Source organism: Bacteroides sp. LFL-34, from assembly GCF_027257075.1.
GTDB classification, from domain to species: domain Bacteria; phylum Bacteroidota; class Bacteroidia; order Bacteroidales; family Bacteroidaceae; genus Bacteroides; species Bacteroides ovatus.
Genome location: NZ_JAPQKZ010000027.1, coordinates 1 through 57,671, shown reverse-complemented (window position 1 = coordinate 57,671; position 57,671 = coordinate 1). Strand labels below are relative to the sequence as shown.

The 57,671-nt window shown below is 41.0% G+C and carries 30 protein-coding genes and 1 pseudogene (1 of these 31 running past the window's edge); 17 read left to right on the top strand and 14 right to left on the bottom strand.

Features of this window, described 5'->3' with window-relative positions; all coding sequences use genetic code 11:
• The 3 genes from N5O98_RS16330 to N5O98_RS16320 all read left to right on the top strand — a co-directional run.
• Positions 1 to 311 carry the 3' portion of a RagB/SusD family nutrient uptake outer membrane protein gene (locus N5O98_RS16330; protein WP_004301569.1) on the top strand. It extends 1,411 nt beyond the left edge of the window, so 311 of the gene's 1,722 nt are visible here — the last part of the coding sequence; the start codon falls outside the window, past its left edge; it ends in the stop codon at positions 309 to 311.
• 80 nt (positions 312 to 391) lie between these two features.
• A complete protein-coding gene (locus tag N5O98_RS16325; RefSeq protein WP_004308492.1) occupies positions 392 to 2,476 on the top strand; it encodes a rhamnogalacturonan lyase family protein in 2,085 nt (694 codons plus the stop codon).
• 181 nt (positions 2,477 to 2,657) lie between these two features.
• Complete coding sequence (locus N5O98_RS16320; protein WP_118161178.1) at positions 2,658 to 6,056, top strand: exo-rhamnogalacturonan lyase family protein; 3,399 nt, start codon at positions 2,658 to 2,660, stop codon at positions 6,054 to 6,056.
• Here N5O98_RS16320 and N5O98_RS16315 read toward each other — a convergent pair.
• The 3 genes from N5O98_RS16315 to N5O98_RS16305 all read right to left on the bottom strand — a co-directional run bounded on the left by N5O98_RS16315 (position 6,037) and on the right by N5O98_RS16305 (position 11,413).
• Positions 6,037 to 7,797, bottom strand: a complete 1,761-nt coding sequence (locus tag N5O98_RS16315; RefSeq protein ID WP_004301572.1) for an ATP-binding protein — start codon at positions 7,795 to 7,797, stop codon at positions 6,037 to 6,039. The two genes, N5O98_RS16320 and N5O98_RS16315, sit on opposite strands and share 20 nt — an antisense overlap.
• A gap of 712 nt (positions 7,798 to 8,509) precedes the next feature.
• Positions 8,510 to 10,144, bottom strand: a complete 1,635-nt coding sequence (locus N5O98_RS16310; protein ID WP_008650768.1) for a rhamnogalacturonan acetylesterase — start codon at positions 10,142 to 10,144, stop codon at positions 8,510 to 8,512.
• A gap of 129 nt (positions 10,145 to 10,273) precedes the next feature.
• Positions 10,274 to 11,413 carry a glycoside hydrolase family 88/105 protein gene (locus tag N5O98_RS16305; protein ID WP_009040096.1) on the bottom strand — a complete coding sequence of 380 codons (1,140 nt, stop codon included), beginning with the start codon at positions 11,411 to 11,413 and terminating at the stop codon, positions 10,274 to 10,276.
• A 244-nt stretch (positions 11,414 to 11,657) separates the two neighbouring features.
• On the opposite strand from N5O98_RS16305, the gene N5O98_RS16300 reads away from it, so the two are divergent.
• From N5O98_RS16300 to N5O98_RS16285, 4 genes are all read left to right on the top strand, one after another.
• Positions 11,658 to 13,499: a rhamnogalacturonan lyase gene (locus N5O98_RS16300; protein WP_269495831.1), complete on the top strand. Its 1,842-nt coding sequence runs from the start codon at positions 11,658 to 11,660 to the stop codon at positions 13,497 to 13,499.
• 3 nt (positions 13,500 to 13,502) lie between these two features.
• Positions 13,503 to 14,912 (top strand): glycoside hydrolase family 88/105 protein, encoded by a 1,410-nt coding sequence (locus tag N5O98_RS16295; RefSeq protein ID WP_118161177.1) that lies wholly within the window; start codon positions 13,503 to 13,505, stop codon positions 14,910 to 14,912.
• A gap of 19 nt (positions 14,913 to 14,931) precedes the next feature.
• Positions 14,932 to 15,246, top strand: a complete 315-nt coding sequence (gene rhaM / locus N5O98_RS16290; RefSeq protein ID WP_004308498.1) for an L-rhamnose mutarotase — start codon at positions 14,932 to 14,934, stop codon at positions 15,244 to 15,246.
• A 225-nt stretch (positions 15,247 to 15,471) separates the two neighbouring features.
• Entirely contained in the window at positions 15,472 to 19,764 is a 4,293-nt protein-coding gene (locus tag N5O98_RS16285; RefSeq protein WP_032855813.1) for a hybrid sensor histidine kinase/response regulator transcription factor, read from the top strand.
• A gap of 70 nt (positions 19,765 to 19,834) precedes the next feature.
• Here the strand turns inward: N5O98_RS16285 and N5O98_RS16280 are convergent, their stop codons facing one another.
• The 5 genes from N5O98_RS16280 to N5O98_RS16260 form a co-directional block, all read right to left on the bottom strand.
• A complete protein-coding gene (locus tag N5O98_RS16280) occupies positions 19,835 to 20,041 on the bottom strand; it encodes a DUF3791 domain-containing protein (RefSeq protein ID WP_004308500.1) in 207 nt (68 codons plus the stop codon).
• Positions 20,038 to 20,562, bottom strand: a complete 525-nt coding sequence (locus N5O98_RS16275) for a DUF3990 domain-containing protein (RefSeq protein ID WP_004308501.1) — start codon at positions 20,560 to 20,562, stop codon at positions 20,038 to 20,040. Before N5O98_RS16275 ends, N5O98_RS16280 begins: the two co-directional genes overlap by 4 nt.
• Positions 20,559 to 20,807 (bottom strand): DUF3791 domain-containing protein, encoded by a 249-nt coding sequence (locus N5O98_RS16270; protein WP_004308502.1) that lies wholly within the window; start codon positions 20,805 to 20,807, stop codon positions 20,559 to 20,561. Before N5O98_RS16270 ends, N5O98_RS16275 begins: the two co-directional genes overlap by 4 nt.
• A gap of 71 nt (positions 20,808 to 20,878) precedes the next feature.
• Entirely contained in the window at positions 20,879 to 23,842 is a 2,964-nt protein-coding gene (locus N5O98_RS16265; protein ID WP_004308503.1) for a glycoside hydrolase family 2 protein, read from the bottom strand.
• Positions 23,843 to 23,856: 14 nt separating this feature from the next.
• Positions 23,857 to 25,758, bottom strand: coding sequence for a rhamnogalacturonan lyase (locus N5O98_RS16260; RefSeq protein ID WP_004308504.1), 1,902 nt, complete (start codon positions 25,756 to 25,758; stop codon positions 23,857 to 23,859).
• 220 nt (positions 25,759 to 25,978) lie between these two features.
• Between N5O98_RS16260 and N5O98_RS16255 the strand changes: the two genes are divergently transcribed.
• Entirely contained in the window at positions 25,979 to 27,442 is a 1,464-nt protein-coding gene (locus tag N5O98_RS16255; protein ID WP_004308505.1) for a glycoside hydrolase family 28 protein, read from the top strand.
• Positions 27,443 to 27,510: 68 nt separating this feature from the next.
• Here N5O98_RS16255 and N5O98_RS16250 read toward each other — a convergent pair whose 3' ends face one another.
• From N5O98_RS16250 to N5O98_RS16230, 5 genes are all read right to left on the bottom strand, one after another.
• Positions 27,511 to 30,681, bottom strand: a complete 3,171-nt coding sequence (locus tag N5O98_RS16250) for a DUF4450 domain-containing protein (protein ID WP_008642250.1) — start codon at positions 30,679 to 30,681, stop codon at positions 27,511 to 27,513.
• Positions 30,647 to 31,156 carry a DUF4450 domain-containing protein gene (locus N5O98_RS16245; protein ID WP_004308507.1) on the bottom strand — a complete coding sequence of 170 codons (510 nt, stop codon included), beginning with the start codon at positions 31,154 to 31,156 and terminating at the stop codon, positions 30,647 to 30,649. Before N5O98_RS16245 ends, N5O98_RS16250 begins: the two co-directional genes overlap by 35 nt.
• Positions 31,157 to 31,195: 39 nt before the next feature.
• Positions 31,196 to 32,272: a glycoside hydrolase family protein gene (locus N5O98_RS16240; protein ID WP_004308508.1), complete on the bottom strand. Its 1,077-nt coding sequence runs from the start codon at positions 32,270 to 32,272 to the stop codon at positions 31,196 to 31,198.
• A 663-nt stretch (positions 32,273 to 32,935) separates the two neighbouring features.
• Positions 32,936 to 33,715, bottom strand: coding sequence for a hypothetical protein (locus N5O98_RS16235; protein WP_008642253.1), 780 nt, complete (start codon positions 33,713 to 33,715; stop codon positions 32,936 to 32,938).
• Positions 33,716 to 33,839: 124 nt separating this feature from the next.
• The gene (locus tag N5O98_RS16230) at positions 33,840 to 38,198 is read right to left on the bottom strand and encodes a hybrid sensor histidine kinase/response regulator transcription factor (RefSeq protein ID WP_004308509.1); all 4,359 of its coding nucleotides are present in this window, start codon (positions 38,196 to 38,198) and stop codon (positions 33,840 to 33,842) included.
• Between the two features lie 302 nt (positions 38,199 to 38,500).
• Between N5O98_RS16230 and N5O98_RS16225 the strand changes: the two genes are divergently transcribed.
• Genes N5O98_RS16225 through N5O98_RS16205 form a run of 5 tightly spaced genes read left to right on the top strand, consistent with a single transcriptional unit; the run spans position 38,501 to position 49,199 of the window.
• Positions 38,501 to 41,641, top strand: a complete 3,141-nt coding sequence (locus tag N5O98_RS16225) for a SusC/RagA family TonB-linked outer membrane protein (RefSeq protein ID WP_008775434.1) — start codon at positions 38,501 to 38,503, stop codon at positions 41,639 to 41,641.
• 11 nt (positions 41,642 to 41,652) lie between these two features.
• A complete protein-coding gene (locus tag N5O98_RS16220) occupies positions 41,653 to 43,272 on the top strand; it encodes a RagB/SusD family nutrient uptake outer membrane protein (protein WP_004308511.1) in 1,620 nt (539 codons plus the stop codon).
• 38 nt (positions 43,273 to 43,310) lie between these two features.
• The gene (locus tag N5O98_RS16215; protein ID WP_008775435.1) at positions 43,311 to 46,553 is read left to right on the top strand and encodes a DUF4450 domain-containing protein; all 3,243 of its coding nucleotides are present in this window, start codon (positions 43,311 to 43,313) and stop codon (positions 46,551 to 46,553) included.
• A 42-nt stretch (positions 46,554 to 46,595) separates the two neighbouring features.
• Positions 46,596 to 47,588 carry a fimbrillin family protein gene (locus N5O98_RS16210; protein ID WP_008650787.1) on the top strand — a complete coding sequence of 331 codons (993 nt, stop codon included), beginning with the start codon at positions 46,596 to 46,598 and terminating at the stop codon, positions 47,586 to 47,588.
• 21 nt (positions 47,589 to 47,609) lie between these two features.
• Positions 47,610 to 49,199 carry a fimbrillin family protein gene (locus N5O98_RS16205; RefSeq protein ID WP_004308514.1) on the top strand — a complete coding sequence of 530 codons (1,590 nt, stop codon included), beginning with the start codon at positions 47,610 to 47,612 and terminating at the stop codon, positions 49,197 to 49,199.
• Positions 49,200 to 49,295: 96 nt separating this feature from the next.
• Here N5O98_RS16205 and N5O98_RS16200 read toward each other — a convergent pair whose 3' ends face one another.
• Positions 49,296 to 51,266, bottom strand: a complete 1,971-nt coding sequence (locus N5O98_RS16200) for a rhamnogalacturonan lyase (RefSeq protein ID WP_008645566.1) — start codon at positions 51,264 to 51,266, stop codon at positions 49,296 to 49,298.
• A 260-nt stretch (positions 51,267 to 51,526) separates the two neighbouring features.
• Here N5O98_RS16200 and N5O98_RS16195 point away from each other — a divergent pair.
• The 4 genes and pseudogenes from N5O98_RS16195 to N5O98_RS16180 all read left to right on the top strand — a co-directional run.
• Positions 51,527 to 51,820: pseudogene (locus tag N5O98_RS16195) on the top strand (right-handed parallel beta-helix repeat-containing protein); the annotation flags it as partial.
• A gap of 436 nt (positions 51,821 to 52,256) precedes the next feature.
• Positions 52,257 to 53,567: a rhamnogalacturonidase gene (locus N5O98_RS16190; protein ID WP_004320941.1), complete on the top strand. Its 1,311-nt coding sequence runs from the start codon at positions 52,257 to 52,259 to the stop codon at positions 53,565 to 53,567.
• A 302-nt stretch (positions 53,568 to 53,869) separates the two neighbouring features.
• The gene (locus N5O98_RS16185) at positions 53,870 to 56,299 is read left to right on the top strand and encodes a glycoside hydrolase family 88 protein (RefSeq protein WP_008650794.1); all 2,430 of its coding nucleotides are present in this window, start codon (positions 53,870 to 53,872) and stop codon (positions 56,297 to 56,299) included.
• 70 nt (positions 56,300 to 56,369) lie between these two features.
• A complete protein-coding gene (locus N5O98_RS16180; RefSeq protein ID WP_004320939.1) occupies positions 56,370 to 57,488 on the top strand; it encodes a hypothetical protein in 1,119 nt (372 codons plus the stop codon).
• Positions 57,489 to 57,671: the final 183 nt, after the last annotated feature.

Below are 57,671 nucleotides of genomic sequence, written 5' to 3'. Positions count from 1 at the left end.
GTACGCGTGCCGAGATGCCCGGATTCCCTCAAGGGATGACCAATGATGCTTTCTGGAAGAAATATCAGAATGAACGTATGGTAGAATTGGCCTTTGAAGGACATCGTTTTTGGGATGTACGTCGTTGGAAGGAGGGTGACAAACATTTCAAGAACATTGTTGAAATGAAGATTACGAAGAATGGGGATGATACTTATACGTATGAACGTAAGGTAAAAGAAAGAAGTTGGGATGATAAGATGTATTTCTTCCCGATTCCGCAGAGTGAAAAATCTAAGAATCCTAATTTGGAGCAGAATCCGGGGTGGTAACCCACAACCGGAATGCTGATGAATAGTGATAGGATATTCTTGCATAGAACGGATGTTTATAGAATAAAAAAACGAAAGAAATGAAGAAACATTATATAATACTGGGGCTGTTTTGTCTGCTGGCCATAGTTGCCTGCTCGGATAATGACCCCGTCGTTGAAGTGAACAATGGCAATCAGACGGAAGAGGAGTTGCCGCCTCTGCCTACTGAAGTTATAACGGGTAGCCGTGCAATGTGGGTTAGTTACGACCCGGCACCAAATGTTGACGCCAATAACTCTTCCGGCATATCATCCGCATTGATTAGCTGGAGATTACTGAAGACCGATCCGTCTAATGTTGCTTTTGATATTTATAAGTCGGTAGACGGCGAGACGGAAGTGAAATTGAATGAGAAACCTATTTCGAATACTACTTCTTGGGTGGATGCGGATATTGATGTATCAAAAACGAATGTATACCGGGTCACTCTTGCCAATCAGGCTGAAACGCTTTGCGATTATACCTTTACCTCTGAAATGGCAGAAAAGTTTTATCATGAGATTAGATTAAACATGAATGTACCCGATGCGTCGATTACATATTCTCCTGATGATATTCAGCTAGGTGACTTGGACGGTGACGGTGAATTGGAGATTGTGGTGAAGAGAGAACCGTATGATGGTGCCAACCAGGGGGGATGGAATAATGGTTCGACTTTGTTGGAAGCTTATAAGATGGATGGTACTTTTTTGTGGCAAATTGATTTGGGAATCAATATTCGTTCCGGTTCACATTATACTTCATATATTTTATACGATTTTGATGGAGATGGTTTATGTGAAATAGCTTTCCGCTCTTCAGAAGGTACAAAGTTTGGGGATGGTAAGGTCATTACCGATGCTTATGGTAATGTGAACGATTATCGAATTCGTCAGACTGACGCTGTGGGCTGGTATTCGGGAGCAAGTATTAATACAATTTGCGGTTTGATAATGGAAGGTCCCGAATATATCTCTATTTGCCGTGGATATGATGGACGTGAAATTACCCGGGTGGATAATATTCCTCGTGGTGGAAGTGGTTCAAAAGCGTCGCGTGCTAAATATTGGAGTGAATATTGGGGAGATGATTACGGAAACCGCATGGACCGTTTCTTTATCGGGGTGGCTTATCTGGATGGTATACCTGACGAAGCGACCGGAGTGAGAACAAGCAACCCCAGTCTGATCATCAGTAGAGGTATTTATCATAATTGGCAAGTATGGGCACTCGATTTGAAAGGGAATAAACTGGAAACCCGTTGGAAGTTTGATACAGCCGAACATTCTTCAAAATGGTTGTCCATGTGTTCGCATAGTTTTCGTGTAGCGGACTTGGACGATGATGGAAAAGATGAAATCTTGTATGGTTCTGCGGCTATAGATGATGATGGAAGCGAATTGTGGTGTACCGGAAACGGTCATGGTGACTGTTTATGTGTTGGCAAATTTATAAAAGACCGTTCAGGATTGCAAATTGTTGCTTCATTTGAAGAACCGGGCAATTATAATGGACAAGGACACGGTTATGGATGTCAAGTGATTGATGCAAGAGATGGTGGCTTGATTACCGGCCATGGAGCGGGTTCGACTACTGATGTCGGTCGTTGTATTGTGGCAGATATCGATCCGGATAGCCCGAATTTTGAGTACTGGTCTTCTTTGCAGGAAGGGGTATTCAGTTGTAGTGGCAGTGGATTGGTATCCAGTACATATCCTACAGGTATTGGTGGTGGAGTTTTGTATAATGTAGCCATTTATTGGAGCGGGCAGCCGACAAGAGAAATGCTGGACCGTGCTTGTGTCGTGAGCTATAAAGAGAACCCTGATGTAAACAAGACGAATAAGACTCGTTTGGTATATTTTGGAACTTACGGTAGCAATGACGGTAACCATAGCACCAAATACAATCCTTGTTACTATGGTGATTTTCTCGGTGACTATCGTGAAGAAGTAATAATGGGTTCAAGTGACATGAAATCTATTTATATATTCTCCACGAATCATCCTACCGAATTCCGTCTTCCTCACTTGATGACCGATCATAATTATGATATGTCTCAAGCGATGCAGAATATGGGATATAACCAGGGAACTAACTTAGGTTACTATGTAGGTGCTGAAACTTTGAAAAAAGCAGAATAAAAAGGTTTTTGAATAAGAAATCTCTTATTTGATATGAGTTTGTTGAAAAAGAACAATCCGGCTAACTGTCGGGTTGTTCTTTTTTTCATAGTTGAACGAATCGCCATATATATGGATAATATTCTATTTCTTAATTGATCGGCTCTCCCTACCTTTGTAAGGTGAGATAGCAAATATACATATGAAAAAACTCTTTATCCTTTTGTTCCTCTTCATCACTTTAGGAACAAACGCACAAAACAATAAAGTTTCCGGCCTCAACGCCCGCCAGTTTCATAAATATTGGAAGGTAGAGTCGGAATCTCCGGATTATAAAGTGACATTTCAGGGTGATACCGCTGAAATACTGTCTCCTAAAGGCCTTACCTTATGGAGGAAAGAAAAGATGAGCGGACGGGTAACCATTGAATATGATGCATGTGTAGTTGTAGAAAAAGAAGGAGACCGTTTGAGTGACCTGAATTGCTTTTGGATGGCTTCGGACCCCAAACATCCTGATAATATATGGAAACGTGAGAAGTGGCGTAGCGGAATCTTTCTGAATTGTTATTCTTTGCAACTCTATTACATGGGATATGGTGGAAATTATAACTCTACTACACGCTTCCGTCGTTATGACGGCAATGAAGCAGGAATCACAGATCCCAAAGTACGTCCTGCCATATTGAAAGAATATACAGATACCGAACATTTGCTAAAAGCGAATCACTGGTATCACATTAAGATAACAAATGAAAATAATAGGGTTAGTTATTACATAGACGGCAAGCGACTGGTGGACTTCCGCGATGCCGAACCTCTGACAGAAGGATGGTTCGGCTTTCGTACCACCTTATCCCGTACCCGCATTACAAACTTCCGCTATGAATGTTTGCCACCCCAAACGTCTACTGTTCCTTTACATTGGATCGGCAATACTCCTGAACAAGACAAAGCTGTAAGCTTCGGAGTTCCTTTTGATGAAGGCTACCTATTTCCAGAAACTTCATTGCGGTTAAAAACAGATAGAAATCAAGAGATTCCGGTAGATACTTGGCCATTGGCTTACTGGCCGGATGGTTCCGTGAAATGGAGCGGAGTTGCCGGAGTCATTCCTGCCGGAACAGAAAGACTGACATTAGAAAAAGCCCCCCGGAAAGCAAAAATTATCAATAAACAGCCTAATGCTTCTATTGCAATCACTGAAACGCCTGAAAATATTCAAATTGAAACAGGGCTGATTTCCGTATTTATTCCCCGACACGGAGATTTCCTGATTGATAGCCTATTGTATAAAGGAACTAAAGTAGGAGAGAAAGCGCGTCTGATTTGTAATACTCAAAGCGAGCCGATTCAAGAAAATACATCTCAAATATCTTTTACTCATTACATAGGGGAAATAAAATCAGTAACCATAGAACGTCTGGGCTCTGTACGGGCACTTGTAAAGTTGGAAGGGATACATCGGAACAGGAATAAGGAGATTGATACGAATCACTCTGAAGGGAAAGGGAATTATGCGAATAACTCTGATATGAACAAACTGAATAACCGTGAGTGGCTTCCTTTTGTGGTACGTCTCTACTTTTATGGTGGCAGTGAACAGATCAAAATGGTACATAGTTTCGTCTATGACGGAGATCAGAAGAAAGATTTCATTCGTAGTTTAGGTATCCGTTTCGACGTTCCTATGCGTGAAGCTCTGTATAATCGTCATATTGCTTTCTCGTGTGCAGATGGAGGAGTGTGGAGCGAGCCGGTACAACCATTGGTAGGGCGTCGCATACTCACTTTAAATAAGGCAGATAATAAGAAAAATAGTAATGAAAAGAAGGACGCACAACAGAAGCCAACAGATGAACCCTCCCTGCAACAGCAGCAAATGGAAGGCAAACGTATTCCGCCTTATGAATCTTTCGATGAAAAGAACCGCTCTCTGCTCGATAACTGGGCTTCATGGAATGACTACCGTCTGTCTCAACTCACTGCCGATGCTTTCTCCATTCGTAAACGTGCCAATAACGATAATCCCTGGATAGGAACCTTTTCCGGCACACGTAGCGATGGATATATTTTTGTCGGAGATATTACCGGAGGATTAGGACTTTGTATGCATGACTTTTGGCAGTCTTATCCCTCTTCTATTGAAATTTCAGACGCACGAACCCCGGTAGCTACCCTTACCGCCTGGTTGTGGAGTCCGGAGTCCGAGCCTATGGATTTACGGCATTATGATCGTATAGCTCATGACCTGAATGCCAGCTATGAAGATGTCCAGGAAGGTATGAGCACGCCATACGGCATTGCCCGTACAACTACGTTGACACTGATCCCACAAAGTGGCTATGCCGGAAAAAAGGCTTTTGCTGATTATGCCAAACAATTTTCTAGCCCTAGTCTGTTAATGCCAACCCCGAATTATCTTCATGCCCGCCAGGCTTTCGGGATATGGAGTCTCCCCGACCGTACTACTCCATTCCGTACTCGTGTAGAAGACCGCTTGGATGCTTACATTGACTTCTATCAGAAAGCAATCGAACAAAACAAGTGGTACGGTTTCTGGAATTATGGTGATGTGATGCACGCTTATGACCCTGTTCGTCATACCTGGCGTTACGATGTCGGAGGATTTGCCTGGGACAATACGGAACTGGCTTCTAATATGTGGCTATGGTATAATTTCCTGCGTACCGGGCGTATTGATATTTGGCGTATGGCAGAAGCTATGACGCGTCATACAGGCGAAGTGGATGTCTATCATATCGGTCCCAATGCCGGATTAGGCAGTCGGCATAATGTAAGTCATTGGGGATGCGGAGCTAAAGAAGCGCGAATCAGCCAGGCCGCCTGGAACCGTTTCTACTATTACCTTACTACAGACGAACGTTGCGGTGATTTAATGACTGAAGTGAAGGATGCCGACCACAAACTCTATGACTTGGACCCTATGCGCCTGGCCCAACCTCGCAGTGAATATCCTTGTACCGCTCCCGCCCGTTTGCGTATCGGTCCCGACTGGCTGGCTTATGCCGGTAATTGGATGACAGAATGGGAGCGCACAGGTAACACTGCTTATCGTGATAAAATAATAGCAGGAATGAAAAGCATTGCCGTCCTGCCTAACCGCCTCTTTACCGGCCCCAAAGCTCTAGGATTTGATCCGTCAACAGGAATCATCACAACCGAATGTGACCCCAAATTGGAAACAACCAACCATTTAATGACGATCATGGGCGGATTTGAGATAGCCAATGAAATGATGCGTATGATTGATATACCCGAATGGAAAGACGCCTGGCTTGATCATGCTGCACGTTACAAGAAGAAAGCATGGGAACTTAGCCATAGCCGTTTTCGTGTCTCCCGTCTGATGGCTTACGCAGCTTATCACTTGCGCAATACCCAAATGGCTGAAGAAGCCTGGAAAGATTTGTTTACCCGGTTGGAACATACACCTGCACCGCCTTTCCGCATCACTACCATACTTCCGCCGGAAGTACCGTCTCCATTAGATGAATGTACGAGCATTAGCACGAATGATGCTGCTCTTTGGAGCTTGGATGCTATTTATATGCAGGAAGTTATTCCGAAGGATGAATAGCAGAAGCATTTATTTCTTCACATTTCACCATATCCCAACCTTGGAACTGAATTAATAATAGGTGAAGTGTCGTTCCAGTAGCCAGTTTCTGCACAACTTTATCCTTACTGTATCGCAACAGTTGCTGTCTTCCTTCTTCTGCTTGGGCTTCAAGTTCAGCATTGGTAGCTGTACGTGTAGCGTATTTCAACTCCAGGATATAGCTGTGTTCTATATCGGAATAACGCATTTTGTCCGGCAATAGGAAGAAGTCACAATAGCCATAGTTCATTTCCAGTTCCGGCTGTACGAGATAATAAGAAGCAATGGCAAGATAGGCTTTTAGGAAACCTTGCAGGTTTCTTTCCCCTTCTATCGCATCTCGTATGGAAGAGTTCTCCCGATAGGCACGGGCGATGGTTTCGAAGAATGGTTGCCAATGACCATCGAAGGCGAAATCATCTATCAAGTCTTTCAGATGTGAAAGATTCAGGGTATGGGCCTGTTGATAGTAGTCGCGCAAGAATCCAAGGTACTGCTCGCGCACACAATTGTTAGGTATGCACATTTTCAGACGGTCGCCACGGGTGCCGCACATGGTAAGTAAACCATAATAATAGAGCAGGCTTCGGAAGTTCTCTATATCTGCTATCTTTTCTGACGGGAACGAAGTATGTAAGTCTACCAGTATTTCACCTTTTGCCGCAATTTCTTCGATAGTACTCATGCGGCTTCCCTCATGGGTGTTGTCGTGGTCAATGCGTGCCAGCATTTTCAGTTTACTGTAATCCGTACGGATATTCTTGTCTACCATATTTTCGGGTGGACGGTGAAAATCAATTTGGTTACGTAAATAGTATAAAGTCATATCGCAATTAAACACACGGTCGTTGTCCAAAGATGTTCTGGCGAAGCAATAATTGTCATACCACGGTTTCATTTCTGTAATCATCGCTTCTACATCACCGACCAGCTTTCCATTTTGTTGGTAATAACGGAGCATTTCACGTACTTCAGTTTCATCAAATCCTATCATGGCATTAAAACGGGAATCAGTCGATATATTCCAGTCAATATTATACCCGCTAGATAAATCATCCAGTGTGATAGGGCTGACTCCCATTAGGAAAATTCGGTCAAACATACCTTTGAACTGCTTGAAGTATTCACGGTAGAAGCCGCTGGCATGAGTCAGGTCATGGAACATTTTCTGTCCGTGTTCGCTCAATATGACGTTGGTAAAGTTGTCATATTCGTCAATTATCAGATAGAGAGGATATCCTTTTTCTTTAGCCTTTACTTCTATATATGATAATTTTGCTTTAGCGCTTTCAATGCTTTCTACTGTTGACTTGAAATCTTCATCATAATAAGATGCGTATGCATGGGCAAACTGGTTGATGATGATACTGCAATATTCATTAAAGCTACTCATCAAATCTGCTCCCGGCAGTGAGCAGCCTGCTTTTGAGAAGTCGAAGAAAAGGACTTGGAAACTGTTATGTTGTTTGGTTGGACGGCTTCCTATCCATAAGTCACCGAAATACTTGTCGAAGTTATCCTTCTGTATTATGTCGTAATAAGTACGCATCATGCTTAGGAATAAGCTTTTTCCGAAACGTCTCGGACGAATAAGGAAAAGGTAACTGGGCATTTCCTCGATAAGGGGCAGATACATGGTTTTATCGACGAAATAGAAGTTTTCGTTCCGCATCCGGTTGAAGTCGGATATTCCGTATGGTATTCCTTTCACTTGGCTCATATTGGCAGGCTTTTAATTTGTACAGGCAAAGTTAATCTATTCCGTGGAATAAATCAATGATTTGCGACTGTATTATGTTGGATACGAACATTCATTTTTCCCTTGAATGGGGATGAACATATCCTGTCCAGATGTTCTGTTTTTAAGATTATATTAGAAAATAACCGTTGCGAAATTGATGAATCAGAGAAAAAACTGCATAAATAAGTGCAATAATATGCAGAAATATAGGCGAAAAGTGAATAATATCAGACAGAATATGCGTCTTTTCTAACGGAAAAAGAGTTCGTTAGGTTTAAACCAACAGGGTGATCCTCACCGATGAACGCTATCTTCCTCACCGATGAACTTGTCCTTCATCGGTGAGGAAGATATAAATGTGCTTTTTTAAGCTAGTTTTTCTCTGATTTACCTGGACTTTTGAATAAGAAAATAATAACATAATGGAAGATTAATCCCTGAATCGATATCGACTTGCAAGTGTTGTAGGATAAAATAGGTGTGAAATGCTAGATAAACTCTATAAATGATAAGAATGAGGATTTGCGTGTTGACAAATGTCGGAGCTTTTTTATTCTTCTTCATCTGCTATGCTGTTTTCTCCATTCTGCACTGCTTAAATATTCCTTTTTTAAGATAGAATATTTAAACAGTCCGGATAGTCTATATTTCCCTTTAGTCCTTTGCTATCTTTACAGGATTCTCTTTCGTATTATTTCAAATACTCTTTTAGCGGGCAATCACTCTTTTTCAACCCTTCAGCAATACTTTTGGCGTTCATGTGCGCTCCTTTCAAAGAAGTATGTGTATGGTCGTGATTGTAGTAAGCTGCAGCTTTCTTCACACCTTTCTTTTCAAGTTTATCGGCACTAATCTTATTCAAGTCAATGAAATAAGCTCCCGTAGCTTCCGCAGCTTCACGTGTCCACTTGCCAAAAGACTCGGTATTACGTTCTATTTTTCCATCTTTCCATTTGTTGCGTGGCGTATGACTAAGAACGATGGGAATGGCACCTTTCTCCTGAACATCCATGATGAACTTTCGAAGATACCAGCCGAAAGTATAAACAACTTGATATTTGCCTGTCTTTTCCATTAGAAAGACTTTGCTCTCATCTCCCGAACCGCGCAATTCGGCACGGGCTTTCCCTTTGTTTATATCTCCTGCATCATTATGTCCGAACTGAATCAGAACGAAGTCCCCCGGTTGCAAGGCATTGTATACCTTATCCCAACGACCTTCATCGAGGAAAGTACGTGCACTACGTCCTGCCATCGCACGATTTTCTACAGAAATTTTATTTAGATTGAACTCGTCAGCAATTACGCTTCCCCAACCCCACATACCGTTTTTGTCTTTATCTTCATTTCTGACCGTACTATCTCCGATAGTAAACAATACCGGACGTCCCTCTTTCCGACTGGAACCTGTCACTGTATCTTTCTCAACAGGTTTCAGATAATTGGCTAATTCCAGTCCTTCATACGCACGTATTCCGTCAGCAGCAGATTCTGCATTTACTTTAGCACCGAAAGCACTTGTATGTATACGGTCGATGTAGAACATATATTTCACCTTATTCTTGCCGAACTTCTCAAATTTGCGGGCACTGATATCATTCAAGTCAATAAAAGGAACATGCTGTTCTTCTGCCACCTGCTTTGCCCACAATCCAAAAGTCTTGTTGACACGTGTGATGATGGTGCTGTCTTTGTCTTCCCAAGCATTGCGGGGAGTAAGCGAAAAAAGGATCGGATGAGCACCTTTGGCTTTTACATCTTGAATGAAACGACGCATATATTCCCCGTAGGTATATACGGTTTCTTTTACTCCGGTTTCTTTAATCGTTACGTTCAGTGTATCTTTGCCAATTCCGGGAATGGAAGCACGGGCACGTCCGCTGTCGTATGGGCCGTTGTCATTGTGCCCCAGTTCGATGATAACCCAGTCTCCCGGGCGTACTCCTTTGATTACATCCGGCCATAAACGGTTATAGAAAGTACGGCTACTGGTTCCACCCAACGCATGATTCTCTACAGTAATCCGGTTAGAGTCGAAATAATCACCTGCATAATAGCCCCATCCCCATTGTCCGTTGTTGCCGTTTCCTAAAGTTCCGGTACGCATGGTAGAGTTACCTACCAGGAACAGAACAGGGTTGTCACCTTTCCGGCTCGAACCGGCTTCCGGTCGCGAGGTACGTGCTTTATTCAGGCTGTCCAGCGTGTTGTCAATTACTTGATTGACGTCTGCCATGGGAGCGGAAACTTTATTTTGCGCTTGCAGTTGCAAACTAAATGTAATGGCCATCAGCCAACATATATACGGGAATAATTTGTTTTTCATGAATCTGTTTTCTTTGAAATCCCTCACTGACCGGTGTCTAAACAGTCAGTGAGGGAACTAGCTACTAACTAACCTCTAACTAAACCTAATGAATGATTATCTTTAAACCTAATGAAAAAACTGTCTATGTTATTTTAATTTATAAACTTCTGTTCCGGCAAGCAGGAAACAACCGACTCCGTAGTCTTCAAAGTCGGGCACACTCTTATAAGTAACCGGCTGTCCGTCTTTAGGCTCTTTGCCTGTTCCCTGCACATATCCCAGGAATCCGTTCGGATGTACGGCATCTTTCACCATAGCGTTCCATGCTTTTAAAAGGACGGGAAGATATTCTTTGCGGTCGAGCAGTCCGTTGCGCACTCCCCAAGCCATGCCGTATACAAACAGTGCTGTTCCGGAAGTCTCTTTACCTCCGAAGTTCGTCGGATCATGAAGACTCACATTCCAGAAACCATCTTCACGCTGACATTTTTTAAGTGCCTTGCTCATAGCGAGAAAATCATTTATATAGTCCTGGCGATGTGTTTCATTGGCAGGGATTTCATCCAATACCCGTACAAGAGCTGCATATACCCAGCCATTTCCACGACTCCAGTAGCAATCTTCTCCATTCGGTTCTTTGTAAGGAGGATCAAAGTCCTGATCGCGCCACCATAAGCAATCTTTAGGATTATACATTCCGGCTTCTCCGTGCACGTTACGAGTGTAAGAATACATATCCCACATCTTATCGTAGTATTTCTGTTCACCGGTCATTTTTCCAAACTTTGCGTAGATTGGCATTGCCATTTGGATAGCGTCAATCCACCACCAATCGTTCACCTGCGGAGTGTTGACTACCATATCGATACTTGCTTTTATATTCCGGATCATATTCGGATCGGACGGACACATATTATAAAGGTCGATATACGTTTGTCCGCAGCAATGGTCGTCTGCGTTACGGGTCGTATTGCCGTTTCTCATTCCCCATTTGTGGAAATCAGCCCAATCGTAGGCATACTTATAATAATCCTCACGCGGGTAAATGCCATACAGAGCCATTAATCCTTCATAATATACGCCTCTCGTCCATATATTGCTTGGACGGACTCTGCCATAGAAAGAAGGCAATGTGTAATCGGCATACTTTTTCATAAAGTAGTCGTTTACTTTTACGATGGTCTCTAAAGTCTCTTTTTGTGCAGGTAACTCTTGTGCCATGACCGGCTTTCCTGTCATAAGACAAAGAAGGGTTACTGTAAAGAATGAGAGTAGTGATTTCTTCATGGTGAAATAATTCTGTTTTATTAATTGGGTGTTCATTCTAATTTTCATTGGCAAAGATAAGGGACGCACTTTTCTTTTTCAATGGATTTCCGTTCAGATATATTCATTTTTGTTCACCAGGTAGTTATAATGCGGTTTAAAAGTGGGCTATATGATGATTTCTACATAGATCTGTACAATATTCTATTTTATAAGTAGGCTGTACCGTTTACTTTTGTGTTGTAAATTGATTAACGATAAAACTATGAAATGCATAAGTGCTTTTTTAAGTCTGTGTCTGATAGCTGCTTTTGTAGTGGCGCAGCTGAACTATGACTTTTCGAAACTGAAACGCGAACATTTGGGACGCGGTGTAATTGCCATCAGAGAGAATCCATCTACTGTTGCCGTGTCTTGGCGTTATCTGTCCTCCGACCCGATGGACGAATCTTTTGATATTTATAGAAACGGTGAAAAGGTAAACAAATATCCGATAAGAAATGCGACTTTCTTTCAGGATATATATAAAGGTACGGAATCCGTACTTTATACCGTCAAAGCTATCCAATCAAAAACGGAAAGCAATTATCAATTGCCGTCCGATGCTCCGGCTGGTTATCTGAACATCCCGCTGAATCGTCCTGAAAACGGTACGACTCCGGCAGGACAAAGTTATTTCTATGCTCCTAATGATGCCAGTATCGGCGATGTGGACGGTGACGGGGAATATGAGATTATCTTGAAATGGGATCCGTCGAACGCACACGATAATTCGCATGACGGTTACACCGGAGAGGTATATTTCGATTGTTATAAATTAAACGGGCAACATTTATGGCGCATTAATCTGGGACGTAATATACGTGCCGGTGCACACTACACCCAGTTTATGGTGTTTGACCTCGATGGCGACGGTAAAGCGGAAGTAGTAATGAAAACCGCCGACGGAACAGTGGACGGAAAAGGAAAAGTGATTGGAGATGCGCAAGCTGACTATCGGAATGAACAGGGACGTATTTTGACCGGACCGGAATATCTGACTGTCTTCAACGGACTGACAGGAGAAGCGATGCAAACGATTGATTACGTACCAGAAAGAGGAAACCTGATGGATTGGGGAGACAATCGTGGTAATCGTAGTGACCGCTTTTTGGCTTGCGTTGCCTATCTCGACGGTATCCATCCTAGTGTTGTGATGTGTCGTGGATATTATACCCGTACAGTATTGGCAGCATACGACTGGAATGGAAAGGAACTGAAAGAACGCTGGATTTTCGACAGTAACCATCCTGGTTGTGAAGACTATGCCGGACAAGGTAATCATAACCTTCGGGTAGGTGACGTAGATGGTGACGGATGCGATGAGATTATCTACGGCTCGTGTGCCATCGACCATAACGGCAAAGGATTGTACACAACGAAGATGGGACATGGAGACGCGATTCATCTGACTCATTTCGATCCTTCCCGCAAAGGGTTGCAAGTATGGGACTGTCACGAAAACAAGCGTGACGGAAGTACGTACAGAGATGCGGCAACCGGAGAAATTCTTTTCCAGATAAAAGATAGTACAGATGTCGGGCGTTGTATGGCGGCTGATATTGACCCGACCCAACCGGGCGTTGAAATGTGGTCTCTTGCTTCCGGAGGAATAAGAAATATAAAAGGAGAAGTGGTGAAAGCCCGTGTCAGAGGATTGTCATGTAATATGGCTGTCTGGTGGGACGGTGATTTACTGCGCGAACTATTGGATAGAAATATAGTCAGCAAATATAATTGGAAGAAAGGAGTCTGTGAGCGTATAGCCATTTTCGAAGGAGCTCTTTCCAACAACGGAACGAAGGCAACACCTTGCCTGCAAGGGGATATTGTAGGCGACTGGCGGGAAGAAGTACTGTTGCGCACAGCCGATAATACCGCTTTGCGGCTTTATGTCTCTACCATTCCCACTGATTACCGCTTCCACACCTTTTTGGAGGATCCTGTTTATCGCATCAGTATCGCTACCCAGAACGTAGCCTACAACCAGCCGACACAACCGGGATTCTACTTTGGACCGGATTTGCAGGGAACCCTATTCAGAGGATGTAAAATACCTAAAAAATAAAATATGAATATTCGTATCATAGCCATTGCTTCGTTGCTGATAGCTTTGCCTGTCAGCGCACAGAAAAAGAAAACTGTAGTGAATGACTCAAACACGCCTTTGCATTTATTGCAACCTGCTTATCAGGGCACTTATGGTGATTTGACACCGGAACAGGTAAAGAAAGAGGTAGACCGTGTATTTGCTTATATAGATAAGGAGACTCCCGCCCGTGTGGTAGACAAGAATACGGGTAAAGTGATTACCAATTATACAACGATGGGAGAGGAGGCACAACTGGAGCGTGGAGCTTTTCGTTTGGCAAGTTATGAATGGGGAGTGACCTATTCTGCCTTGATAGCGGCATCCGAAGCTACGGGTGACACACGCTATATGGATTATGTACAGAATCGTTTTCGTTTTCTGGCCGAAGTAGCACCGCATTTCAAGCGTGTTTATAAAGAAAAGGGCACAACGGACCCGCAGTTGCTTCAAATCCTCACTCCGCACGCACTGGATGATGCGGGAGCCGTATGCGCGGCGATGGTGAAAGTCCGTTTGAAAGATCCCTCGCTTCCTGTGGATGAACTGATACGTAATTATTTTGATTTCATCATTAATAAAGAGTATCGTCTGGCAGATGGAACTTTTGCACGCAACCGTCCGCAGCATAACACTCTTTGGCTGGATGATATGTTTATGGGTATTCCGGCAGTAGCACAGATGAGTTATTATGACAAGGGGCAAAAAAATAAATATCTGGCAGAAGCAGTGAGACAATTCCTGCAATTTGCCGATCGCATGTTTATTCCCGAAAAAGGACTGTATCGTCACGGATGGGTGGAAAGTAGTAGCGATCATCCTGCTTTTTGTTGGGCGCGCGCCAACGGTTGGGCTATGTTGACGGCTTGCGAACTGCTCGACGTTCTACCGGAAGACTATCCTCAACGTGCGAAAGTGATGGATTATTTCCGGGCTCATGTATGTGGAGTGACAGCCTTGCAAAGTGGAGAAGGACTTTGGCACCAACTGCTCGACCGGAATGATTCTTACCTGGAAACTTCCGCTACTGCGATATATGTATACTGCCTGGCACACGCCATCAATAAAGGATGGATTGACGCCATTGCTTACGGACCGGTTACTCATCTGGGATGGCATGCCGTAGCCGGCAAGATAAATGCGGAGGGGCAAGTGGAAGGAACCTGTGTCGGTACGGGAATGGCTTTCGACCCTGCTTTTTACTATTACCGTCCGGTCAATGTATATGCGGCACATGGTTACGGACCGGTTCTTTGGGCAGGTGCGGAAATGATTCGCTTGTTGAAAAATCAATATCCACAGATGAATGACAGTGCCGTTCAATACTACCAGGTGAAACAAAAGACGACAGCACCTATTTTTGCTATCGACACAGAAGAAAAGAAAGATTAACTTTAAATAGATTGAAACCATGAAACGAGAAGCATTTAAAATGTATTTGAAACCCGGATGTGAAGCCGAATATGAAAAAAGACATGCTGCCATCTGGCCCGAACTGAAAGCACTGCTTTCACAGAATGGAGTGTCGGACTATTCGATTTATTGGGATAAAGAAACAAATATCCTGTTTGCTTTCCAAAAAACGGAAGGGGGAGCAGGTTCGCAGGATTTAGGTAATACGGAAATCGTACAGAAATGGTGGGATTATATGGCGGATATCATGGAAGTGAATCCGGACAATTCACCCGTATCCATTCCTTTGCCGGAAGTATTCCACATGGATTGAGTTTTCAGTAATTCTATCAGTCTGTAATTATTTAGACGCGGATTACACGAATGACACAGATTTAAGAATAAAAAATCCGCGTCATTCGTGTAATCCGCGTCTAAATAATGGTAGTAATTGCTCTTTAGCATATCCGCTTCCTACTATTTAATGGAGTGTTTCTTTTATTATCTCAACTATCTTGATTATTTTTGTCCAACATTTATTATTAATCTTGGAATCTTTATGACGCAAAGACACCTTTTAGTTTTCACTTTCCTTGTTAGCTTTGTACTGAATGCTTATAGTGCAATAGAGCTTCGTTCTACACAAATGAGAACTAGTGATGGTCTTCCCAACAACTCTATCCGATACATCTATCAGGATAGCAAAGGCTTTTTGTGGCTGGCTACCTTGAACGGATTAAGTCGTTATGATGGCAACTCTTTCCTGACCTTTCGTCCGGAAGCTGGAGATAAAGTGTCTTTGGCCGACAACCGGATTTACGATCTCACAGAAGATAAAGATGGCTTTTTATGGATTTCCACTACACCTGAACTATATAGCTGCTATGATTTGCAACGTGCCCGTTTTGTTGATTACACGGGTTGCGGTGAGTTAAGGCAGAATTACTCTACTGTATTTGTTACAGCCAACGGAGACGTATGGTTATCACATCAAGGCAATGGTTGCCGACGTATGGTGCATCAGAAAAACGGTGAAATGACATCTACCGTATTCAGGACAGAACGTGGAAACCTGCCGGATAACCGGGTGAAATTCGTGAATGAAGATGCCAGCGGACGTATCTGGATCGGCACTCAATGCGGATTGGTTTCTGTCTCCAACGGACAATATCGGATAGAAGACCGGTTGATTCATTTCACTTCTTCTCTGGCTTATAAGGATGACATGTATTTCCTTACGGCAGATGGAGATATTTATTATTACCATTCGGCTACGCAGAAGATGCAGAAGCTGGCTGCCCTTTCAACCGTTGCAGGGCAGACGTCGCCTACCGGAAATTTCTTGTTGAAAGATAAATGGATGATTCTGACTACGACCGGAGTATATACATATAATTTTGCGACCGGAGAAGTAGCCGCTGACCCCCGTCTGAATATTAAAAAGGGCGAACTGATTCGCGACAACCACGGAGACTATTGGATATATAATCATACAGGACACCTCACCTATGTGGTTGCCGCAACCGGTGAAAGTAAAGATTTCCAGTTGATCCCTCAAGATAAGATCAGTTACATCGACTTCGAACGTTATCATATCGTACATGATTCCCGCGGAATCATCTGGATTTCTACCTATGGGAATGGGCTTTTTGCTTATAACACAGCCGAAGATAAACTGGAACATTTCGTTGCCAACATCAACGATCAAAGTCATATCAGTTCGGATTTCCTGCAATATGTCATGGAAGATCGTGCCGGTGGCATCTGGGTAGCTTCGGAATATTCGGGTTTATCCCGCATTTCAGTGTTGAATGAAGGAACTTCCCGCATCTATCCCGAGTCCCGTGAACTGTTCGACCGTTCGAATACCATCCGTATGTTGACCAAGATGTCTAATGGCGATATTTGGGTAGGTACGCGTAAAGGCGGACTTTATACCTTTGACGCAAATCTTCAGTCGAAAATGACGAATCAATATTTTCATTCCAATATTTATGCAATCGCTGAAGATCGCCAGGGACGGATGTGGACTGGAACCCGTGGTAATGGATTGAAGGTGGGAGATACCTGGTATTATAATACCCCGTCCGACCCAACTTCATTGTCGGATAATAACGTTTTTGCTATTTATCGCGATCGTAAAGACCGTATGTGGGTGGGTACATTCGGCGGAGGGCTCGAATTGGCTGAACCTACTTCTGACGGGAAATATAAATTCCGGCATTTCTTCCAGCAAACGTTCGGAATGAGGATGGTGCGTGTGATAGAAGAAGATGAAAACGGAATGGTCTGGGTAGGAACCAGTGAGGGGATTTGTATCTTTCATCCGGACTCACTGATTGCGGATGGTGATAATTATCATCTCTTCAGTTATACAAACGGAAAATTCTGCAGTAATGAAATCAAATGTATCTATCGTGATACGAAGGGACGTATGTGGATTGGTACTTCCGGTTCGGGACTGAACCTCTGTACGCCGCAGGACGACTATCATTCATTGAAATATGAGCATTACGGAACTTCCGAAGGGTTGGTCAACGATGTGATCCAGTCTGTTCTGGGAGATAGAAAAGGAAACCTTTGGGTAGCGACTGAATATGGAATTTCCAAGTTCACCCCGTCCACCCGTTCTTTTGAGAACTATTTCTTTTCTTCCTATACTTTAGGAAATGTGTATAGTGAGAATAGTGCCTGTATGCGTGAAGACGGGAAATTGCTTTTTGGTACAAACTATGGATTAATTGTGATCGACCCTGAAAAGATACAAGATAGTGAAACGTTTTCTCCGGTTGTTTTCACTGATTTGTACGTCAATGGGACCCAGATGAATCCGCAGATGGAGGATTCTCCTTTAAAACAGTCTCTTGCTTATTCGGATGAAATTACGCTGAAATATTTTCAAAACTCATTCCTGATAGATTTCTCCACTTTCGACTATTCGGATAGCGGACATACGAAATATATGTATTGGTTGGAAAACTACGACCAGGGATGGAGTGCTCCTTCTCCACTGAATTTCGCCTCCTTTAAGTACCTGAATCCGGGAACCTACATACTTCATGTCAAGTCCAGCAATGGATCGGGTATATGGAACGACAGTGAGACTACACTGAAGATCGTAGTCGTCCCACCGTTTTGGAAGACTAACTGGGCAATGTTGTGCTATGTTCTGTTATTGATGGTAGCCTTGTATTTTGCCTTCCGCATCGTCCGCAACTTTAATGGTTTGCGTAACCGTATTAACGTAGAGAAGCAACTGACTGAATATAAGCTGGTCTTCTTCACCAATATTTCTCATGAATTCCGTACGCCGCTTACTTTAATCCAGGGAGCTTTGGAGAAAATTCAGCGTGTCACGGATATTCCGCGCGAATTGATATATCCTCTGAAAACAATGGATAAGAGTACGCAACGTATGTTGAGACTCATCAACCAGTTATTGGAATTCAGAAAGATGCAGAATAATAAACTGGCGCTTTCTTTAGAGGAAACAGATGTCATCTCTTTCCTTTATGAAATATTTTTGAGTTTCGGCGACGTGGCGGAACAGAAGAATATGAACTTCCGTTTCTTGCCTTCGGTGCCATCTTATAAGATGTTTATTGATAAAGGTAATTTGGATAAGGTGACTTATAACCTGCTTTCAAATGCATTTAAATATACTCCTTCCAACGGAACGATTATTCTTTCGGTGAATGTGGACGAAGGGAAGCAAACATTGCAGATTCAGGTTTCGGATACGGGAGTGGGGATTCCTAAAGAGAAACAGAATGAATTGTTCAAGCGGTTTATGCAGAGTAATTTCTCCGGTGACAGTATTGGAGTCGGTCTGCATTTGAGCCACGAACTGGTGCAGGTGCATAAAGGTACGATTGAGTATAAAGACAATGAAGGTGGCGGTTCTGTATTTACCGTATGTATTCCGACAGATAAGACGGTGTATTCGGAGAAAGACTTCCTTGTTCCGGGCAACGTATTGCTGAAAGAGGCAGACGGTCACGTACATCATTTGTTACAGCTTTCGGAAGAGCTTCCTGACCCGGAAAAGATGGCTGCTCCTTTGAACAAACGGAAAGTGCTGATTATTGAAGATGATAATGATATCCGTGAGTTTCTACGGGAAGAAATTGGCGCATACTTTGAAGTGGAAGTGGCTGCCGACGGCACGTCCGGATTTGAAAAGGCCCGTACGTATGATGCCGACCTGATTATCTGTGATGTTCTGATGCCGGGAATGACCGGATTTGAAGTGACCAAGAAACTAAAAACAGATTTTGATACGAGTCATATTCCCATTATCCTTCTGACTGCGTTGAACTCACCGGAAAAGCATCTGGAAGGAATTGAGGCAGGTGCGGATGCATACATCGCCAAACCATTCAGCGTTAAACTGCTGTTGGCACGTGTATTCCGTTTGATCGAACAGCGTGATAAATTGCGTGAGAAGTTCTCCAACGAACCGGGTATTGTGCGACCGGCTATGTGTACTACCGAACGGGATAAAGAATTTGCAGACCGCTTGGCTGCCATTCTCGAACAGAATCTTGCCCGCCCGGAATTTTCTATTGATGAGTTTGCGCAGCTTATGAAGTTGGGACGAACCGTTTTTTATCGGAAATTACGCGGCGTAACAGGATATTCGCCTAATGAATATTTGCGTGTGGTGCGAATGAAGAAAGCGGCGGAGTTGTTGCTGTCAGAAGATAATCTAACGGTTGCGGAAGTCTCTTACAAGGTAGGCATCAGTGATCCTTTTTATTTCAGCAAATGCTTTAAAGCACAGTTTGGGGTGGCACCATCGGTTTATCAGCGTGGTGTGAATAATGAAGGAATAAATGAAAAAAATGAGTGATAAGGATTCAAAAAGGAACGGTATGAAAAGAAGAGATTTTGTTTGCTTGGTATCATAATATATTCTAAAATTACTGCTTGTCTTGTAATTCACGCAATACATCATTTATAATATAAGTATCACTCATTAGATGCAGTCCGTAACGGGAGTCATGTAACATGGCACATACATTCGTTTCATAAAACAGATTTAATGCTCTTTCCGGGCTTATCTCCAATCGGGCTGATAATAATAGGACGATGCGACTGATTTTTCTCCAAAGTACTTGTTCTCTCATTTGTTACCTCCTTTTCTGTCCATAGTATCCAGTGGAAAACTATTATCAAAATGTAGATATGTATCAATGAGTTGCTGATTGAGCAAACATATCTGATGATTAGGTTGTGCATATACCAATTGCCCGAGGGCTTGCTCTATGGTGATAATGTCGTTAAGGTAATCTTCTATGGTGTCAATAACCCGATCGTTTGCTACGCCTCCTTCTATAATATCATAATCTTTCCAAGGCTGTTTTCCATTCCTACTAGCGACAATAAAATTCAACCAATGCTGATCGTAAGCATCAAAACGAAGTAGCTTGAATCCAGCTTTTATAGCTGCATCCATATCAAATTCGTATACATTAATCCATGCAGTAGTACTTGCCCGTAATAGTTGTACGCGGGCAGCCCACTGTTCTGCTTGTGAGCGTAGTGAGGTTAGATAAAAACCTCTACCGAAATCTAAATCGGCACGTCCCACTTTGGCTAAGGGATGCTCTATAGAAAGGGTGGAGCCATGATAAAGTGTTATTTTCATCCCTTCTCGCCCTCCTGTGCCTCCCAGTTCTTCAAAGCCTCGACCACATCCTCGCCTACATGTTTTAGACTTTGTGTGTGCATCACTTCGTAATTGTCCAGTAGAAGACGTTTGATTAGATTCATTTTCTCTAAACGTCGGCGCATTTCCATAGGAGAAATTCCCATTTCGCGTGCTCCAGCTTCTATTGCCATGACTGCAAAGTGAATCTTTTCACTTTCTAGGATATCCGGTTGTTTACACATAAGCGTTAAAATTCAGTTTATGAACAAAGATACTTGATGGCAGGCAAATAAACAACATTGCCGGAACTTTTTTATTTGATTGTTTCGAGAAACTCAACTTCGATGATTCTCAACTGGTGTTTGCTACTGCTTTTTTCCAATTCCATTGTATTGGCCGCTATAGCCTCTACTTCGATAATCTGTCCGAAAGCATCTTTGTCACTGGTGTTTCCTTTCAAGCGGATGGTTATCGTATTAGCACGTACGGGCTTTTCTACATTGAGATGAATATATCCCAGGCTTTTATCCGTGTTTCCGCTCCAAATCAAGGTGTTGCCGGCATATACTTCCAGCGGGTAACTTCGTGAACGCCATCCTTGCAGTTTGATGCATATATCGTCTATTTCGGCATCTCTTTCCAATGTATAGGTAATCCATGCAGTGCTTAGTTTACCGTCATTCTTCCATTCGGTCAGTTCGATATCATCGTAGCTTTTTTCAGCATCATTATTGTTGGAACCGGCTTTTGCCGAAACGATTCGTACACCCTTTTTGCTGTCTTTGTAAGAAGGGGTAGAAGGTGTTTCTCCTCTATCCAGTCTGCCTTTCAAAGTGGCCTGCGGAAGATAGGTACTCAAACCTCCGGTCACTTTTACAGGCACCGTTTCCAATGTGAGAGAGGCACTTAGAAGTCCTTTAGCCTGTGCTGTCAGAGTTACTTTTCCGGCAGCCGTCGTGCTGCGGATCAGTGCGCGGTTGATACCACATTCTACCGGAAGGTTTGTATCAAGAATATGATTGTTTTTACCTTGAGCAATACCTCCGCGCCATTCCGCCTGACCCTTGAGTGTGAACTGAATAGTGCGGTTGTCCAACGGACAACGTTGTCCGTCTTTATCTACCACTTCCACCTGTATCAATGTCATATCCGCACCGTCTGCATGAAAGCCTTCGGGGTTTTGGATAGCGGTAAGTTTCAGACTGGCAGGTTCACCGGCTGTATTTACAGCATAACGACTGATTTCTTTCCCTGCTTTATTGTAGCTGACAGCTTCCAGTTTGCCCGGTTTGAAGGCTACGTTGTCGAAAGTAAAGAGAAAATTGTATTGGCGTTTGCCTTTACCCAGGGAGTTACCATTCAGGAAAAGCTCCACCTCTTCTCCGGTAGATACTACCTGCACAGGTTTTACCGTATTATCCGGATAGTTCCAGTGTCCGATGATGTAGGTCTGGTCTTTTTCCGTATCTACCCATCCGTCCCACATTACCTGATGTGCGTAGAAAGCATCTTTTTCGATACGCATCGCGTCCGTCACTCCACTTCTTCGGTAGTTTTCCGCACCCCGGTAGTGGGTATTGGTGTCGGAGAAGATAATTTTAGTACCGCCGGAGCTGACTCTGTTACCCGTTCCGGGACGCTCACGCCAATAATCATACCAGCGGGCTATCATGGTGATGGCAAGTTCATCTTGGTTGCGGTTATAGTCAGTGGCCGGTTGTCCTTTATAAAGTGGTCCGTCACCTTCTTTGTGGAAAGGATAGCTATATTCATCCCAGTACTTTCTTAAACCTTCGTCGCGGCAATATTCGGTCGCCCACATCGGATGATGTTCGCTTCTGTTGATGTACAGCATTTCGCCACCGTATTCCGCTTCGCGGATATCCAACATTTCACGTGATCCGATGGCACGTCCGCCGAACGGGTCGTATTTGTCGCGGACAGCTTTCATTTCTATCATGTGTTCGCGGCTGATGGCTTTGTTGCCACATTCGTAGAACAGGATACTCGGATTATTACGGTTGTAGATAATCGCGTCTCGCATCAACTCCACCCGTTGTTCCCATTGACGTCCTTCACGGTCTTTTTCTGCATCTCCGGCAGGCATTGCCTGTATCAGACCTACACGGTCGCAGGATTCTACATCCTGTTTCCACGGAGTAGCGTGCATCCAGCGAACCAGATTCGCGTTTCCTTTCACCATCAGGTCATTAGAAAAATCGCTCAACCAGGCAGGTACGGACAGACCTACTGCCGGCCATTCGTTGCTGGTGCGCTGTGCATACCCTTTCATTTGGATAACACGGTCGTTCAACCATATCTTTCCTTCCGCGAAGCGGGTCTTGCGGAAGCCGGTGCGGGTACTGACTTCGTCGAATATCTGATTATTATCATCTTTCAAAGCGGTTTTTACCGTATACAAGTAACCATATCCCCAACTCCAGAAGTGAAGATTATGAAGGATGGCAGATGCTTTTACCGTCTTAGTCTCTCCGGCTTTCAAAGTCACTTTATCACCTTGGAAAGTTTTCATTAGTTTGCCGTCGGCATCAAGTATAGTCACCTGATAGCTGAATTGCCGGGTAGCTTTACTGTCATTTCTGACTTCCGATTCGGCATGAATCGTAGCTTTGCGTCCTTGGATGTCGAAGTCTTGGGCATAGACGTATACGCCTGTCGTTTTCAGGTTGCTATATAGGGGAAGAGTCTGATATACATTATCAGTAACGTACAAGAAGACGTTTTTAGGAATACCGCCATAGTTGGCATTGAAATTGCGGTCGTTCCACTGGAACTTAGAGTTAGTTCCTTCTTCTCTGTACATCCAGTCGTTGTCGGTGCGAACGGCAATCACGTTCTCACCCTCTTTGATATGTGGAGTCAGGTCGAACCCTACCGCCATAACACCGTTTTCGTGTCTGCCTAGATAATGTCCGTTAAGATAGAAGTCTCCGCGTTGGCGTACTCCTTCAAATTCGACGAATACTTTCTGATTACTTTTCAGTTCCGGAATCTGGAAACTCTTGCGATACCATACCACTGTATCTGTCAATTGTTCAATGGAAAGTTTGAATGCTTCATCTTCATTGAAGGCATGGGGCAAAGTTACTTGTTTCCATTTACTGTCGTCGAATTTTGTATCTTTGGCTTTAGGAAAGTCTCCTATCCGCAGCTTCCATTCGCTGTTGAAATTGTATTTTTTGCGTTCGGATGCCTGTATATTAATGGCGGACAGTATAGCCAGGAGAAATGTGAAAAGAAATAATTTGTGTTTCATGATAGTCTCTTAACTTACTTGAATTGATATCCTCTGAAAGTACCTTTCATTTTTATAAGGTCCGGTCCGAAATAGAATCCCGGTTGTGTTGGCTGGTTATAGCCTACATTTTGGGTAGCGATACTGATTCTGTATATCGGTTCTTCAAGGAAGGTGTGGAATCTGTATTCGGTCGGAATAGTCGAAACGTAGAGCCGGAGAGCAGCGTTGTTCTCGGAGCGTACGAGTACTTCTTCCCGCCAATCGCCTATAATGTCACCTTGGAGACAAGGATTCGATTTCGTTCCATTGTTGAAAAGAGTTCCTGTGAATTTGACAAGCGGAACAAACTTTTTGTTTTCCCAGTCGTATTTAATAATCATGTTTCTATCCAATAGTTCGCGTAATAGGTCTCCATCCCACCAGACAGCCATATTGGTCGGCATATTTCTCATTTTAGGGGCTATGATTTCTCCTTTTACGTTTCGAATTCCTTGTGAATCTCCTGACCACATTTCCACACCCGGATGAGTCGGGTCAATGTCGGCGGCCATACAACGTCCTACATCGGTATTGCTTTTTATCTGTAATAACACTTCTCCGGTGGCGGCATCTCTGTACGTACTTCCGTCACGTTTGTTTTCGTGGCAGTCCCATACTTGCAGACCTTTACGGGAAGGGTCAAAATGTGTCAGGTGGATGGCGTCTCCATGTCCCATTCGGGTAGAATAAAGTCCTTTGCCGTTGTGGTCGATAGCACAGGAACCGTAAATAATTTCGTCGCATCCGTCACCATCCACATCGCCTACACGCAGATTGTGGTTTCCTTGTCCGGCGTACTGCTCGCATCCGGGATGGTTGCTGTCGAATACCCATCGGTTCTTCAGTTCTTTTCCGTTCCAGTCGAAGGCCGCCAGAACGGTGCGTGTGTAGTAGCCTCGGCACATGACAACACTTGGGTGTACTCCGTCAAGATAGGCTACACAAGCCAGGAAGCGGTCGCTTCGGTTACCTTTTGCGTCTCCCCAGTCGGCAACGTTGCCGCGGGCAGGGATATAGTCGATGGTATGTAAGGCTTCACCGGTGTCTCCTGAAAAAACAGTCAGGTATTCTTTGCCTTTCAGAATACGTCCTTGCTTCATCATTTGATTCCTGCTTGGGTCAAAAGTACCGGCTTCGCGATAGTCTGCATCAGCATTTCCAATTACTTTTCCTTTTCCGTCCACTGTTCCGTCGGCAGTCCGCATCACTACTTCCGCTTTGCCGTCACCATCCAGATCGTACACCATGAATTGAGTATAATGAGCTCCTGCACGTATGTTTTTACCCAAGTTGATACGCCATAGTTGTTCTCCGTTCATTCGGTAACAATCGATGTATACTTCGCCTGTATAACCTTCGTGTGCATTGTCGTGTGAATTGCTGGGATCCCATTTGAGGATAATTTCGTATTCGCCGTCACCGTCTACGTCACCGATGGAAGCATCATTGGGACTGTACGTGTAGGTATCGCCTGCCGGAGTTATTCCGTCTGCCGGTTTTTGCAGGGGAATTTCCAGATAGCCGAGAGGCGCGTTTTCCGGGAATGTGTATGTACCGTCAATGTGATGCGTCTCCTTTCCTTTTAGAACAGGACGCACTTCGTAAACAGCCGTTTTCTGACTGTTATTCTTATCACGGAACAGGGTGCTGACAGTGATGGGAGTGTCTGTCAATTTCTTCCCGTCTCTGTATACGTTGAAACCGGTTTGTATCGGATCGGAAGAAAGATACCTCCACGAAACGATTACTTCTGAAGGGTTTTCGCGAATGGCAACTACGCCGCGGTTTAGTTTCTCCCGTTGTAACTTTGAGTAGTTATAACCAGGTTGTGCTGTCATTGTTACAACAGGCAGTAACATGAATATGCACAATAGATAAATTGCAATTCTTCTCATATTTGTTTTATCGGTTTGGACCTTATTGTATTTATTCACTCGCAAAATTACTCCTTTTTGTGATGTATGAAATGGAGAAATGTACAAAGACTATATACAATTGTGCACCCTTTCAAGTTAATTGTCCGTATGATATAATATTCTATCTTTTGCGTACATCTGTCCATTACCTCTTTGATGATATGCGATAATTTTGCAACGTGAACTAAAAGAAGTAATTATGAAGTATCTTTTATCTATTGTACTATTGGCCTTGATTGGTTTTACAACTCCGAAAAAGACGATTCCTGCTTATGATTGGGGAAGTGTATCTGCAGAGCCGGATTTGTCGTGGGCCGATCAGGTGGGGGCGCAGAGGACTCCGGAAAACACAGAATGGGATGCCGGAAAGTTCGGGTTGCGGAATGACACTTCCGTATTCAGTACTCCTGCTATCCAGGCCGCTATTGATGCTTGTCACCAACAGGGAGGAGGTACGGTAGTTGTTGCCCCGGGGTATTATAAGATAGGTGCTTTGTTTATCAAGAGTGGTGTGAATCTGCATCTTAGTAAAGGTACTACCTTGCTTGCGAGTGATAATATTCAGGACTATCCGGAATTTCCTTCCCGCATTGCCGGTATCGAAATGACATGGCCTTCGGCCGTTATCAATATAATGGATGCGGAAAATGCCGCTCTTACGGGGGAAGGTTTTATCGATTGCCGCGGAAAAGTATTCTGGGATAAATATTGGGCGATGCGGGAGGAATATGAGAAGAAGAATCTGCGTTGGATTGTGGATTATGATTGCAAGCGGGTGAGGGGAGTACTGGTTTCCAACAGCAAGCATATCACGTTGAAAGACTTTACGTTGGTGCGTACGGGATTCTGGGCTTGTCAGATTTTGTATTCGGATCATTGTTCGGTGAGCGGACTTACTATTAATAATAATGTAGGAGGTCACGGACCAAGTACGGATGGCATTGATATTGATTCATCTACCAATATTCTGGTAGAAAACTGTGATGTGGATTGCAACGATGATAATATTTGTATTAAGGCAGGGCGTGACGCCGACGGACTGCGTGTGAATCGTCCCACGGAGAATGTGGTGGTTCGTAACTGTATTGCCCGTAAAGGTGCAGGGTTACTGACTTGCGGAAGTGAGACTTCCGGTTCTATTCGTAATGTACTGGCTCATGATCTGATAGCGTATGGCACAGGATCTGTATTACGGCTTAAATCGTCTATGAATCGTGGTGGGACAGTAGAGAATATTTATGTCACAGGAGTTGAGGCTGATAGTGTATCTAATGTATTGGAGGTGGATTTGAACTGGCATCCAAAATATAGTTATTCGAAATTACCTGTAGAATATGAAAGTAGGGAGATTCCTGCACATTGGAAAATAATGCTGACTCCAGTAGAACCTAAAGAAAAAGGGTATCCACACTTTCGCAATGTTTATTTCTCTCATGTAAGAGCGAAAAGATCTAAATGTTTCATTACAGCTTCGGGGTGGAATGATAGTTTACGTATTGAGAACTTCTATCTATTTAATATTCGAGCACAAGTGAAAACAGCGGGAAAGATAGTGTATGGAAAAAAAGTTCGATTAAGTGAAATTTATTTGGAAGTGGAAGATAAGAGTCAAGTAAGACAAGAATACAATATTGATAGTAAAATAGAAATCAGTTATCAGTAGGAATATTATGGACAGTGTCCAGAAATATATAGAATGAGGGTGTATCATTGATCACCCTCATTCTGTGGCTATTTGACTAGCGTTACTCCCATCAATCCTATCACGACTTCATTGGCTGTCGTCTCCAAAGATAATGATTTTAATTCTTTAACTGGATTGAGTGGCAGATCAAGCATTGTAGCCATACCACCATCAATAGATATCGGGTTGTTCGATATTGTTTTTCCAAGTTCGCCTGCATGATATTTGCTTACATCACCTGTTTTAAGGCGTACTCTCCACGGACGTGGATCTTTAGTGTTGAAAGCATATCCATCTACGAATATATCCTGATCTAAAGGAATTAAATTATCTGGTAATATAAGTTTCAGTACTTCTTTTTGTCCATCTGTATATTCTATTTTGATTTCGCCATTTACTATATGAGATTGCATATAATAAGTGGAAGCTGCAATGAGGAAATAGGCTTTAGAAGCTTTACCGTTTAGTGGTATATTAATGGAAGTCGGGTAGTTATCCCATAATGTGGTGAATGCAATATTATTATATTCTTTTTCTCCTGGAGTACTGAAAGGTATTCCTTGTGGCATAATGAATCTATTGTTATTTCTTGAAGCCTTATTTCTTATTCCACGGTCATCAATAACAGAAATACTTTGAGGATGACACCATTGTCCCATACCTTGGGTCGGAACTTGTAATGTGGTGTATTTCCATCTTGGGAACATATATTTTCCATAAGCGAATATATTACTTACTTTGTCATTAAATATTTTCTTCATGTCTACCGTCTTATAAACTGATTTTTCCGGTACAGAGATATTCCAATTGATGGCTCGAAAAGAGTAAGTGTCTTTTCCGGATTTGACTTTTATTCTATTAGTTCCTGAAGATGCAATGGGAATATCAAATTCATAGTTGTTTTTTCCATGAGCTTCTATATTGATGTTTTCATTCACCTTTTTACCATTGATATACAAATCACCTTTTATCACTTTATCCATATTGTTTTTCAAGGTAAAAATAAGAGAAGAAGATTCAGAATCACAAACGATATCAAGCGGATTGTTGACATTTATATCTATGGGAAGCCAATAATTCATATTTCCATTGGTGATATTGACAAATACAGTGCGATGTCCGTTTTGAGCGGTTATAGTGCCGGTTAGTATGTCATTCTTTAAGTTTGCATGACGCAGAACGTTTTGCGGGTCATATATTTTTCCTGATTTATAAGGAATATTTAGTCTGAACTGGCTGCCATTGGCTACATTGACAGATATCATGTCTCTGTTTATTTTTTCTCCGTCCCATTCTATCGTGATATCGTATTTGTCAGCTATTCCTGCCTCAAACTTAATTTCTGGAGATAAAATAGTGGTTGTAAGTAAAGTATAGGGTGTATCTTTTCCATTTACTTTGATAGATTTAATTTTGTTTCTTATAGCTTTTATTTCCATTGACAAGCTGACATCTTTTTTGAGTAAATTAGGAGTTATAGAATACCTTTCTATATTGCCTTTCCTTTCAAAAGTATATGCCATATTTTGAGTTTCAATTTCTGCAAAATTCCAATCATCGGGGAATCCGGGTCTTATCGTTAGTCTATTATTAATAAGATCTGGCATGATACCGTACATACCCTGTACAAGAGCACGTACCCCTGTCGCTATTCCATCGGCAAAATCACGATATGTCTCTCTGCGGGCTGCGTCATAGAATGACAATTGTGTGACATTTCCCGGACCTGAACCAAGGTACATCGCATCCAGAACAGCTCCTTTGAACATTTTGAAAGCCTCTTCATAACGTCCTGTTTGCCAATAAGCAAGGGCGGTATGTGAGATTTCTCCGAAAGCGACATTGTTGATAGACCACATATAAGGTTGCCAGTTTGTTGTTGAAATCACATAATTGGCAGTATCCTTCAAACCTTTTCCCATGACGGGGATGTGGGGGATTTCCGTATCTATATATCGGGTTGCCTGATATGCCTTGAAGGGATCATGTATATCAGAATCTATTGCATGATAAATAGTCCATATGGCAGCGTTGTCATGTCGTATCCGGTTTCCCATATTATCTTTAAACTCCGCCCACCATCCTTTGTCTTTTATCCATAATTCTTTGTTTATGGCAGATAATATAAGTTCTGCTTCTTTTTTGTATATGCTTGGATCTTTTCCTAATTTTTCGGATATTTCTGCCATTATTTTATTTGCCCGGTAGTTATATGCAGTAGAATGTGTCACTTTACCGCCATTGTATTGTAATGCGTCTGAAGCCCAGATACAAGCATAGGCATCATATAACCCGTCGTTATCGGGGTCGAATAGTTTTTTTTCCCATGTAAAGTGACGTTGGAGGGCAGGATATATTTCTCGTGCGTAATCAAGATCTCCGGTCCATTTGAGATGCCACAACAGTTGGTCTATAAAGACTAGATTCATATCATAATGATGCATGACGTCTCTTCTATTAGGAACTCTTCCTATATAACCATTACTATACATGGGGGTTCCCCATATTTTTGCAGACCGTGCGAGGTTTAGGGCTGTGTCCTGAAGATGGGGTAATGTGACGGGAACATCTATAACTTGCGAATTAAGATAACCGTTAAAGTGAGTTTTTGCCCTATCTTCTAATCCCATCAAGTCTGCGAGATAAGCCCCTCTCCAACCGGTAAGAAGTAATTCGCGGAAACAGATGGCTCCATGTAGATACGATGGAGATTGCCATACAGCATCTTCCGCTCCAGAGAAGGTGCCTCCTAATGTGTTCAGAAATGGATCAGGTGTTTTTATTTTGATTCTGGAAGCTATTTGGGTTCTGAACTCAACACCTTTGTTGAAAACATTACTGAGATCATTATATTGAAACTCACTATGACTTTTAGGGTTGTGCAGTTCAATATAGAAAGGAATGGTACTAACCGGATATTTTGCTATGATAACCGGTTTGTTTGATTTGCGGGATGTGATAAGTTCGTCCAATTGGTCAATAAGGTTTCCATCCACTTCTTTTATATCAGTTCCGATAGGAAAGGTTCCTGCTATGGACATTACTTTATGTTGAGAGGCTCTGTTGCTGGTGTGGTGCCCGTATTGTATCGTAAATTTGTTTTGATTAATTTGATATATATTTCCGGAACAATTGTTGGCTTTAATGAAAAAACAATCGGCTGGGTCGGAATTCAAGTCTCCCTCACGTCCGAATTTCTGATTGTTGGCTCCCCCCATATATCCACAAGATTTTAGTGCCGGCAGGGATGTCTTTGGCTTTGTATCTTACTACTAATCCATCGCCATCGGACATAGCTACAGCATCAATTGTCAGACTGCCGTTTCCTAGATGTCTCCTGTCTCTCACAATGTAGGTGCGTTGCCCGGATTTAAAACGAGATTCAATGAATTCCATATCTTTTATCCAAGTAATATTTGAGGGGGTAGATATAGCCATATATACACTTCCACCGAGGTTAGGCATGTAAAGTCCGAATTCGGGGAAGTCACTGGTTTCAAAACGAAAGCCGGTATTAGTTCCATAAATAGCTCTAGTAAATCTTTTATTTCCATTGGTTATTACAAACTCTTCTCCTTCGGGTTTATATCGAAGAGTTCTTTCTTCTCCGTGCCAATAGGAGGAGTGAGGCAAGTCTTTTGCGTTTGCCGGGAATTGCAACAAGGTAAATAATATCAATATAATTTTTTTCATAACAGTTTTTTATAAGTGTACTTTAAGTTCTATGTTCGTTTATTCGGGCTTGATTTTAAAGACGAAACCTGAAGATGTTTCTGCTTTTCCCCCTTGGGAAGCCGTGAAAAGGTAAGCCGGTTTTCCATTTTTCATTAGTACTTGCAGGCGTTCGAAACGTCCATAACGTTTGAGATGTTTAGGAGCGGGTGGTTGTTTGATATAATGCTCTGCTCCAAACCAACCAATTTGAGGGTTTTGCCAGTTCAGCCCGTCTTTGGATTCGAAATAGAGCCCCACTGTATGGTCGTAGAACCCCATATCTCTCATTAACATTTTGAATATACCGTTTTCATACCAGATATACGCATCTTCTACTTGCCTGTTTTCTCCGAAACCGGAGAAATCGACGATCGGATTTTTTTCATATCGTCGATAAGGTCCTGTGATTTTATCTGCAAAAGCTACCCCATATTTCCGGTTACCTGAAATACCATTGATATGTTGGTTCACATATTCATTTTCATTACAAGATTTATAATAAAGCCAGTATTTTCCGTCCGGATGTTTTAAGAAAGCTGGATTAGTGGTAATATAATCATCCCATTCACCTGTATTTCCAGGCATTAATAATGGTTTTTCGCATCTTTCCCACGGTCCCCAAATAGAGTTTGCTACAGCGTATCCGATACGTTTCGTTCCAAATTTACCATTGGTTGCTCCCATGTAAAATAGCCAGTAACGACCGTCTATTTTATAAATGCTTGGATTGTGACATGTATTACCATCAAAATAGCCCGGGCGGGGGGACAGTACTGTTGATACATATTTGTATGGGCCTTCCGGTTGGTCGGCTACGGCGTGTGCGATTTCACAATGCCCCAGCCATCCTTTCATTTCATACTTTTTTTCCCAACGTGAATAAAATACATGTACTTTATTCTTTTCATCTATAATTGGTGCACAACACCACACATAATAATTATCGTCTTCCAAGATGCGTCCCATAGGTTCCAGACGTTCAGCAAAAGAAGAAATAGCATCTGCTGGATAGTTCTTCGGCTGGTCAAGACTTTGGGCTTGTGCCGACGCAATCTTTAAAATAAAGAATAATGCATAAAAAAGGATGTGTTTCATAATTTCTGTGATATTTATATATGATTAATAATTCTTTTAGACCTGTATGACAAAATTAGGTTGATTCTGCAAATAGCTATGATGAAAAAATTCCATTTTGTATGTAGTTTTATCCACAAATAGCGATATTATGGTTGTAAGGTATTAGATATGGAACTTTGTTACAAATACTTTTTCTTATAGTAGCGCACTCTTGACAAAGCCTTTTTAATTTTGTATATTTGCAAGCGGAAAGATTAATGGATAAAGAATTTAAAAAAGAATGAAAATAGAATAGTACAATATTATAACAATATATCAGAAGCTCCTTACAATAGTTAAGCTGTGAGAGTTACCGTATAAGCTAAAGGCTGCAAATCTTTATAAGGTTCGCAGTCTTTTTTGTTATGAAAAAGTACAGGGAGAACCTTAAAATCGAAATTTATAATTTATAATAAACTTGGATACCGTTTTTAATAAACTCCTCAATAGTTTATTAAAAACAGAAAGCTTGTCTATTAAAGATAAGTCATTTTTTTTCTTTATGTGAAGGAGGAGGATAATACTTATTATGATGTAAAATGACAGAAGTGAATTTAAGTGACATGATTGTAAAAACAATGGAGCATTGTACACAATTCAATGCTCCATATTACATCATAATGCAATAATAAAAATAGATTTTTATTGAGCTATCACACCTGCCCAACTGGAAGAGAAGCGGAAGTTACCGACATTTCCGGTCAAATCATCGCGGTTCCTAAATGAAATAGAACGAATCCCCCCTTTTAATTTGTTATTATCTTCGTCCCCCTTCGCTACCACATCGGGTTGAGGTTCTTCTGCTGTTAAGGCTGGGTCTACAAATAATGAAACCTCGTTCTTTTTATAATCCAGTTTGAGAACCAATAGATGCGTCTTATTAAGCGCATGGCTTTTGAAGGATTCTGCATTAACTCTTAACAGATTAGTCCCGAATCGGATATGTTCATCGTCTATCTTACCGACATATACTCTGGCACGCAGATTACCGCCAGTATGAACAGGGGAAAGAGCAATGAAATCGCCTAAGCGACTGGAAGCGACGGAGGAAAAGTTTGCCAAAAATGAAAGGTATAAAGTTCCCCTGCAATAGTCATTCTTTTCAGAAATGGAATATACGCTAAATCTTGAACCTTTCACATTTTCCGGGAGTTCTCCTATTTTGATAGATACTCCTTTTTCCGTATATCCCTCATAACTGAGCTCTTGTCCGGTAATGGGACTACCGGCATTCTTGTCAGTTTGGGAAGAGAATGCTTCACACCAGGTATCTATTTTTATCGGAGCATCAGCTTTATTATATGTAGCTTTTTCCAATTTATCACCTTGTTTATATCCATTTAGCAGATTGCTTTTTAATACTTGTGCGTTGCTTGATAATACAAAGGCTGCCAGGCTTAAAATTAATACTGATCTTTTCATAATGCTATAATTAAATGTGTTGATAATTTTTTCTGAGACAAAATTAGTCTGAACTTTTTATTCCGACTAGTGAAAAAATTCCATTAAACATGTACATATGTTCACAAACACATAAATATATTTATTAATCTTCGTTTATTTCTGTTTCTCTTATGCCCTCTTGGTATCTTTTCTGATAACTGGAAGGAGAGATGCCAAATTGAGCCTTAAAACATCTGCTGAAATAGAACGGGTCATTGATGCCGACCATATAAGTTACTTCAGATACGGTATATTTCTTGGTTGACAACAATTCAGCAGCTTTCTTCATTCGCATGATACGAAGATATTCTTTGGGAGTATATCCGGTCACTCCACGCACTTTACGGTAAAAGATGGTGCGACCCAGTGACATCATAGAAGCAAAATCATCGGCAGTAAATTCAGGGTTAGTCAGTTGTTCTTCCACTATCTTGGTCAGATTTTCGACAAACTCCTTGTCTTTATCCGATGTACACATCACAGGACGTTTGGCTGACAAGTCATTGGAAAACTTCTCCTTTAGTTTGTCACGCTGTTCTATCAGTTTGAATATGCTTGCCAGTAACAGTTTGGTACTGAAAGGTTTTGTTATGTAAGAGTCTGCACCGCTTTTCACTCCTTCCAGATGGCTTTCCGCTGCATTCAGGGCTGTAAGTAGGATTATAGGAATATGACTGGTACTAAAGTCACTTTTTAGTTTACGGGTTATCTCGAAACCATTATATCCAGGCATCATGACATCGCTGATAATGAGGTCTATATCATTATTATGGGCATACTCCAGACCATTTTTTCCATCCGCTTCGGCAGCAACCTCGAAATATGGGGTCAGTTCTTCTTTCAAGAATTCCCGTACGTCATTGTCATCCTCGATAATAAGTATTTTCCGTTTGTTTAGAGGACCCTCTTGATCAGATGCGTTCAGTTCTGTTTTTAGTTCTTTCTCTATATTTTCTACTTCTTTATCTATTTCTTCTTCTGATTCAGAGTGAGCATTTTCCTCATTAAGAGCAGAAAGCGAAGGATGGTTTTGTGCTTCTTCTTTTAATATGGCATTTTCAGGAATAAGGAAGTCGTTAGATTGATAAATGGAAGAATCAGTAGGTAAAGTTACAATGAAAATAGAACCACCTGACGGATTTTCTTCATAGCAGATGTTCCCTTTGTGAACATGAACCAGTTCATGGGTAAGATGTAAACCTACTCCTATACTGTCGCTAGAAAAACTGCTTTGCATGAAACGTTTAAACAGCTCATTACGTTTTTCTTTGGGTATGCCTACACCTGTATCCGTTACTTTCATGATTAATAGCTGTTTCTGTTTATCAATATAAATGCTGAATTCTATCTTTCCACCGGAAGGAGTATATTTGAAAGCATTTGATAAAAGATTGTAGGCGATTTTGTCGATATTACCTTTATCAATATACATTTTGTATGAATTGACGGATGGTATAAATTTGAAATCCATATTCTTGGATTCGGCTGTATCCTGAAAGCTTAGGTAGATTTCATATAAGAAAGCGATAACGTCAGTTTCTTCAAGTGAAAGGGCGAGTTTGTTGTTCTGCATTTTCCGGAATTCAAGTAATTGGTTGATCAGACGCAGCATACGCTGGGTACTTTTGTCCATTAGTTTGATAGAGTAACGTATCTCCTTGGGGATATTGTGGGTACGGTGGATTCTGTCCAAAGCCCCTTGTATTAGTGTAAGCGGAGTTCTGAATTCATGTGAGATATTGGTGAAAAATACTAACTTGTATTCTGTTAATTGCTTTTCTACTTTAATTTTATTCCGCAAGTTGTTAATATTCCTGATAGTACGATATACAAAATACATGATAATGCCTGCAATGAGTATGTAAACAAAGAAAGCCCATCCGGTTGCCCAAAAAGGGGGAGTTACTTTGATTTCAAGTGTCTCCTCGTTATCACTCCATATACCTGATACGCTGCAGGCTTTGACATGTAGATAGTAGGTACCTGCCGGTAAGTTTTTATAAGCTGCAAAGTTTAATGTAGAAGGAATACTCCAGTCATCGTCATATCCTTCAAGTTTGTAGCTGAACCTTGTATTAGTCGAAATGGGATAGTCAAAAGTGGAGAAGTCTATGACAAAGGAACTTTGGTAATATTTCAGACTGATGGCATCTGTATATGCCAGAGCGGCTGTCAATGGAGAGTCCATATCGGCAGGACGGACTGATATTCCGTTTAACTTTAAGTCTGTAAATGTAACGGACGGAATTTTCTCTTTGTTTTTAATTTGCTTAGTATTGAGTATTATAAGTCCGTGGTTGGTGCCGAAAGCCAAACGACCATCTTTTAATTTGGCACATCCTTCTGTATATACATTCCCCAATATATCATTAGAAAAGAAGTAATTGTTGAATATTTTGTTTTCCGGGTTAAAACAAGAAATCCCATATTCGGTGGATACCCAGATATTTCCTTCATCATCTTCAATGAAAGCTTGTACTACACTGTGGACAAGTCCATCATTGACCGTATAGTGAGTAAAGGATATATCTTTATAATCATTCTTTATATTGGCTACGCAAAATCCGATACCTGATTCGGCAATCCATATCCTGCCTTTCTTATCTTGTATAATTGATTTTATTTCATTGCTTTTCAGGGCATGGTTATCCAGATTGTATTGGTAAAAATCGTTCGGGTCTTTTATAATACGGTCAGGATCGAATACAAAAACACCTTCACTGGTTCCTACCCATATCCATCCGTTACGGTCTTCGCAGATAGTGCGGATTTCCTTTTGGCCATAAGTCTTATTGAAAAAATGCCGGAATATGTATTTGTCTTTTTTAGGAACAGCGAGATCAAGTCCTCCGCCGAACGTTCCTATCCACATACGTTGTTTGCGGTCTTGCAAAATGCAGAATACTGGATCGGCAGCTAAGGAATTTGTATCGGTTGCCTGATGTATATAGTGTTGGTCGTCTCCGACTTGGAGCCCTTTCCCGCGTGTTCCCAACCATATATTACCTTTACTATCCTCACATGCAGAATAGATATTTATATCATAATACTTTTTGCTTTTCTGTTTTGTTAGTTTATTATCGTAGATATATAATCCGCCTGCACGCGTTGTTATCCATACTTCGTCATCTTGCATGTGGGATATGAAGCGGATGGCATTTGCCCTGTCGATATTTAATTCACCTTCGGGATATACTTTTGCAGCCCCTTTATTTATGATTTCAATTTGGGATATACCGGAATATTCGCTACTTGTCCATAAATTGCCCGAGTGATCTTCTATTATATATTGAAGATAGTTTGAGGCGATGGGATTTGTATGATTGGCGGTTGCGGTAAAATGTTCCAGTTCTTTAGTAGTAGGATTATAGGCAAAAAGTCCGTTCCCATAAGTCGTTATCCATATAATGTCTCTGGAGTCATGATAGACATGATAGCGTTCGTAATCAATGAAATATGGAAGCTTTGACGATCTTACATCAATCTTTTTGACACTACCGGATTCTTTTTGAATATAGTTAATGTATCCAGTCTGATTATGAACCCAGTAGTTGTTGCGGTTATCTTTCACTACCAATCCATTACGGATATTGAGCTCTTCCGGAGCAATTCTGGTTGTATTGGTCTTGGGATTGAATAAGATTCCGCCTTGTTTGGTAAATAACAGCCATTCGTTACGTAATACAATATTGCCTGTTAGCAAAAAATCAGTTGATGTGGCAGTATTGGCAACTTTCGTGAGGTGCTGCTGGTTGTATTTCCAAATAAATCCCTCTGATGTTATGAAATAAATAGTATTATCAATGACTGCGCTTTGAAGGAAGTAGTGAGTCGAATCTATACATTCGAGCGTGTTATCTTTAAGTAAATACAGCCCTTTTCCTGTACCAATCCAAATGGAATTTGAATCAAATACACTAAGAAAACGTATATTGTCGGATTTTAGTTTATGGTTGTCGGTAGAATATGTTTCCGAACTGAATTTGTTGTTTTTATAAGTAATTTTCCGGCAGCCTTGCACCCTTCCCCAAAGCCATATATCCTTATTAGGGAGGATTGTGACTTCATTATAACGGTCTTTCATTTCTCCTTTGCCGGTGAAATCTACAAAACAGTCTTTTTTCAAATCATAACAACTGATTTGTTCCGCGGAAGTTGTAATCCATAGGAATCCGTCAGAGTCTTCCTGTACACTTCTGATACGATGATCCGCTAATGACAGTTCTTCACCGCTCTGGGGACGGAAAGTAACAAATGAATTTCCATCATAACGGCTCAGGCCATTTAAAGTAGAAAACCAAATGAATCCTTTGCTGTCTTGATAGATATGCCTGATAGAATTATTGGCTAATCCGTCAGTGGCAGTCAGATTCCTAGCATGTATTTCTATGGAGGCGTTTGCCGGATATATAATACATGTACATATAAAAAAGAAAATTGTAGCTTTAATGAAGAATCTCATACTTGTATAGTGATAATAATGATTGTGTTTTTTTAGATTTGCGGTAAAGATAGATAAATAGCACGTAATTTTAAAGTTTAAATTCAGACTTTTGCATTGAATTTCTTGAATAACCTGAAAAAAAGAAAGAGGGGCTATATAAGAATGTTCAGGTGGACAAATGTGCATGGTATATGGAGAAAAATGCATGAGCAGCTTCATGTATGCCGCTATATTTGCTGTTGAATTGATAACTGGATTTTGTATTACCATGGTTTATGAGATTGTATAAAACTAATATTATTAAATGAAAACTAGAATGTATGAAAAGCACTGTTTGTGAGATTAGCTGTTGGAGAAGAAAATATATATTTTTCTTCTTGATGATGATTTCGGCTCTCCATTCGGTCACAGTATTTGCACAAAAACGTACCATATCCGGTACGGTGGTTGATGAACGAAATGAACCGTTGATCGGGGCAACTATTGTAGCAGAAGGGAAGTCTGGAATGACAATTACCAATGTGGATGGCAAATTTACTCTTGCAGTTCCTGATAAAGCTAAGACAATTGAGGTGTCTTATTTGGGATATGCTTCACAGACTATTTCTATTAAAGGAAAGAGTGTTTTTGCCATCAGGATGAGCGAAAATGACGTGCAAATGGACGAAGTGGTTGTAATCGGTTATGGTACAGCCAAAAGGGGGAATGTGACCGGGGCCATTGCCAAAGTTGATGCAGCGAAACTTGAAGACCGTCCGGCACCCAATCTTGCCTCTTCATTGCAGGGGCAGTTGGCGGGAGTAGAAGTACGGTCAACTAATGGTGCGCCGGGATCAGAATTACAGATTCGTGTGCGCGGAGCTGCTTCCATTAATGCGGATGCCACTCCTTTATATGTAGTAGATGGAATTCCGATAGATGATTTGGGAAGTATCAACCCAAATGATATTCAGTCGATTGAAGTTTTGAAAGACGCTTCATCTTCTGCTATTTACGGTTCTCGTGGTGCTAATGGTGTTGTTTTGATTACAACTAAAATGGCTAATAAGGATGATAAAGTCCGGGTACAGTTTTCTGCTGCATTCAGTATCCAACAATTGGAAAAGAAAATAGATGTACTAAGCCCGGAAGAGTGGATCACTTTCCGGACTGCCTATAACAATAGTAGATACCTTGCTGCTTTAGGAGGAAAAGGAGCTACGGCAGATGATGATTGGGATACCCGTTATGCCTTGAATGGTAATCGGGTAAACTATGAGTATATGAATGACCCGCGATGGACACAGCCCGGTTACGGTGGATTAAGACTAATTGACTGGCAGGATGAATTTTATCGTTTGGCTCCGATGCAGAATTATCAGCTTTCTGTTTCAAATGGTAGAGGGAATACTCAATACCGGCTTTCTCTGGGATATATAGACCAGCAAGGTATTGCTATAGAGAGTGCTTACAAACGTTTGAATCTGCGGGCTAATGTGGAGACAAAATTGTATGATCGCATCACTTTAGGCGTTAATATGGCTCCGTCAATGGACTGGAAAGATGGTGGGCGTGTGGATGGCAAAGATCAGCAGGCAAATCAGGTTTTGACAATGTGTCCAGTTGCAGAGCCAGATGCTGGGATATATTCCGGTGCGGAACCTTATGCCTCTTATTTATGGTCTAGTACAAAAATCAGCCCTATTGCTTATATGGAGCAGGTCACCAATCATATCGAAACGGCCCGGTTGAATTCTTCAGCTTTTATCAGAGTCAATATTATTGACGGATTGAGGGCGGAAGTGAAAGGTGCGTATGATTTTACAAGCCGTCAGACTCGCACTTTTACTCCGAGTTCGGTAATTAAGAACTGGACGGATGGTGAAGGGTATCATAGTTCTGCCAACCGTATAGATATACGGTCATCCAAATATCTGTTGCAGGCTGTATTAAATTATGATAAGAAATTAGGCAAGCATAATATTGCCGCTATGGCAGGTTATTCAATGGAAAGTTCTTCGGGAGCCACTACAAACTTGTCTGCGCAACAGTTCCCGGATAATTCACTTGAAGTTTTCAACCAAAGTGATGAGGCTATAAAAGTTGCGTTAGCTACCTTGTCAACTCCCAATCGCTTATTATCCTATTTCGGGCGTGCCCAGTATGAATATGATAACCGTTACCTGTTGACAGCAAGTATTCGTCGCGACGGTTCTTCACGTTTCGGAAAGAATAATCGTTGGGGGATGTTTCCTGCTGTTTCTGCTGCCTATCGAATCTCTAACGAGAAGTTTTGGCCGGAAAAGTTTGTGGTCAATCAAATGAAAATACGCGGTAGCTGGGGTATGAATGGAAATAATTCTATTTCTACTAACGCTGCTATCGGGCTGATGGGTAGTTCCAACTATTCAATTGGTGGAAGCCTGACCAATGGTTTTGCTCCCTGTTCAATTGATAATAAAGAACTTGGATGGGAAAAGACACACAGTTGGAATGTTGGTTTGGATTTGGGATTTTTTGATAACAGGATAACTCTTGCTGCCGATTATTATGATAAAACGACTAAAGATTTATTATATCAGGTTTCTGTTCCTGGTACAATGGGATTCACACAAGCATGGGGGAATATCGGTAGTATAAAAAATAAAGGGTTTGAGATTGAACTGACTACCCAAAACTTGACAGGAAGGTTCAAGTGGACTACTTCTTTGAATATAGCTTATAATAAGAATAAGGTGTTGAGTTTGGGAGAAGATAATAGTACGGTTTTCATTGGATGGGATAAATCGAATACACAGGTATTGATGGTTGGACAACCTTTGAGGGCATATTATATGTATGATGCTGTAGGAGTGTATCAGTATAAGGAAGATTTGAGGAAATATCCTACAATGTCCAATTCTATCCAGGGTGATGTGAGATACCGTGATGTGAATGATGACGGTAAGATTAATGACCAGGATCGTACGTTGGTTGGTAAACCGGATCCCGATTATACTTTTGGTATGACAAATACCTTTAAATATAAAGATTTCGACCTGTCTGTATTACTGACTGGACAGACAGGGGGAATGATATATAGTCTGCTCGGTCGTGGCATGGATCGTCCGGGTATGGGAGCATCTATCAATGTATTGTCACGTTGGGAAAATATGTGGGTTTCCGAGGAACAGCCGGGTGATGGGAAAACTCCCGGTATTAATAACTCTAATACAGGTTCACTGTACGATACCCGCTGGTTGTATAGTACCGATTTTATTAAAATTAAAAACGTAACGCTGGGCTATCGTATTCCCATCAAAAATAAGAAGATAATTAATTATGCCCGTGTTTATATTTCGGGAGAAAATCTTCTGATGTGGGATAAATATGAAGGTGGTTATTCTCCGGAAGTAAATAATGACGGAAAGAATAGTGACTATGATTACGGTTCATATCCGCAGGCTAGAACTATTACTTTAGGGGTAAATGTAACATTCTAATAAAAGAAACTATGAAACTATATCAATATATACTAAGTGGAGCTATGAGTATGGGATTGTTATTCTCTTCTTGTAGTGACTGGCTAGATGTCACTCCGGTAGATACCCGTACTACTGAAAACTTTTATACGACCCCGTCGCAAATGGAGCAAGCGTTGATAGGAGTATATAACGGACTGCTTCCGTTGTCGACTTATGCTTTACTTATGTCAGAGGTTCGTTCGGATAATACATGGTGCGGAGAACTGAGTACGGCACAGCGTGACTATATGGACATCAGTTCTTTTAACCCTAATATATCGACCATTGCAACAGTTCGGGATGCATGGAATGACTTGTTTGAGATTGTTTCGCGTGCCAATTTGTTTTTGTCCAAGGTAGATGGGGTGAATTATACTATTGAAGGAATAAAGGAACAACAAATAGGAGAAGCGCGTTTTTTGAGAGCATTAGCTTATTTTGATTTGGTTCGTTATTACGGGCGTGTTCCTTTGACGCTTGTTCCTCAGACTATTTCAGAAGCAATGTCGACTCCGCAGTCGGAGGCTGTAGAAATTTATGAGAAGGTTATTATTCCTGATTTGGAATATGCTGTCGGAAGCCTGACGGAGGAACCGAAGGATTATCTAGGAAGGAAATCCGCCAGTGGCCGTGCAACATTGACTGCGGCAAAGGCATTGTTAGGAAGAGTTTATCTGACAATGGCGGGATTTCCTCTGTATGATGAAACTAAAAAGGAACTCGCTAGGGAGCTTCTTGAAGAAGTAATTGATTATGCGGATGCAACCGGTAAATTTTGGGCTAAAAATGCAAGTGAATGGCAAAGAATGTGGATAAATGAGAATGATAATAAATATCACATCTTTGAAATTCAATATATAGTCGCTAAAGATTATGGTAATCCGATGGTATTTCACTCCGTGCCTCGTTTACCTTCGAAATATGTTACTCTTGAAATGTCCGGTAATAGTATTGCTTGTGCGAAGGGGCTTGATAATTTATTGAAAGAGGAACAAGATGAAGAAGGACATTTTCTTGATGTACGGTGTCTGGCTACTATTGATACGACCAAGTTTGTGAATGATGACAATCCTAATAGTGTGACGAAATATGCAGGTGAGGATTTCTTTATCAAATTCCTGGAACATAAAATGAAAAGAGAAGCATTGGGGTATGATGATATTAATGCGCAGATAGTGGATCGTACTTATTTCCCTCTGAATTTCCCGTTGATTCGTTTGGAAGATGTGATGTTGATGTATGCCGAGATTGTAGGTCCAACTTCAAAAGGGGTTGATATGGTCGACAGGATACGGCGGCGTGCAGGAATACCGGTATTGACAAATGCCGAAAAGGAACCGGCTGCATTCCGGGAATGTGTTGACAAGGAGAGACGGAGAGAGTTGGCTTGTGAAGGAATCCGTTGGCATGATTTGGTACGTCATAATAATCTTCAAGCTGTTCGTGATAAATTTCAGGAATATGCAGTGGATGCCAATGGTAATGTCATACGTCCGACTTTGTTATTGTATATCCGGCAAATAAAGGATGGAACTTATCTCTATCCTATTCCCGATTCGCAGATGAAAGTGAAAGAGGGGCTGTATGTACAAAATGAAGCGTATCGTTAAAAATTGAAGTAAATGTAATAAATATAGGATAGGAAAATATGAATAAAAGTTGTTTGATTGGTTTTCTGATGTGCTCTGCGTTCTCACTTGTTGTACAAGCAGCGACAGATGGGGCGCATATAACAAAGACAATTTCCCAAATTGAACGTAAAAAAGGGATAAAACGTACTATACAATATCGTCCGGATGGTAATGATTTTGTTTGTGTGAACGGCAAGAATCGCTATACTCGTGCATTGTACGGAGGTATTACAGACTTTAGGATTGAAACGAGCGACCGGCCTGTGTTTGCTACTTATAAGCCGAAGGATAGTAAGCATATCTGTTTTCGCTTGCAATGTGGTAATCAAAGTATAGCCCTTGATTCTTTAAAATTTTGTGAGGCCAGATACAGGGCGGGAAGGCGTACTTATCGTCTGACAGATCCTTTGTTGGGCAAAGGTGAATTAAATATCTCCGTACTGGCATTTCCTGACGCAGAAGGAGGGATATGGCGGTTTACAATGAAGGATATGCCGGAGGGGGCTCTTTTACATTGCTATATTTCAGAGATTAGAGCGAAGAATTTAAGCCGCAATGGTGATATGGGTGCTGATCGTGCTGATAGTTTTGATGCTCCCCAACTTCCGAAAGAACAGAAACATTATAAATTGAGTTTGGATGGAACGACTGCTTATATTGTTGTGGAAGATCAGGAGTTACGTTTACCAGCTCTTGTTGAAGGAACTTCCCTATACGATAAGTCTGAAAAGTGGCGTTCGGAGATAGAGTCATCTCTTCAGATTTCTACTCCGGATCCCTATTTTAATCCATTGGGAGGGGCTTTGGCGGCTGCCGCTGATGGAATATGGGATGGCAAAATATGGCTTCACGGCGCTATTGGCTGGCGTTCGCAATTAAATGGCTGGCGTGCTGCTTATATCGGTGATTTTATTGGCTGGCATGATAGGGCTCGTACGCATTTCGATTCGTATGCAGCAAGTCAGGTTACGGATGTCCCTGCGACAATACCTCATCCTACACAGGATACTGCTTTACATTTGGCACGTTCGGTAAAAAAATGGGGTACCCCGCATTACAGTAACGGGTATATTTGCCGTACTCCTTACCGAAAGGATCAAATGCATCATTATGATATGAATCTTTGCTACATTGATGAGTTGCTCTGGCATTTCAACTGGACCGGCGATTTGGACTATGTACGTAAAATGTGGCTTGTATTGACTAGTCATCTGGCATGGGAAAAATTGAATTATGACCCTGATAATGACGGGCTGTATGATGCTTATTGCTGTATTTGGGCCAGTGATGCACTTTATTATAACAGTGGAGCTGTAACTCATTCGTCAGCGTATAACTATCGTGCTAATAAATTGGCCGCTATGCTGGCTGAAAAGATAGGGGAAGATGCTACTCCCTATGAAAAAGAGGCGGATAAGATATTGAAAGCGATGAATGAAAGGCTTTGGATAAAAGATAAAGGGCATTGGGCCGAGTTTCAAGATTTCATGGGGCATAAGCGTTTACATGAAAGCGCTGGTTTGTGGACTATCTATCACGCGATAGATAGTGAAACAGCCGATCCTTTCCAGGCTTATCAGGCAACCCGGTATGTCGATACCTCTATTCCGCATATTCCGGTATTTGCAGATGGGTTGGATCGTGATTATGAAACATTATCCACTACGAACTGGATGCCTTATGTGTGGAGTGTGAATAATGTGGCGTTTGCCGAGGTGATGCATACTGCGCTTGCTTTTTTTCAGGCAGGGCGTGGAGACGATGGTTTTAATTTGTTGAAAGGTTCTATTCTGGATGGGATGTACCTTGGGAAAAGTCCTGGCAATTTCGGACAAATAAGTTTGTATGATGCTGTTCGCCGGGAAACTTACCGTGATTTTGCAGACCAAATAGGTATAACATCCCGCACTTTGATACAGGGCTTGTATGGCGTTTCGCCGGATGCTCTGAATGGAAAATTGGTGATCCGCCCGGGATTTCCTATGGCGTGGGATAAGGCGTCTATGTCAATGGCTGATTTAGCTTATGAATTCTTACGTAAGGGTGATATGGATATTTATAATGTGACACAACGTTTCAAAGAACCATTGGCCTTGACGTTGCAAGTGAATGCAGTGAAGGATAAGATCCGTTTGGTAAAGGTGAATGGAAAAGCTGTGAAATGGAAGACGGAAGAAGCTGCGAATGGGTATCCTCTGATTGTTGTTTCTGTACCGGCTGTCACCAAAGCTGAAATCGAGATTCAATGGGAAGGTAATGTCTTACAACAGATTGCAAATGATGAAATTGTTACTACGCTGGAAGGACAGGTAGACTTGAACGCTCCTCAGGGTATTTCGTTTCTTAAAGTATATGACCCGCAAAATGTTCTGGTAACGAAGAAGGTAAACACAACCAAGCTTTCGTCGAAAGTGAATAAAGATAAGAAAGGACATCATACTTTCTTTGTGTACACTCGTCAAGGGAATATGGAATGGTGGCAACCTGTCAATGTCTATGTCAATGTTCCTCAAGTCGTATACAATGGATTTGAAAATATTGAAACTGGTAAATGTCGTGTGGTAAACATGGATAAGCAGTTTAATTCTTCTGTAGCGGATATTTTTAAAAATGAGTATTTATCTCCACGTTCTCCTTATACAACTTTGCAGTTACCGACTCAGGGAATTGGAGAATGGTGCCATCCATTGCTGACTGCTGAAATTGATGATTCCGGCTTACGTAGCTTGGTGAAGGATAATATGTATAAAACTTCACTTGGTATTCCTTTCCGTGTAATGAAAGAAGGTAACAATATCGCTTACACTTCTTTATGGGATAATTATCCGGATATGGTGAAGGTTCCTCTCTCTGGAAAAGCTTCCCATGCTTATTTGTTGCTTGTAGGGAGCACCAATCATATGCAGTGCCGGATAGCCAACGGAATTGTACGTGTATATTATACAGATGGAACTTCAGAGGTGCTGGAATTGGTAAACCCTGATAATTGGTGTCCGATTGAGCAGGACTTTTATCTGGATGATTTTGCTTTTGATGCTCCCAGACCTCGCCCGTATCGGTTTCATTTAAAAACAGGAATCGTGAGTCGTGATTTGGGAAAGGCTTTGAAACTTCGCGGATCTGCCGACCGCAGATTTGAAGGTGGCGCCGGTGTCATGCTGGATATTCCGTTGGACAAGAATAAGACTCTGAAAGAACTGACATTGGAAACCGTTGCTAATGATGTAGTGATTGGATTGATGAGCGTAACATTACAATAACAGTCTTTATTCCGAAAATATAACTTGTTAAATTATAGTCTTATGAAAAGAAAAATGCCATTTATTGCTGCATTGTCTATCTTATGTTGGGGATGTAGCAGCTATGATTACTCCGGCGATGATATCGTCGGGGTGAAAGCGGCAATCTCGGGAACAATCACGGAGGTTGTGGAGAAGTCCCGGACTGTTGGTACTACGTGGACTGATGGTGATCGTATAGGGGTAACTTGTGAAGATGATGTAAATATTTCCTATAAATATACAGGAAATTTATCTTCGTTTGCAGCATTTGACGAGAATCAGTCTATTTATTTCCTGGGAAAACAGGAACATGTATTGTCCGCCTATTATCCATTTACGGAGACTTCCGTTATGGTTGCCGATTGTATAACAGTGGAAACGACTTCGGATAAACAAACACAGGAAAAGCAAATGTCCATTGATTTTCTTTATGCGACTACGGAAGCCGGACGGAACAATCCGGATGTCAACTTTGCTTTTTCGCATCAGATGAGCAGGATTGATTTTTCTTTTGAAGGAAAAGACGGTTTGACGTTGGATGACATAACTTATACGTTGATTGGCTTGAAACTTAAAGGAACTTTCAATACAATAGACGGCACGACCGCTGTTGTCGAAGATGCACCGGCTTTGGCGTTATCTCAGAAGGTTATGGCCGGTGAAAATATGCGGACTTCATTGATTGTATTTCCTCAAAAAGTTTCAGAGGTTACTTTTGAGATAGAAATGGGCGGGAAATCTTTTATCAAGAAGATTGGTGAGATGGACCTGGTTCCCGGACACATACATCCGTACACTGTAATAATCAGTGAGAGGGATGAAACGATTTATGTAACTGTCGAATCTGGAGAAGTTCAGGGATGGGTTGAAGGAGATCGTCAGGAAATTAATACAAGTGACGGTAATACTATTACAGGAGTTGAACCAGGAGATGTACAATGGGATGGGGGAAATACTCAAACTATTGTGAGTCAGGGGGGCAGGTCAATAAGTATGGAGTTATATGATAATTAAACATTTAAAAGAAGAAATATTATGAGATATTGTAAATTCATTTTTGTAATTTATGTATTGCTCGGTTCTTTTCTGATGGTGGCATGTTCGCAGGATGAGGATGCCAAGCTGGCCGTCAATAGTAATATATTAAAGATTGAGGTGGTTGATTCCAGTATTCAACAAAATGGCAATGTAAGTCGTGCTGTCACTGATGTGACTTACAAGACAACTTTTTCGGACGGGGATGCGATTGGTATTTTTGCGGTAAATAGTGATAAGGAAGTTTTCATTAAAAATGTCCTTGCGACGTATAATGATGGAATATGGGGAATTGACGGAGGACGTCTTTCGTGTACGGAAGATTTGGAAACCGTGACTTTTTATGCGTATTATCCTTATAAGGAAAATATAACTATAGATATGACGAAGGAGGATCCGTTTGAAACGATTGTGGGGAACTGGACTGTTGACACAGATCTGAGTGGTGACAGATATACAAATAATGATTTAATGACAGGGGAGGCTTCAGCAGACGGAAGTACAATAACTTTTGTAATGAATCATCGGATGGCCTTGATGGTAGCCGAACTGCCTTCTGTTACTTATAATTTCACTAATGAGGTTTCTCCTGAACTGCCATCTTACAGTGTATCTTTGAGAGAGGTGAAATTTTCTATTGGTGAGCAGGTGATCATTCCTTATTATGATAAGGAAACAACGACTTACCGTGTTTTGGTAAATCCGACAAAAAAAGTAGAGCAAATAGGAGGAAGTTTTATCAGTTCAGTAGACAACGGGCTTAAAAAATACTCGATAGATGCGACAAAGTTGAAAGCCGGAGAGTATATTTATTGTGAGATAGACGGAGGACTGCAAACTGTGGATCATGAGTTGAAAGTGGGTGATCTGATATATTCTAATGGCGCGTTGGCTTCTGTTGACGATAATGCTCCTGTTAGCGATGATTGTGTAGGAGTCGTTTATTTTGTTGGTAATCCGATGCCTTCTGTGTTATATCCTTTTACAGAAGATAATGAATTTACTTATTCTGAACGTCAGGATGCATTATTGCGTGATCATCCGGGCTGTACCCATGGATTGGTTTTGGGGCTGAAAGAGAATACCAATATTGTTTTTGGGGAGAAAGATGAAATAAGAGTTTGGTATCGTACAGAGTTTGCCGAAAGAAATTCCTATATTGATTTAAGTCCGATGGGATGGGATGGATCGGCGTCTACCGGAACATTGAATGGTACGTCGAGGGATCAGCGATTAGGGTATAATCACACGGAAGTAATTAAAAAATATGCGGAAGCAAAGAATAAGTCACTTTTAGTGAATTCCTTGAATAACTATAATTTGGTTGCTCCGAGTATTTCTTCCGGTTGGTTTATTCCTTCTGTCGGTGATTTGAGGGCAATGGTAACTAATTGGGAAACGATGAATACGCAGTTGGGAAAAATAACAGGTAGTGACGGACTGAAAAATGACATGTATTATTGGTCGTCTACAGAGCGTAATAATACAAGTATATTTGGAGTACAGTTGACAAGCAGTGGAAGTACCAAAGTTGATGGATTGAAATACGACAGACCTGGAGTAAGCTCCCGATATGTATTTGCTTTCTGATATTTATTGAGGTAAGGAAATGATAGAGTTTTGAATAGGGTTAGTTTTATAAAAAGCGTGTATGTTCTTTGCGGAAAGCATACACGCCTTTCTTTTTTATTTGTTCAAGTCAGAACCGATATAGTAACCCGGATGAGTGGGCTGGTTGTAACCTATGTTCTGATGTGTAGCGCTTAAACGATATAAATGGTCGTCCATTAGAGGATGGAAACGATAGTCGGTTTCAAAATCAGTAGTAAAGATTCTTAGCTCTGTATCATTTTCATCAACGAAGATAACTTCTTCCCGCCAGTCTCCCCAAATATCGCCATAAAAACAGGCATTGTTTTTGGTTCCGCTGGCTGTTTTTACACCCCAATCGCTGCCATTGAACAAACGTCCGTCGGTATAGCTGTGAATAACGAGGTAATCAAGCATTTGCCTGTTTAATGATCCACTCCACCAGATTGTCATATTGTATGATGTATCACCACCTTTGGCTATAGGTGCCCTTTTACCTGTCAGTTCATTTCCTTTGCAGGAATACATGACACCGTCCGGTTCTGACGACCAATATTCACATCCGGGACTGTCCGGATCAACATCTGCGACCATACAACGTCCTACGTCCTTGCCGTTTCCGGGAATATAATGTAATATCCTGCCCGTTCTGGCATCCCGGAATTCTGTTCCAATATTTCCATACTCCTTGGGTTCTTCATGGCAGACTACTACTTGATACCCTTCCTGTGTAGGATCAAATTTGCCCAAATGCATGGCATCACCATGTCCTAATTTTGTGCTATATAGCCCTTTACCGTTATGGTCTATGACACATGCCCCATATAAGACTTCGTCTTTTCCGTCATCATCTATATCTCCGACTGCTAAATTATGATTACCTTGCCCTATATAATCCGAATAGTTGTCAGCTGTATCAAAATGCCATCGCTCTGTTATTTTGTTATCAGTAAAATCTAAAGCTACAATCTGGTAGTTCTTATAATATCCTCTGCACATGAGTAGGCTTGGAATTCCTTTTTGAGATCTGAAGTGTCCGACTCCCATCAGAAAACGATCCATCCTGTTTGCCCAATTATCTCCCCAATATGTCACCCATTTATTTTTTTCACCACGGTAGATATAGTCGGTTCGGGCTACTTCCTTTCCGGTTCTGCCTTCAATGATAGATAAGAATTCCGGCCCTGTGATAATTCTGCCATAAGTGGCACTTTGGGGAGCCCTGTCTACATAGTCGGTTATTCCATCTTGGTTGACATCGCCTATTTTCGTTCCGTCCCCGAAAACGGTACCTTCGGAGGTGCGGACTGCGATCTCCGCCTTGCCATCTCCATTCAGGTCATATACAATGAAGGGAGTATAATGAATACCTTGCCGGATATTAGAGCCTAAATCGATACGCCATAAAAATGTCCCGGTTGTTAGCTTGTATGCTTCTAACAGGCAACTTCCGGGAGTAATTCCAATTCCCGTGCTACCATTGTCAAGAGGTGACACTTCACGTTTCAGAACCAATTCATAATCTCCGTCGCCGTCTAAATCGCCAATAGCTGCATCCGAAGCTTTATATACTAAATCGGGATATGGCAGATTATTATTGTTTAATGGGACCGTCCGGTAAAAGTTCTGTGCCATTTCCGGAGTAAAGTTACATGAACATAAAATATTATTGGTATTTGCTTGTCGAACTTCGTATTTGAGAATCTTATTAATGTTTGCTGTTAAATCTTTGTAATTAGAACTATTGATAATCGGAGTTTTGTTTAGCTTTTGGAATTTATAGTTACCTTCTTTGCGGTAGATATCAAAACCAATATCGTCCGGATCGGTGGAAAGCCATCTCCAGCTGAGTAGTACGCCTTTTCTTTCTATTCTTTCTGTTTCTTTATTAGGAAAGATAGTGTTATAACTTGCCACCATAGCACGATTTCTTAGAAACTCAACAACTTGCATATTATTGTTATCACCATTATCAGACACGGGAGGTGGTGTTGGATTTTGGACTGAATTATCACTACAAGCTGTGACAAAACTAAAAAATGTAAGCGCATAAAATAAGTTTTTCATAATTATATTGTTATAAAGATTGAATATTTTCTTTCTACAAAGGAAGTGGATTGGGAGAGTATTCACCTGCAAATTTGTATATAAAGGATGCATTTTTATCCTTATATCAAACTATTGTTATTATGAACTATGATTGTTAATGCTGGAATTTGTCTGATAATTGAAGTAGAAAAGACAAAATTCTATTCTTTACGTACGATATTACAGCTCCTATGGTATAAAAAACAGTAGCTTTGCTGCTACATAATACTTAATATACAATGAAACGTATTAGCCTTCTTCTTTTTTTTATAGGATGTTTCCTCTTTTCTCTTTCGGCTACGAATTATTTTGTGGCTACTAATGGAAGCGATTCAAACAGTGGGACGATTGATAAGCCTTTTGCCACGTTGGGTAAAGCACAATCAAAAGTGATGGCAGGAGATACTGTATATATCCGGCAAGGTACATATCGAGTGACGGAAGCAGAGATAATGGAACATTATACTGCGGGAAGTACTACTTGGAGCCGGGTGTTTAAAATGTCAAAGAGTGGAACTGGACCGGACAACAGGAGGGGTATTAAAAACGGTTATACGCGGGGAACAAACAAAGAATACGGATTTGGATCTGCTGAAAATAAAAGAATCAGGAAATAGTACTTATGAAATCTTTCTTCGTGGTGGCGGACGTAAAGGAGAGATTGTGTTTACAAAATAATAGTCTACCGGATTGTTCATCCCGGAATAAATGATATAAGAAAAACTTAACTCTATCGTAGCGTGTCTTCTTTTATAAAGAGGATGCGCTTTTTTGATACTGTAGAGAGCGTTTTATTTTAATTCGATATATGTACAAAAATAAGTCTGAATATGGAATATTGTATATAGATAAATAGTATTTGAATCCTTTGTATAGAACTCCATAAGAAAATCAATATCTCCATATCTTTTGCTTTGGGGCAAATGGAAACATGCGGTACTTTTGCAAAAAAGTAACGAGATATAGAAAATGATAAAGTCAGCATTTTTAATAGTAGCGACATGTTGCAGTCTGCAACTGTTTAGTCAGGAAAAATTTCCCGATGGTAAAATTATACCGGATTGGTTTTACAAAAATGAAAAAACTGATATAAATGGATTAGGAAAGAGTCTCTTGATTACCGACTATGGAGTAGTGAATGATAGTACACTGTTACAGACAGAGAAAATTCAGGCTGTTATAGATTTGGCGTCTAATAATGGAGGCGGAGTCATTGTTATACCTGAAGGTACTTATCTTAGTGGTGCGCTGTTCTTTAAGCCGGGAACACACTTGCATTTGGAAGAGAAAGCTATATTAAAAGGTAGTGACGATATTAGCAACTTTCCTGTAATAGAAACACGTATGGAGGGACAGAACCTAAAGTACTTTTCAGCTTTGATTAATGTTGATAAGGTAGATGGTTTCACCCTTTCCGGAAAAGGAAAAGTTGATGGAAACGGTGAACGATATTGGAAGTCATTCTGGTTGCGGAGGCGTGTTATTCCTAAATGTACTAATATGGATGAATTGCGTCCTCGTCTACTTCATATATCTCATAGCAATAATGTACAAGTTTCAGATGTGCGACTTGTTAATTCTCCGTTTTGGACAACTCACATTTATAAGTGTGATAGCGTAAAACTTTTGAATTTGCATATCTTTTCACCTTCTTTTCCCGTAAAGGCTCCAAGTACGGATGCAATCGATATTGATGCGTGTAAAAATGTACTTGTCAAGGGATGCTATATGTCGGTTAATGATGACGCAATTGCATTAAAAGGTGGCAAAGGACCATGGGCTGATCAAGATCCCGATAATGGTGGCAATTGTGATATTATCATTGAAGACTGTACTTTTGGATTCTGTCACGGAGTGCTGACTTGCGGTAGTGAATCGATATATAATCATAATATAATTCTTCGACGTTGCAATCTGGATCAGGCTAAACGCCTGTTGTGGTTGAAAATGCGTCCGGATACTCCCCAACAATATAAGTACATCCTCGTTGAAGACATAAAAGGAAATGTCCGCAATTGTATCTTTATTGCTCCTTGGACACAGTTTTATGATTTGAAAGATCGCAAGGATATGCCAGTCTCGTATTCCAGCTATATTACAATGCGTAATATTCATCTGGATTGTGATTCCTTTTTTGCTGTAGAGAAATCAAAACAATATAAATTATCCAATTTCTGTTTTGACAATTTGACTATTACGGCTAAAAAAGATGTGAAGATAGATGAAGATATTATTGATGCATTGGTTATGAGAAAGGTTGAGATAAATAAAGTGAATTAAAAAAGAATGGTAGAAAGACTGGAAAATCGTACATAGCCTGTAAAATCGTACAAAATAGGCGTGTGATGGGCTGTACACATATGAATTTACATAAGAAAGTCGAATTCTCCATATTCCTTTTCTTTAACTCTACCATGTAATGCGGTATCTTTGACATGTGCTTATTCAGTAAAATATTGAATCTAAAACTATAAAATACAATGAAATTCTGTAGAATTATTTTTTGTCTGTGGTTATTGGTCTGTTTCTTTCCAATAGGTATTCATGCAGATATACAACTTCCCTCTATATTATCAGATAATATGGTACTTCAGCAAAATGCGAAAGTACGTTTTTGGGGAAAAGCACGTCCCGGAGAAAAGATTTTGGTAAAGACTTCATGGGATCATAAGAAATACAAGGTGACTGCTTTAGCAAACGGTCATTGGGAACTGATGATACAAACACCGGCTGCTACTTCCGGACAATCTGTAATGTTGAAAGGTGATAATAAGATCCGGATCAATAATATATTAATAGGTGAAGTTTGGCTTTGTACGGGACAGTCAAATATGGAATTTCCCGTAGCCCGTAATCCGCAAGTGAAATGGAAAACAGGAATGTTGAATGAAGCGGAAGAAATGAAAGATGCTGATTTCCCGGAAATCCGCCTGTTTCATGTAGAGCATCAACTGGCACCTGATGATGAAAAAGAAGATTGCGTTGGAAAGTGGGTGGTTTGTAATCCGGAGAATCTGAAAGACTTTTCTGCTGTAGGATTTGTCTTTGGACGTAAATTGTATAAAGAATTGAGTACACCGGTTGGATTGATTCAGTCTACTTGGGGAGGAACACATGCTGAATCTTGGACAAGTATGAAAGTGATGGAAAACAATCCGCTGTATGCTGATGTCTTAAAACAATATTCAAAAGAAAAGGTGAGTAGGGAAAAAGATAAGTGTAAGGTTCCGGCTACTTTGTGGAATGGCATGATTGCTCCTATGGTAGGGTACACTGTAAAAGGAAATATCTGGTATCAGGGAGAATCCAACTCTGTTCGTTATGAGAAATATCAGGAAGTATTTACTAACCTGATTAATAGTTGGCGGAAAGAATGGAATCAGCCGGATATGCCTTTCTATTTCGTACAGATTGCACCACATTACAAGCAACCGGCAGGTATTCGTGAAGCACAATTAAAAACATGGTTAAGTGGACTTGAAAATATTGGTATGGCAGTAGTGACGGATGCAGCCGATTCTACCGACATACATCCACGAAATAAAGTTGCACCGGGCGAACGGCTGGCAGCTTGGGCATTAGCAAAGCAATATGGTAAAAAGATTGTTTATTCAGGACCTCTCTACAAATCAATGAAAGTGAATGGGAGAGAAATTACATTAGATTTTGCATTTGCGGAAGGTGGCCTGCAGACACCCGGCAATGAACCGGTAAAAGGATTTTTTATTGCCGGCAATGATGCGCGGTTTTATCCGGCTGATGCTGTGATTAATGGAAGTTCGATAACACTTTCTTCAACTTATGTCTCTGCACCTGTAGCTGTACGCTACGGTTATGGGACTTTCTTTAGAGTGAATCTGTTTAATAAAGCTGGACTTCCGGCAGTTCCTTTCCGTACGGATACTTTTGCTCCCGACACTTATTATCGTCTGTTTGCCGATTCGGAAATTCGTCGTTTCCCGGAAGCGTGGCAACTGGATCATGGAAAACGCCTGTATTTTGGTTATGCGCAAGGAGTAGGTTGTTGTGCGATGTTACAAGTTTGGAAGAAAACAGGAGACCGTAGGTACTTTGATTATGTAGAGGCATGGGCTGATTCTTTGGTAGACGATAAAGGAGAGATTCATTTATATAAGAAAGAAACCTATAATTTGGATTATATCAATTCCGGAAAAGTTCTGTTTGATTTGTACAATGAAACCAAAAAGGAGAAATATAAATTGGCTATCGAGAATTTGATAGATCAGCTAAAAAAGCAACCTCGTACAACAGATGGAGGTTTCTGGCATAAGAAAATATACCCTAATCAGATGTGGTTGGATGGATTGTATATGGCTTCTCCTTTTATGGCTAGATATGGAGCTGAATTTAATCGTCCGGAATGGATTGATGAGGCTGTTAAACAGTTCACTCTCTGCCATCAGCATACATACGATACCAAGACGGGACTTTATTATCATGCATGGAATGAGGACCGGAGTCAGCGCTGGGCTGATCCGGAAACAGGCCATTCTCCTAATTTCTGGGGACGTAGTATTGGTTGGTGGTTTATGGCTTTGGTAGATGCTTTGGAATATATTCCCCAAGATCATTCAGGCTATGCTGATATGATTAAATGGACGAAGGAATTAGCGGAGACTCTTTCAAAATACCAAGATAAAAATGGCTTATGGTATCAGGTGATTGATCAACCTTCACGTACCGGTAATTTCCCGGAAGCTTCTGTTACGACACAATGTATGTATGCTTATATGAAAGCAGTGAATAAAGGATATATTGATAGTCAGTATCGTGCCATTGCAGAAAAGGCCTTTAAAGGTCTGTGTGATAAACTACTAATCTCAAATTCGGACGGAACATTGACATTGACAAAATGTTGCCAAGTGGGTGGATTAGGTGGTAAGCCTTACCGTGACGGCAGTTTCGAGTATTATATAGGAGAGAAAATGAGAGATAATGATGCTAAAGCAACAGGACCTTTCATTATGGGATGTATTGAGTTGAACAAATAATATAGAAGATAGAAATAATAAGAGATTTTCGACTATTGTTTCAATTAATGAACTAATAAAATGTAATACCATGAAAAAAGAACAAATTATCAAATCGATGTTATTTTTAATTATTCCTTTGTTTGCTATCTCATGTGATGGTAATGGTTTTATGGAATATGAAGAGACTGCATTGATGCAAAGAGATGCGCAGCAAGGACTGTTAAGTGATGGGGCAAGTGATAATATATGTATGGTTAATCTGAACTTATTCACAAAACCTTATTTTGATTATCAGTATAATACAGGTAAACATGTGGATGAATGCTTTGTATATATTGATAATCAGGAGGATTTAACAGGGCGTCTTTCTTTACGTGGCGATGAAAATGTGAAATCTAATATTCCAATATCTTTTGGGAAACATCAAATTAAGTTGGATATACAAATTGATGGTGGAAAATCATACACGTACCCATTTGAGAGATGCAATGCGTTGGTCACTTTAAAGACAAAGGGTTCAAGTATTGTACTTTTCAATGATGTCGTTTCTCAAGAGAAAGGAGGATCTATAACAAATGCTTCTTTTGAAGTTAAATTTGATGTAGATTTTCCTTATGCTGAAAGCAATGACTACGTACTAGATATTACATTAGGATTTTATGATGAAACATATGATGACGGCTCTTCTGGTCCTTATGTAAACGGAAACGTTAGTGTGTATACTTATTATCAATGGACAGACATTACATCGGCACAAACTGTTTATTGTGACTTTATTCTTGGAGTTAGATACAATTCTACTCAAAAAGAGTATTGGTATAGTAAAGATTTTGAGCAAAATCTTTTTATTGATAAGAATGGAATGCTTGTTAATAATGTAAATTGGCTTGATAAAACAGTTAGATTACCAGATGGTGATGATATTGGTTATAAATTATTTCTGTTAACGGAAATTTGGGCCAAACTATACTCTAGTATTGGCGTTATGTCTGGCGAAACGGAAGTTTCATGGTATTCAGTTTATTATAGAAACAAAGAAAATGACGGAGAATATTCAGAATGGTATCCGGCTGACGAATTAGATACTTCCCTAGCATGGGTAGATGCTACCATTGATTTTTATTCAAATCTGGAGATTGTATGTTTTAAAACTAAAGAAATTCAAGATGCTTATGCATCTCAATGGGGCATTGTACCTTATAACTAAAAAGTCTTGATTTTTTATAAAAAGGTATGGGGCCGTATTATAGCTGAAAGATGATAAATTTCATCCTTGAGTTCAACTTATAAATGCAACTTTTTGGGTGCGGATAATAAGCAATAAAAACATTTATTTTTCAGAGAGGAAAGAGAGACAATGTCCCCCTTTCTCTCACTCTGAATGGATAAA

What these genes read in the sequence shown, in the direction of transcription:
- N5O98_RS16270 (WP_004308502.1), bottom strand. Translation starts at nt 20,807, where the DNA reads ATGTGTAAACAACCGGATATCCTAGAAAGTGAAAAGATTCACTTTGCA.
- N5O98_RS16185 (WP_008650794.1), top strand. Translation starts at nt 53,870, where the DNA reads ATGGTACTTCAGCAAAATGCGAAAGTACGTTTTTGGGGAAAAGCACGT.
- N5O98_RS16300 (WP_269495831.1), top strand. Translation starts at nt 11,658, where the DNA reads ATGAAATGCATAAGTGCTTTTTTAAGTCTGTGTCTGATAGCTGCTTTT.
- N5O98_RS16225 (WP_008775434.1), top strand. Translation starts at nt 38,501, where the DNA reads ATGAAAAGCACTGTTTGTGAGATTAGCTGTTGGAGAAGAAAATATATA.
- N5O98_RS16255 (WP_004308505.1), top strand. Translation starts at nt 25,979, where the DNA reads ATGAAGTATCTTTTATCTATTGTACTATTGGCCTTGATTGGTTTTACA.
- N5O98_RS16230 (WP_004308509.1), bottom strand. Translation starts at nt 38,198, where the DNA reads ATGAGATTCTTCATTAAAGCTACAATTTTCTTTTTTATATGTACATGT.
- N5O98_RS16285 (WP_032855813.1), top strand. Translation starts at nt 15,472, where the DNA reads ATGACGCAAAGACACCTTTTAGTTTTCACTTTCCTTGTTAGCTTTGTA.
- N5O98_RS16325 (WP_004308492.1), top strand. Translation starts at nt 392, where the DNA reads ATGAAGAAACATTATATAATACTGGGGCTGTTTTGTCTGCTGGCCATA.
- N5O98_RS16240 (WP_004308508.1), bottom strand. Translation starts at nt 32,272, where the DNA reads ATGAAACACATCCTTTTTTATGCATTATTCTTTATTTTAAAGATTGCG.
- N5O98_RS16305 (WP_009040096.1), bottom strand. Translation starts at nt 11,413, where the DNA reads ATGAAGAAATCACTACTCTCATTCTTTACAGTAACCCTTCTTTGTCTT.
- rhaM (WP_004308498.1), top strand. Translation starts at nt 14,932, where the DNA reads ATGAAACGAGAAGCATTTAAAATGTATTTGAAACCCGGATGTGAAGCC.
- N5O98_RS16180 (WP_004320939.1), top strand. Translation starts at nt 56,370, where the DNA reads ATGAAAAAAGAACAAATTATCAAATCGATGTTATTTTTAATTATTCCT.
- N5O98_RS16235 (WP_008642253.1), bottom strand. Translation starts at nt 33,715, where the DNA reads ATGAAAAGATCAGTATTAATTTTAAGCCTGGCAGCCTTTGTATTATCA.
- N5O98_RS16275 (WP_004308501.1), bottom strand. Translation starts at nt 20,562, where the DNA reads ATGAAAATAACACTTTATCATGGCTCCACCCTTTCTATAGAGCATCCC.
- N5O98_RS16315 (WP_004301572.1), bottom strand. Translation starts at nt 7,797, where the DNA reads ATGAGCCAAGTGAAAGGAATACCATACGGAATATCCGACTTCAACCGG.
- N5O98_RS16280 (WP_004308500.1), bottom strand. Translation starts at nt 20,041, where the DNA reads ATGAGAGAACAAGTACTTTGGAGAAAAATCAGTCGCATCGTCCTATTA.
- N5O98_RS16260 (WP_004308504.1), bottom strand. Translation starts at nt 25,758, where the DNA reads ATGAGAAGAATTGCAATTTATCTATTGTGCATATTCATGTTACTGCCT.
- N5O98_RS16310 (WP_008650768.1), bottom strand. Translation starts at nt 10,144, where the DNA reads ATGAAAAACAAATTATTCCCGTATATATGTTGGCTGATGGCCATTACA.
- N5O98_RS16215 (WP_008775435.1), top strand. Translation starts at nt 43,311, where the DNA reads ATGAATAAAAGTTGTTTGATTGGTTTTCTGATGTGCTCTGCGTTCTCA.
- N5O98_RS16295 (WP_118161177.1), top strand. Translation starts at nt 13,503, where the DNA reads ATGAATATTCGTATCATAGCCATTGCTTCGTTGCTGATAGCTTTGCCT.
- N5O98_RS16245 (WP_004308507.1), bottom strand. Translation starts at nt 31,156, where the DNA reads ATGAAAAAAATTATATTGATATTATTTACCTTGTTGCAATTCCCGGCA.
- N5O98_RS16200 (WP_008645566.1), bottom strand. Translation starts at nt 51,266, where the DNA reads ATGAAAAACTTATTTTATGCGCTTACATTTTTTAGTTTTGTCACAGCT.
- N5O98_RS16250 (WP_008642250.1), bottom strand. Translation starts at nt 30,681, where the DNA reads ATGGGGGGAGCCAACAATCAGAAATTCGGACGTGAGGGAGACTTGAAT.
- N5O98_RS16265 (WP_004308503.1), bottom strand. Translation starts at nt 23,842, where the DNA reads ATGAAACACAAATTATTTCTTTTCACATTTCTCCTGGCTATACTGTCC.
- N5O98_RS16210 (WP_008650787.1), top strand. Translation starts at nt 46,596, where the DNA reads ATGAAAAGAAAAATGCCATTTATTGCTGCATTGTCTATCTTATGTTGG.
- N5O98_RS16220 (WP_004308511.1), top strand. Translation starts at nt 41,653, where the DNA reads ATGAAACTATATCAATATATACTAAGTGGAGCTATGAGTATGGGATTG.
- N5O98_RS16320 (WP_118161178.1), top strand. Translation starts at nt 2,658, where the DNA reads ATGAAAAAACTCTTTATCCTTTTGTTCCTCTTCATCACTTTAGGAACA.
- N5O98_RS16190 (WP_004320941.1), top strand. Translation starts at nt 52,257, where the DNA reads ATGATAAAGTCAGCATTTTTAATAGTAGCGACATGTTGCAGTCTGCAA.
- N5O98_RS16205 (WP_004308514.1), top strand. Translation starts at nt 47,610, where the DNA reads ATGAGATATTGTAAATTCATTTTTGTAATTTATGTATTGCTCGGTTCT.